This is a genomic window from Nonomuraea sp. B5E05 (genome assembly GCF_039880665.1).
Taxonomy (GTDB): Bacteria; Actinomycetota; Actinomycetes; order Streptosporangiales; family Streptosporangiaceae; genus Nonomuraea.
This window is the reverse complement of the sequence record NZ_JBDPMJ010000006.1, coordinates 173,015-228,091: the sequence shown is the minus strand read 5'-3', so window position 1 is coordinate 228,091 and position 55,077 is coordinate 173,015. Positions and strand designations below refer to the sequence as shown.

The following is a 55,077-nucleotide window of genomic DNA, read 5'->3' as shown; positions in this document are numbered from 1 at the left end:
AGGAAGCGCACCAGCACCGCCTCCCTGGCCGGAGCGGGGAGCGCGTCCAGGACGGCGTTGACCGTCGCCATCTCCGGCTGCCCCGCCCCCGGCCGCAGGTCCACACCCACCGACGCGGCCAGCTCCGCGAACTCGGCGTCGTCCAGCGCGTCCAGGTCCAGCCCCGAGACCAGCTCCACCAGCCCGCCGGGCAGCACGACCGGGCCGCGCAGCCGGGCGGCCTCGGCCGACTCGGCGATGACCTTCAGCATGGCCTCCACCCCCGCCATCGTCACCCCGGTGACCGTGATGTGCAGGTTGGCCGGGATGCCGGCGTAGGAGAGCTGCGGTTGCAGGAACCAGCCCCGCGCCCGCGCCTCGTCCGCCAGCACGAACACGTCGATCCCGTCCCCGGCGAACGCCACCAGCGACGACTCGGGCTCGCCCAGCACGCGGAGCCCGGGGAGCGCGGAGATTCCTTCGCGCAGCCTGGCCGTCGCCTCCAGCGTGGCCCGGCCGAGCTCGACGTACCCCTGCCTGCCGAGCGCCTGCAGCGTGGCCCACGCGCCGCCGAGCGGGCCCGCCGACCTGGAGCTCTGCACGGTCGCGTTGATGATCGTGTAGCCGGGCCAGGCGGCCGAGGCGAAGTACGCCCAGCGCCGCATCGCCGGGTCGGCGAACAGCACCACGGAGGCGCCCTTGGGGGCGTACCCGAACTTGTGCAGATCACAGGAGATCGACGTGACCCCGGGCACGGACAGGTCGAACGGCGGGACCGCCGCGCCCGCCTCCCGTAACCACGGGAGCAGCCACCCGCCGACGCACGCGTCCACGTGGCACGGGACGCCCGCGCGGGCGGCCACGGCGGCGACCTCCTCGATCGGGTCGATCACTCCTTGGGGGTAGGAGGGCGCGGACGCGGCCACCAGGATCGTGTCCGCGTCGATCGCGGCCTCGACGTCGCGGGCCCGCACCTTGTACGTCGCCAGGCCCACGGGCACCGGTACCACCTCGATCCCGAGGTAGTGCGCCGCCTTGTGGAAGGCCGGATGGGCGGTGACCGGCAGCACGAGGTTGGGGCGGGAGCTCCGGGCGGCGTCGCGGGCGGCCTTGACGGCCAGCATGATCGACTCGGTGCCGCCGCTGGTGAAGATGCCGTGGCCGCCGCCGAGCAGGTCCGCGACCGCGCCGACGACCTGCCGCTCCATCTCGACCACGCTGGGGAACGCGGTCGGGTCGAGGCAGTTGACCTCCAGCATCTCGATGTACGCCCGCGCCGCCGCCTCGCCGACCTCGGCCCGCCCGGTGTCGTAGACGTACGCGGTCACCTGGCCGCCGCGCACCGGTAAGTCGTTGACCTTGAGCCTGGCGATCTCGCTCAGCAGGTCCTCGGCCGTCCGTCCGGTCAGGGGGAGGTTCACGCGGGCTCCTTCGGGGCGATGCTCACCGGGGGTCGCCAGGCAGGCCGAGCATGCGGTGCAGGTTCAGATGCAGGTGGGCGCGGAATCGGCGCAGCGCGGCCCGGTCGCCGGCTCCTCTGCGTCGGCCCTGGTCGTCGAGCACCCCGCCCTTGACGAAGCCGTGCACGGACCAGACGACCGTCCACATCGCGTATTCGAGGTCCACTCTCGCGTCGATCAGCCCCGACTCGGCGATGGGCCGCATGGTGGCGGTGACCGCGGCGAAGAGCGGCTGCACGTAGCGGCGCTCCAGCTCGGTGATGTCGCCCGCGTCGGAGAGCCATCGGTGCATCCACAGGGCTGGCACCTCGGGGTTGTCCACGCAGAAGTCGAGGTAGTCGTCGACCAGCCGGTGGATCCCGGCGGCGGGGTCGTCGCCGGGCAGGCGGTCGAGCGCCTGCTCCAGGGCCGCCTTCTCCGCCAGGTGCGCGCGTTCCATGACGGCGAGGTAGAGCTCGCGCTTGCCGCCCACGTGGTAGTTGACGGTGGCGATGTTGAGCCCGGCCGCGTCGGCGATCTGGCGCGTGGAGGTGCCGTCGTAGCCCAGCGCGGCGAACAGCTGCGTCGCGACCTTGAGGATCAGCGCGACCTGTGCGGTCTCGGCCATGCTACCGAACGTAGTTCGGCCACCACGTTTCAGTCAATCACTTGATGGAGAATCTACCTCGGCCGCCACCCCTGCGCTTGCTGGCAAACGCCAGCATATCCTGGCTTTTTGACAGAATGCCTGGTCGGAGCCATGGCGCGCTTCACCTCAGTGCGTCCACCGGCTCCATTCTGGCCGCGCGCAGCGCCGGGTAGAGCCCGGCCAGCAGCCCCACCACGGCGCCCGCGACGGGCGCGGCGATCGCCAGGCGCACGTCCAGCAGCGGCGTCCACTGCTTGGCGGCCGAGACGGCGACCACGGTGACCACGCCCAGACTGGCGCCGATCACGCCGCCGGTCAGCCCGATCAGCGTCGACTCCAGCAGGAACTGGGCGGCGATGTGCCGCCGGGCGGCGCCGAGCGAGCGGCGCAGGCCGATCTCCGGTACGCGCTCCATGACGGTGACGAGGGTGACGTTCGCGATGCCGACGGCCCCCACGACCAGGGAGACCAGGCCGAGGATCAGGAAGAGCGCGTTGACGTCGTCCTGCGCCTGGTCGCGGGCCCTGGTGGGGCTCGGCGGGGCGACCACCTGGAGCATGTCGCCGTTCCCCGGGCTGAGGGCGGCCGGCGCCTGGCGGGCGATCAGCCCGGCGGCGCCCAGGGTGGTGTTGACCAGCACCCGGGTGACGTCGCGCAGCCCGAACTGCCGGCCCGCGGTGGGCGGCACGATCACGGCCGTGCTCAGGTCACGCTCGCGGCGCAGGTCGCCCATGATGCCGATGACCGTGTACGCGTGCTTGCCAATGAAGATCGCCGGCGACCGGTCGAGCCGGGTGACGCCGAGCGCCCTGGCCGCCTGGTCACCGATCACCGCCACCCGGTCGCCCCGACGGACGTGTCCCGTGTCGTAGAAGCGGCCCTGCACCATCCGGCCGCGCGCCGCCTCCGGCAGCCCGGTCGTCGCGGCCAGCACGGTCAAGGACTGCGTGGTGACCCTGGTCGGGTCCACGATGTCGTTGGAGCGTACGGACAGGTTGGTGCTGTCCTTGCTCTCGGCCACCGCGGCGGCCGACTCGACGCCGCGCAGCCGGGTCAGCCGGTCGATCGCGCCCCACTCCACCAGCGGCTTGAACTCCGACTCGGGCACCTCCACGGTGATGGCCGTGGCCACCAGTTCGTCGAAGTGGCCGACGATCTGGTTGCCCGCCGTCGCGGCCACGCCGAGCGTGACGACGAGCGTGGTGATGCCGAGCACGGTGCCGAGGGTGGTGAGGGCCGAGCGCACCGGCCGGGCGAGCATGCCGGCGACGGCCTCGCCGATCAGGTCGCGTACGTGCATCAGCCCTCCTCCACCAGCACACCGTCGGTGATGCGCACCCGCCGCTCGGCCCGCGCGCCGACCTCCTGCTCGTGCGTGATGACCACGATCGTCAGCCCCTGCCCGCGCAGCTCGTCGAACAGGCCGAGCACCGCCTCGGTGTTGCGGCTGTCGAGGTTGCCGGTGGGCTCGTCGCACAGCAGCAGGGACGGCTCGCCCATGAGAGCTCTGGCGATGGCCGCCCGCTGGCGTTCGCCGCCGGACAGCAGGCCGGGCAGGAAGCCGGCGCGGTGGGCGACGCCGACCCGCTCCAGCGCGGCCATCGCCCGCTCGCGCCTGCCGCCGCGCCCCTGCCGGACCGTGCGGGAGCCCGCCGGCTCGTTCCCCGCCTTCTTCCGTCCGAGGTAGATCTCGGCGAGCATGACGTTCTCCACGACGCTGCGGTGGGGCAGCAGGTGGAACGACTGGAAGACGAAGCCGATCCGGTCGCCGCGCAACCGGGTCCTGGCGCCGTCGCGCAGGGCCGTGGTCTCGGCGCCGTCCAGCCGGTAGCTGCCCGAACTCGGCCGGTCGAGCAGGCCGAGCACGTTGAGCAGGGTGGACTTGCCGGAGCCCGACGGGCCCGCGACGGCCAGGTAGTCGCCCCTGTCCACCCTGAGCGTGACGCGGTCGAGGGCGCGGACCGGCGGCCGGGCGGGGAACTCCCTGCACACCTCCGTCAGCTCGATGACCGGTTCAGCCACCGCTGACCACCACCCGGTCGCCCTCCTTGAGCGCGCCGGTGACCTCGACGTTCCCGTCCGCGGTCAGGCCCGTGCGCACTTCGACGTCCTTGGTCCTGTCGGGCGCGTACTCGACGCGTACGCGGGCCTTTCCGTCCGCCGAAGTGATCACCGCGGCCACCGGGACCACCAGCACGGGCTCCTCGGTCGCCCCCACGGTGACCCGCGCCGTCACCGCCGTCCCCGCCTTGAGCCCCTTGCTCTTGGCGGGCGTGAGCCGGATCGGCACGGCGCCGTCCACAGGCTCCTCGCCGCCCGGTACCTTGGCCTTGTCGCCGGCCGCGGTGAGCGTGGCCCGGTACGTTCTGCCCGTGTCGAGCTCGATGTTCGCCTCCATGCCCGCGCGCAGCAGCTCGGACTCCGCCGCCTCGACGCTCGCGGTCACCATGAACGACGAGCTGGTCACGGTGGCGACCTCGTCCTCGATCCGCTGCCCGGCCTTCACCGACACCTTCTGCACCCGGGCGGGCAGCTTCGGCAGGAACACCACCTCGCCGGGCGGGACGGAGGTGCCGTACGTGCGGGCGTACTCGGCCAGCATCGCCTTGGCCGCCGCCACGTCCTTCCTGGCATTGGCCACCTTGAGCCTGGTGGGGGAGAGCTGCCTGGCCTGCCGCAGCGCCTGCCGGGCCGTGACCAGCGCCTCCTCGGCGGTGCGCACGGCCCTGCGCAGCTCCTCCAGCCGCTTCTCCCTGGCCTGCCGCGCCTTGTCCAGGACCCGGCCGCGCGCCTCGTGGGCGGCGGCGAGGTCGGCCCTGGCGTTCTCGACCCTCATCCGCAGCAGGCTCGTGTCCGGCTGGGTCGCCGCGACGGCCGACGTCCCGGACGTGGGCGTGGCCGTGGCCGTGGCCGTGGGGCCGGGGGTCGCCGTGGGGCCGGGGGTCGGCGGGGTCCTGGCCGCCTCCAGCGCCTGCTCGGCCGCCGCCAGCTTCTCCTCCGCCGCGCGCACGGACGCGTCGGCCGCCGCGAGCTCGGTCTCGTCCTCGGGTGTCAGCCGCTGTTCCCCGGCCTTCTCCAGCGCCCGTTTCGCCGACGTCATGTCCGCCTCGGCGTTGTCGAGCCTGACCTTCAGCGGCAGCACGTCGCGGCCCTGGTCGAGCGCCTGCTTCTCGGTCGCGAGAGTCTCCTGCGCCGTCTGGACGGCCTTGCGCAGTGTGTCGTAGGTCTGCCGGTCGGTCAGAGACGGCTTCTGGGCCTCGTACCCCTTCTTGGTGTACATCCTGGTGACGGCGGCGATCGTGGCGCGGTCGAACACGCTCGTCAGCGGGCCGCCGAAGCCCAGCCGGCGCAGCGCCCGCTGCAGTTGCCTGACGTCGTCGCCCTTGCTGCCGGGCGCGATCGTGCGGTGCATCGGCACGGAGCCGCGCAGCGCGAACACCGGGCGGCCGTTGACCTCCATCAGCACCGCGCCCTCCTTGATCCGGCCCCTTTTCGGCGCCCGGGTGGCCCGTTGAAGCCCTGACGCGCCGCCGGCCGCGTCACCCGCTGAGCCGCCGACCGAGCCGGCCAGGCTGATGGGCAGGGGTGAGCCGTACTCCAGGGTGCCGCTGGTCGCGACGGTGCTGACGAGCTTGCGGCGCTCGACGGCGGCGGTGACGAGCGAGGCCCTGGGCGCGGCCCTGCGGGCCGCCTCGTCGGCGGGAGAGCGGAGCCGGGCGCCGATCGCCCAGCCCGTCCCCGCGATGATGACGACGCCGGCGACGACGCCGGCGAGAAACCTGCGTGGGGATTTCATGGCGTACGTGCGTCAGAGGGCGAACTGGTCGTCCACCTGCTGCTTGAGCGTGGTCTGGCGCGGTACGTAGGCGGGATAGAAGTCCTTGCCGCACTCGAGGTCGTCGAGCGCGGCCTTGATCTCCTTGGTCAGGTACGGCTTGGCCTGCTGGGGACTCAGGTCGGGCCGTGGGGAGCTCTTGCTGCCCTTCTGCTTACGAGCGATCGCTGTCGCCTGCTCCTGGAAGGTGCGCTTGCCGCGGCTGTCCAGCGCCGTCGGTTTGGTGTCGCTGATCGTGTAGCCCTTGCTCTTCAGGCAGGTGGCCATGGACGTCGCCAGCTCCGTCAGCCTGGGGTCGCCGTCCAGATCTCGCGCGAGCAGCCGCTTCTTGGTGAGGCCGGACTGGTTGAAGTAGTCGATGTTCGACTCGATCTCCAGGCCGAGGGCCTGCTTGGCCGCCTGGGAGACGCAGGCGTCCTGGGCCTTGCGGTAGGCATTCATCTGGGCTTGGGAGAGCGAGGCCACCACCTTGTTGTTGGGATTCGGGTGCTCCTCGGCCTCCGCCACCGCGGCCGAGAGCCCGACCTCCTTCGGGTAGACGAACTCGGAGAAGACGCCGAACCCGTATTTTTCGCGATATTGGCGCATCGCCTGGTAATCGCCAGAGTTGCGCTTGCGCTCCTCCTCGGACGGCTCCTCCTCCGGCTTCACGTAAGGCACGTACTTGAAGCCCTTCTGCTTCATGCAGTCGGCCTTGGCGGCTTCGAACTGGTGCTTCCTGTCTTTGGCGCCGGCGGCACTCGCCGTCGGCGAGGGCTGGGCGCTCTCTGTGGTGCCCCCGCAGCCGCAGAGCAAGGCCGCCGAGAACGACATGGCGAGAACCAGGCGTGATCTCTTCAACATGGCGGAGACCATACTCCGTTCAACGAAGCATGGTCAATCCAGGCAGTGCCGCTGTTGCCGGAAGGGCGCGCCGGCGGCCCAGAGCGCCAGCACCGCGAGCACGCCCCAATAGGCCAGGTGCTGCCTGGTCAGCTCGGCGGAATGAGCGGCCAGGTCACCCGACGCCACCGCCAGATAGGTCCCCGCCCCCAGCGCCCACCGGTAGTCGCGCGCCAGGTAACCGCCCACCGCCGCCAGCCCGAACGCCGCCGCCTCCACCGCCATCCTGCTCAGGGAGAGGGAGAACGTGCTCTCCTCCGCCATCCACTGCGGGCCCGACCACGCGGCCGCCACGGCCGCCGCGCACCACCACCACGACCTGGCCCGCAGCGGCCGCCCGCGCGCGGCCAGCACCCCCAGGCCGGCCAGCGTGACCGCGTAGCCGCCCGCCACCACGTAGGGGTCGCCCTCGGCGAACAATGCCTGATCGCCGAGCGGCGACGGGTAGACGGGCAGCAGCGTGAGGCCGAAGATCTGCCGGCCGCCCGCGATCGCGACCGCCTTCATGCCGACGACCAGCGTGAGCGGGATCGCCGCCCACGCCCACCCGCGCAGGACGGCGACCAGGGCGAGCGCCGACGCCGCCGTCCACAGCGGCAGCGCCCCCGCGTACGGCAGCAGCGCCGCCAACTGGGCCGCCGCCAGGGCCGTCACGCCCAGGTGCAGGCCGTCCTTCCAGGGGTTGCCCGTCGCCAGGTGCACGACGCGGCTGCGCACGCCGCCCGCCAGCAGGCCCCACGCCTCTCTCGGCACCGGCACGGTCCTGCCGGGGCCGGCCGACTCCAGTAACACGTCGAGCAACTCGTCACCGTGCGCCGCGCGGTAGGCGCGCGGATAGGCCCGCAACAACGTGCGGTAGCGGCGCTCCAGCGTGCTGACCGGCGAGACGGTGGTCATGCGCCGGACGGCCGCAGGACGAGGGAGGCGGCCTCCTGCATCCGCCTGGCCTCGGCCTCCACGAGCGCCTGGCCCTCGTCGGTGATCCTGAAATAGCGGCGGTTTCGGCCGTTCACCGTCTCCTCGCGGTCGACGGTGATCACTCCGCGCTCGTTCAGCCGCTCCAGGATGCCGTAGAGGGTGCCGACCGACGGCTGCACCCTGCCCGCGGACAGCTCCTTGATCGACTTGCTGATCGCGTGTCCGTGCAGCGGGCCCGCGCGCAGGGCGGTGAGCACGAAGTACATCGGCTCGCTGACTTCAGATGTTCCCCTCGGCATGGGGTGACATTATTCCGTTCAACGGAGCGTGTGCAACGCCCCCGCCCATGTCACGAGCAGCGTTCGCCGTTCAGGTGGAAGACCTCGGGAGCCGGGTTCGGGCCCGCGGCGCCGGTGCCGGCGAAGCCGAAGGTCACCGACCTGCCCGGCTTGATCTGGTCGTTCCAGCCCAGTCCCGTGGCCGTCACCACCGAACCCGACTGCGCCAGCTTCGCGCCCCAGCCCTCCTTGACACGCTGGCCGCCGAGCCACGACCAGCGCAGGCTCCAGCCGTCCACGCTCTGCCTGCCGGTGTTCTCGATCACCACCTGGGCGATGAACCCGCCGGGCCACGAGCCGTGCCCCGAGTAGCGCACGCGGCAGTCGGCACGCCCGCCGCCGTCCGCCAGGAACGCCGACACCCAGGCCAGCGGGGCGTTCCAGTTGATGGTCAGCTCGTTCGTCGCCCACGACTCGATGTCGTCGATGTAGCAGAACTGCGGCTTGCAGTCCTGCAGCAGGCGTTGCGCGATCGGGTCCTGGATGGCGGAGTTGGGGCCGCCGGCCAGCGTCCCGCGCGGCGGGTTGGGCAGGGCGGGGTCGAGCTGGCGGGCGTACCAGCGGCTGTGCTGGTTCTTCGAGGCCACCTCGCCGTAGCCGGTCACGTACGACTGGTTGAGCGCGTTACGGCCCAGGAGGTAGTCCATGCCCTCGCGTACGGCCGCCCGGTACTTCTCCCGCCCCGTCAGGTCGTAGGCCGTGGCCACGACGACCAGGTTGTTCAGCACCAGGTTGTTGGAGCCCCAGTCGAAGTCCGGCGGGTTGTACGGCAGCCCGTACGGGTGCGCCTTCTGGACGGCGAGATACTTGTCCGCCCCCTCGATCACCGACCTGCGCACCCGGCCGCGGTCGGAGATGGCGTTCGGCACGGTCGCCAGCTCCAGCCGGCCCAGCTGCGCGGTGTTGCCCCAGTCGAACCCGCGATCGCGCCAGACGTCGCCGGTGTGGTGCGGCGACCCCAGCACGAACTCCTCGAACTCCTCCTCGCCCGTCGTGATGAACAGCTCCGCCGCCGCCCAGTAGAACTCGTCGCTCACGTCGGCGTCGTTGTAGGCGCCGCCGCCGACGCCGTCGGCCGGGTCGGCGTACCGCTCCGGGTTCGCCTTCGCCGCCGCCCACGCCTTGCGGGCCGCCTCCAGGTTCGTGGCGGCGAACGCGGCGTCGTACGGCGCGAACAGGCGCGCCGCCTGCGCCGCCGTCGCGGCCAGGTTGAGAGTGGCGGCGGTGGACGGCGGGTGCAGCTCGCGCGGCTGCGGGTCCAGGTGCGGCAGCAGCGGCAGCCCCGTCCAGTTCTGGTCGTGGATCTTGTGGTGGGCCATCCCCGAGTACGGCTCGCCGTCCGGCACCTGCATGCTCAGCAGGAACTCCTGCTCCCAGCGGGCCTCGTCCAGCACGTCAGGGACGCCGTTGCCGCTCTCCGGGAGGTCGAGCTGCCCGTCCTCGAACGCCGCCTTGTTCCGTTCGTACGCCGACATGAGCTGGTGGACCGAGATGCCGCCGTTGACGACGTACTTGCCGTGGTCGCCGGCGTCGTACCAGCCGCCCTTGACGTTCAGCGTGTAGTCGCAGACGCCCGGCTGGCACGGCACCTCGACGTCGCCCTGGTTCGGCGCGACTCCGGCGTGGCCGGCCGGTCTGCCGTAGCCGGGCCGGAGGGCGTCGAGGATCTCGATGCCGCTGCGCTGCGTGTAGTAGAACTTCAGCGCGTCGACCGGCAGCTCGTCGTAGAGGCCGGCATCGATGTCGAACGGCCGGCTCGTCTCGCCGTCCGCCGTCACCGTGTAGCCCTTGCCCGGCTTGCGGTAGGAGCTGAAGTCGAGGGTGTGCACGTTCTCGCCGGAGCTGGCGTCCACGCCTCTCGGGGTGGTCCTGCCCCTGGCGACGGTCTCCTTCTCGGCGTTCCTGAGCTCCCACTCCAGTGCCGTGGTCCCGGTGGTGACCACGGTGGCCTTCTTGGGGCCCGCCGGGAGGTAGCCGACCATGTTCACGCGCACGCGCGGTCCGGTGTCCGGCTCGTACTCCTCCGGCTCGGCCCCGCCCTTCAGCGAGACGTCGTCCATGCAGAACCTCCATGGCTCGGCGCTGCCGCCCAGTTGGAAGACGACCTGGGCGTCAGGCAGCGACACGGGTGCGGTGAACGTGTAGGAGTAGTCGTCACCCGAGACGCCGAGCTCGGGAGCGGCCGACAGATACTGCGTCCACGGGTCCACCGGGAGCTGGATCAGCGCGCGGCCGACCTTGGCGGGGGTCGCCGAGGCGGCGAAGCGGTACGCGTACGTCTCGCCCTCCACCAGCGGGATGCCGTCCTGGCCGATGATCACGTCCCACGGGTTGGCGGTGCCGCCGGGGATGTCGGCGCACAGCCGGCCCTCGTCCACGGCGAGGGTGAGGTTGGCGGTGCCCCACCAGGGAGCGGTGCCGGCGTCGAAGGCGCCGTTCACGATCTGCTCGGGTCCCTCGTCGGCGTGCGCCGCCGTGCCCGGGTACGCGGCCGGGGACAGGGCGACCATGGTGAGGAGGGCCAGTAAGGCGGCCCGGAATCGGGTCATGGAGGTCCTCCGATGAAAGTGGGAGCGCTCCCAAAACTGGCGCGCGCCCCGATAGTGCTTGCCCGAAGCCGCCACGTCAACGCCCCGGCACGCCCTGGCACCATCAGCCACGGAAGGTCATGAAACTTTCATCCGTCCCGCGCCGTTCGCGCGAGGGCACGGCCGCCCCGACCCGGTCTGCCAGTTCCCCGGCGCGGCGGCGGTCGTAGGGCACCGCCAGGCGCTCGGCGGCCGACCTGGCCCCGACCGCCGCCTTCCTCTCGTCGCGTGCGGTGTCCTGGGCGGCCCCGCGCCCCTCCAGAGGGTAGACCGCCGTTCGCCCGCGTGGGAAGACGACACGAAATCCCAGGTCATAGCCGATATTGGGCTTGATGTCCGACGCCGGGTACGGTCGGTCCCATGGGCACCTTCCTCACGGGATCCGCGGTGCTGGCCACGCTGGCCGCACTGTCGGTCGCGTGCGCCGGGGCCGTGCCCGCCGTACGCGAGGCGAAGGCGCCGGTCGCCGCGTCGGCGGAATCGTCGCCCACCGGGCGTGGAGGCCCGCTGGCGGGGAAGACCGTGGTGATCGACCCCGGCCACAACGGCCTCAACGCAGCGCACCGCGAGGAGATCGACCGCCTGGTCGACGTCATCACCGGTCGCAAACCCTGCAACACGATCGGCACCCGGACCCGCGCCGGCTACCCCGAGCACGCCTTCAACTGGGACGTCGCCGACCGGCTCAAGCCCCTGCTGGAGGAGATGGGGGCCAAGGTCGTGCTCACCAGGCCCGACGACAAGGGCGTCGGCCCCTGCATCACCGAACGGGCCGCCATCGGCAACGAGGCCGGGGCGGACGCGGTCGTGTCCATCCACGGTGACGGCGCCGCCGAGAGCGGGCACGGCTTCCATGTGATCATGCCGGGGCTGATCGCCGGGCACAACGACGCGATCATCAGACCGTCCCGGCGGCTGGGGCTGGCGATCCGCAAGGCGTACCGGGTGGGCACGCGCATGCCGTACGCCACCTATGCCGGACGCGACGGCCTGCAGACCCGCACCGACCTGGGCGGGCTCAACCTGTCGAAGCGGCCGGCGGTGTTCATCGAGTGCGGCAACATGCGCAACAGCCGCGACGCCGCCAGGATGTCCAAGCCCGCCTTCCGCGAACGCATCGCCACCTCGCTGGCGGCCGGGCTCAGGCAGTATCTGCGCTAGCGGGGCCGTAGCCGCGCAGGAACGCCGTGACGGCCGCCTCTGACAGCTGCTGGAGATCGGCCTCCGTGTAGTGGTCGTGGCCGCCCCAGAACATCACCTTGTTCAGCGGGATCCACAACAGCAGGCCGACGAAGTGCTCGGCGGCCAGCTGGGGGTCGTCGAGGCGGAGCAGGCCGCGCTGCGCCAGCCGGTCGAACGAGCCGGCCAGGGTGTTGAGCGAGCGCTGGAAGCCCTGCTCGTACCAGGTGCGGCCGAGGTCGGGGAAACGTTCGGCCTCGGCGATCACGAGCCGCCGCAGCCGCAGCACCTCGGGACGCAGGATGGCGCCCAGGAACCGCCTGGCCAGGTCGCCCAGGCCCGCGCGCAGGTCGGCGGTGTCGTCGAAGGCCGTCGTGACCATCTTGGCCAGCTCTTCGACCTGGCCGGTGGTGTCGAGCACGATGCTCGCGAACAGTTGCTCCTTGTCGGTGAAGTGTTTGTAGACCGTCTGTTTCGACACCGCGGCCAGTGCGGCCACCTCGTCCATGCTCGTGCCCACGTAGCCGTTGCGCAGGAACACCGGCCGCGCCGCCTCCAGGATCTGCCTGCGCTTGCGTGCCGTACGGCCGTCCTCTTCCGCTGCCATGACCGCCCTCTCTGATCGACGAGAAAGAGAGTACTAGACAGTTCCGTACTGATGTCAGTACTGTACCGTCTAGTTCCAATCAGAGGAGTTGACGATGAGCGACCTTCAGAAGCAGGTGCAGGAGGCGGCCGACAGGCTCGTCGAGTCAGGCGAGGAGCGCGGGCTCCAGGTGGCCGTCTACCGGGACGGCGTGCAGATCGTGGACGTGGTCGCGGGCGTGGCCGACCCGGAGACCGGGCGGCCCGTCACCCCGGACACGCCCTTCTACAACTTCTCGATCGGCAAGGGCGCCACCGCCACCATCGCGCACCTGCTGGCCGAGCGGGGCCTGTTCGGCTACGACACGCCTGTGGCCGAGCTGTGGCCGGAGTTCGCACGGCACGGCAAGCACGGCGTGACCGTGCGCCACGTGCTCTCGCACACCGCCGGAGTGCCCGGCGTGCCGCTCGACACCACGCCCGAGGACGCCTGCGACTGGGGCACGATGGTGGCCGCGCTGGAGGACGCCGAGTTGTGGTGGGAGCCGGGCACCAAGGTCGGCTACCACGCCTACACGTTCGGCTACCTGGTGGGGGAGATCGTCCAGCGGACCACCGGCAAGCCCATCTCGCAGGTGTTGCTGGAGGACGTGGCCGAGCCGCTGGGCGTGGCCGGCGAGCTCTATTTCGGGATGCCGGAGAAGGAGCACGCCCGGCTGGCCCGGCTGGAGGACGCGCCGATGGACATGTCGGCGTTCGGGGAGATGCCGGCGGACCTGCCGATGTTCAAGGCCGGGCCGATGGAGCTGATGCCGGGGGCCGAGCTGGGCAACCGGCCCGACTATCTGTCGGCCGACATCCCGGCGGGCGGCAAGACCTCGGCCAGGGCCATCGCCCGGATGTACGCGGCGTTGCTCGGAGAGGTGGACGGGGTCCGGCTGATCACGGAGGAGCGGCTGCGGGAGGCGACGGCCGTCGTGTCGAGCGGCGTCGACGAGGTGTTCGGCATGCCGTCGGCCTGGGGTCTGGGTTACGGCATCGGCGGGCCCACCTCGACGGCGGAGGAGCAGCCGACGGTTTTCGGGGTGCCTGGGGCGGGCGGCAGCGCGGCGTACGCCGACACGGCGACCGGCACCGCCTTCGCGCTGACGAAGAACCGTCTCACCGGCGACTTCGCGGCGGCCGGGCTGATCGGCGACATCGTCGCCAAGGGCTGACCAGGTCAGCCGTCCCGGCAGAGCGGCCTGCCGCCGACGACGCAGGCGATGTCGTCGAGCTGGCAGCTGAGCAGGGTGCCGTCCATGCCCAGCACGACCACCAGGTCGCGCCGTGACCTGTGAGCCAGCATGGCCCTGCCGACGACGCCATTGTCCAAGATCACGGTCGGGCGGCCTGCCGCGTTCTCCATACCCTTGTGACTCCTCTCAGGTGCGGAACAGGCCTCACGCCGGATCCGTCACCACCAGCATGCACAGGCTTGTGCCGTAAGCGCATCGGTCATGCGGTTGTATTTCCGGATCCACCAGGGAAGGACGGTGCCTCAGCGGTTCGCGAAGGAGCCTCGCGGACCCGGCCGGAACAGGCCGGGAGCCCGCGGCGCGGGACCTGGCGGGGGCGCGGGCGAGAACATGTTCTGCCCGCGCTTTTCCTGCCGGTCTGGTACGACGCCCTCTGCTAGGACGGTGTGCCCGCGTAGTATGACGACCAAGTCCTATGAGGCAGGGAGGAAGGCCCCGAGTGACCGAGCTAGAACGTGTTCCGCCCGGTGTGGACCCGAATGTCCCGAGTTCTGCGCGGGTGTACGACTATCTGCTCGGTGGCAAGGACCACCTCGCCATCGACCGGGCCGTTGCGGAGAAACTCCTCGCGGTCGCGCCCGACTCCCGTCTCGTGGCCAGGGCCAACCGCCGCTTCCAGGTGGCGGCGGTGCGCCACCTGGCAAGGCAGGGCATCCGGCAGTTCATCGACCTCGGCACCGGCATCCCCACCTCGCCCAGCATCCACGAGGCCGTCCGCGAGGTGCACCCCGCCTGCCGGGTGATCTACGTCGACTACGATCCCGTGGTGCGGATGCACGCCCAGGTGCTGCTCGCCGACTCGCCCGGCGTCGAGGGCATCCAGGCCGACCTGCGCCGCCCCGAAGAGATCCTGGCCGACCCCTACATCATCGGCCTGATCGACTTCGACCAGCCGGTGTGCGTGCTGATGGTCGGCGTGCTGCACTTCGTCATGGACGAGGAAGACCCGGCCGGCATCGTGGCCGCCTTCAGGAAACGTATGGCGCCGGGCAGCCATCTCGTGCTCTCCCACGCCATGGCGGAGAGCGACCCCGAGGCGATCGCCCAGCTCACGATGGCGACGGCCGGCTCGCCCGCGCAGGCCAGGTTCCGCGGCCGCGACGAGGTGCTCACGTTGTTCGACGGGTTCGACCTGATCGGGCCCGGCCTCGTGCCGGTGCAGGACTGGCACATCGACGCCGACGACGCCGCGATCCCGCTGCTCGACCGCACGCCGCAACTCCGCATCGACGGCGGGGCCGGTCGGCTCGGCGCGGGCTCGCCCCCGCATGGCCCGTGACGTCGAGGCCGGCCGGCCGGGCCGCCGCTACCCGGCGACGGGTTCCTTCGGCTGCTCGGGGGCGGGCAGGTCGAGGCTGTCGCGGAGCTTGACCGGCTTGAGGAAGAGGACGGCGATCACGCCGACCACGGCGATGGCCGCCGAGAACAGGAAGATGTGGCCGGTGGCGTCGCCGTAGGCGGTGCTCACGATGGTCCTGAACGGCTCGGGCAGCGCCTGGATGTCGAGCGTGCCGGTCCCGCCGGCCGCCTTGGCCGGGTCGATGCCCGCCTTGACCAGCCCTTCGTTGATGCCGACCATGACCCGGTTGGCCAGGACGGCGCCGAGCACGGACACGCCGATGGTGCCGCCGAGCGAGCGGAAGAACGTGATCGCGCCGCTGGCCGCCCCCAGCTCGCTGAGGGGGACGGTGTTCTGGATCGCCAGCACGAGGTTCTGCATCGACATGCCGACCCCGGCGCCCACCAGCACCATCGCGGCGGCGATGAGGAGCAGAGGGGTCTGGTGGTCGATCGTGGACAACACGAGGAATCCGCCGGTGAGCACGATCGAGCCGACCACGATGTACGGCTTGACGTTGCCGCTCTTCGAGACCATGCGCCCGCTGATGGTCGAGGAGACCAGCACGCCGAGCATCATCGGGATGGTGAGCAGGCCCGCCTCGGTCGGGCTGTATCCGCGGCCGGTCTGGAAATACTGGCCGAGGAAGACCGACCCGCCGAACATGGCCATGCCGACCGCGAGGCTGGCGATGATGGCCAGCGCGGGGGTGCGTCGGCGTACGACGTGCAGGGGCACGACCGGCTCCTTGACGACCGACTCGACCCAGGTGGCGGCGACCAGCAGGAGCGCGCCGCCGCCGGCCATCGCGGCGGTCTGCCAGGAGAGCCACGCGAACGAGTTGCCCACGAAGGTGACCCAGATGAGCAGGACGCTGACGCCGGCGGCGATCAGGGTGGCGCCCACGTAGTCGATCTTGACGTCGGGACGGCGTACGGAGACGACGTGCAGCGTCTTGTGCAGCATGAAGAAGGCGATCACGGTGAACGGCACCGCGATGAAGAAGCACCACCGCCAGCCCAGCCAGGAGGTGTCGGCGATCAGGCCGCCGAGCAGCGGCCCGGCCACGGTGGCGACGGCCATGACGCCGCCGAGGTAGCCGTTGTACTTGCCGCGGTCCTTCGGGCTGATCATCGCCGCTATCACAACCTGCACCAGCACCTGGAGGGCGCCCATGCCGAGGCCCTGGAGCGCGCGGAAGGCGATCAGCTGCGCGGTGTCCTGGGCGAATCCGCAGGCCAGCGAGCTGACCATGAAGATCACGATGGAGGCCTGGAGCAGCAACTTCTTGCTGAACAGGTCGGCGAGCTTGCCCCAGATCGGCGTGGACGCCGTGGAGGCGAGCAGCGACGCGGTCACGACCCACGTGTACTGCGACTGGGTGCCCTTGAGCGCGCCGACGATCTGCGGCAGCGCCACTGACACGATCGTTGCGCTGATCATGGCGACGAACAGCACGAGCAGCAGCCCGCTGAGGGCCTCCATGATCTGCCGGTGCGTCATCGGTTCCGATGCCGGAGCCGTGGGTGCGCTCACGCGCGACCTCCCCTAAGGTCTCGGGTAAATAGATGCCGATTGAGCAACTTTTCTCATTGAGCATATATTCCCCGGCGGTAGAGTGAGCGCATCATGAAGACCACGGTGGGGCTGCGCGAGCGCAAGAAGGCCGCGACGCGGCAGGCCGTGCACGAGGCCGCGCTGCGGCTCGTGGTCGAGCACGGGCTCGACCACGTCACCGTCGAGTCGATCGCCGACGCGGCCAACATCTCGCGCCGCACCTTCTCCAACTACTTCGCGGGCAAGGAAGACGCGGTGCTCTACGGGGAGGAGCAGCGTTTCCGCATCCTCGTACGGAAGGTCCGCGCCCAGCCGCCCGCACTCCGGGCCTGGCCGGCGCTGCGCGACGCGACCGAGGAGCTCTACCAGGAGATGGGCGAGCCCGAGCGGGAGTGGGCGCAGCGCACCCGGCTGGCCCGGCAACATCCGTCGCTGCTGGCCCGCCAGCTCGCCAACCACGCCGCCCTCGAACGCGACCTGTCGGAGGCGCTCGCCGAGCGGGAGAGCGACATGCCGCCCCGCGTGATGGCGGCGGCCTTCCTGGTGGGGTTGCGCGTCGCCGCGAACCTGTGGAGCGAGGAGCAGGAGTCCCGCATGCTCATCGACGTGATGAACGAGACCCTCGACCAGGTCGCCCGGCCCTTCACCTGAACGCCGGGGAGAGCACCGTCTCGGGTCGCCGACCGAAGGACTAGCGCGGGCTCCACCACCGGTTCTCGCCCGGGCGCCCGTGTGCACGGGCCGCGTCGCCGATTCACTGGTCGGCATGACGATCACACGGATGGTTCCCGGCCGCTGGGTGGAGGGCACAGGGGCGGTGCTCGGGCCACTGCTGCTCATCGCCGGGGTGCTCGCCCGGATCGGCGAGGACGACTTCTTCCCCGGCCAGCTCGCCGCCTACGCCGCCGATCCCGGGCGGATGGCCGTGTCCTACGCCCTGTTCACCGCCGGCGTGGTGCTGCTGTGGCCGGCGGTCACCGCGCTGGCCCGGCGGATCGCCGCCACGCACCCGGGCTGGGCCCGGTGGGGGGCCACGCTGGTGGTTCTCGGGCTGTTCGGGCGGGTCTTCCACGCCGGGGTGAGCCACCTGGCCTTCCAGATGGTGGACGAGCTCGGGCTGGAGGCGGCGCAGCGGGCGGTCGCGGACACGTATGGCGCGTTCCACGTCTTCAAGGCGGTCAGCGTCTGCATCGTGGCCGGCTGGATCGTGCTCGCCATCGGCGCCTACCGGGCCAGGGCGTTCGGCTCCGGCGCGTACGGCGTGGTCAGGTGCGTCGCGCTGGCGCTCGGGCACGCGCTGCCGCTGGGCGTGCTGAAGGGCGCCTCCGATCCGATCTCGCTGGTCGCCCTGGCCGGGCTCGCCGTCGCCCTGGTCCCCCTCGGCGCCGGCGTGCTGAAGGACGGGCCGGCTCCCCGATGGCAGGCCGTCGCCCTCACCGTCGCGCTGGTGCCGGGCGCGTACGTTCTCGGGATGTACGGCTGAGCGCCCGTCAGGGTCAGCGCGGGGCCGAGCCGGTGCTGCCGCGCGTCACGAGCTGGGCCGCCGGCGCCGGCACGTGGCGCGGCTCGCCGCCGTCGAGCAGCTCGAACAGCAGGCGTACGGCCTGCCCGCCGAGCGCGTCCACGTCGCGGCTCAGCACGGTCAGCGCCGGGCGTACGGCCTGGCAGAGCGGGAAGTCGTCGCCCGCCACGAGGGACAGCTCGCCCGGCACGGCCAGGCCCATCTCGCCGGCCACGCTCAGCCCGGCGACCGCCATCACGTCGTTGTCGTAGACGATGGCCGTCGGCCGCGGCGTCGAGCTGAGCACGCGCCTGGTCACCTGCGCGCCCGCCTCGCCGGTGCGGTCGGTGGGGATGAGCGTGCAGGCCATGCCCGCCCGCTCGCAGGCGGCGGCGAAGAGCCCGGCCCGGCGCGCGGCGGGCAGCAGGCCGGCGGGCCCGCACACCCGCGCCACCCGCCGGTGGCCGAGCGCGGCGAGGTGGCCGGCGACCAGGTCGGCGCCGGCGGCCGGATCGGACCAGAGGTGCGTCAGCCCGCCGGGCCCGCTCGGCTCGCCGAGGATCACCGCGGGCAGGCCCATGGACGCCAGGGCGCGCGGGCGCGGGTCGTCGAGGGTGAGGTCGGAGACGATGACGCCGTCGACGCGGCGCTCACCGTGCCAGCGGCGGTAGACGTCCAGCTCGTCGTCGTGGCCGGTGACGAACTGCAGCACGAGCCCGAACCCGCGGCCCGCCAGCTCGGCCTGGATGCCGCTGATGAGCCGGCGGTGGAACGTCTCGACCGACAGGCCGGGTGACGGGCGCGACACCGCCAGCCCGATGGCGTGCGCCGCCGCGCCGTGCAGGGCCTGCGCGGGGACGCTGGGGAGAAAGCCGAGCTCGGCGGCGATGCGCAGGATCCGCTCACGCACGGCGTCGGACACCCCGGGACGGCCGTTGATGGCGTAGGAGACGGCCACGCGGGAGACTCCGGCGCGGCGGGCGATGTCGCTCATGGTCGCCTGCCGCCCCATCGCACCTCCACCCGCCGGTCTACGGACATGCTAGGGGCGGCCCGCCGTCAGCGGGACGGCGGCGCGGTGCTGCCCCGGGGCGTGAGGTGGGCCGGCTCGTCGTGCACGTCACCGGGCCTGTCGCCGGCGCTGCCGTCGGCGCTGTCGCCGGCCCCGTTGCCGGCCCCGTTGCCGGCGCCGTTGCCCATGGCGGCCAGCAGCAGCCGGGCCGCGTGCACGCCGTAGGCGCCGATGTCGCGGGTGAGGGCGGTCAGCGGCGGGTGCAGCAGGCGGCAGATGGGCGAGTCGTCCCAGGCCACGATGGACAGGTCGGCGGGCACCGACAGGCCCAGCTCCTGGGCGACGGTCAGGCCCGCGATGGCCATGATGTCGTTGTCGTAGATCAGCGCGGTGGGCCGGTCGTCCGCGCCGAGGAGCCGCCTGGTGGCGTCGGCGCCGTGCTCGGCGCTGTAGTCGGTCGGCACGGTCACCGCGCTCACTCCGAGCCGCGCGCAGACGCCGGTGAACGCCTCGGTGCGGATCGCGGTGTGCGCCAGCTCGGACATGCCGCTGATCCGCGCGATCCTGCGGTGGCCGAGCGCCGCCAGATATTCCACGGCCTCCACCATGGACACCCCGTCGTCGGACCAGATGCTGGCCAGCCCGCCCGCGGCCGAAGGCGGGCCGATGACCACGGCGGGCAGGCCCAGCTCGCGCAGCGCGCCCACCCGCTCGTCGTGCACCCGCAGGTCGCAGACGAGCACGCCGCCGACCCGGCTCTCGCTCCACCAGCGGCGGTAGAAGCCGATCTCCTCGTCCTGGTGCGCCACCATCTGGAGCAGCAGCGCGTAGGAGCGGGTGGACAGCTCCGCCTCCAGGCCGCTGATCAGCTCCATGAAGAACGGCTCGACCCCGAGCGTGGCCGGCGGGCGCGGCAGGGCCAGGCCCACGACCTTCGCGGGGACGCCGGCGAGGGCGCGGGCGGCGCTGTTGGCGCGGAACCCGAGCCGGTCCGCGATGGCCAGGATGCGCTGCCGGGTCTGCGGCGAGACGCCCGGCTGCCCGTTCAGCGCGTAGGAGACGGCCCCCTTGGACACGCCCGCCTCCTTGGCGATGTCCGCGATGGTCGGTCGCTTCACGGCTGGCCTCCCGGGGGTGACTTTCACGGTTCACCGATCGTACGGGCCGGGCGGGCTGCTGTCGCGGGTGACGAGCCAGCTGCGGCTGATGGCGTTGACGGTCATCGGGGGCCCACGTAGAGTCTGGCTCGCTTACTCGGTTTAGTTCCAGCGTCAGGAGACCACGTGTACCGTCCGCTGCACGACGGCTGGACCCTCCGCCCGGACGGCGACACCCCGGTGGGCCCTGCCGTCACACCGGCCGTCATACCGGCCGCCATACCGGCCGCCATACCGGCCGCCGTTCCGGGCAGCGTGCACACCGACCTGCTCGCCGCCGGCCTGATCGACGACCCCTACCTCGACGACAACGAGACGCGGCTGGGCTGGATCGGGCGTACGGACTGGGTCTACGAGACGTCCTTCGCGTGGAGCGACGACGGTCACGAGCGGGCCGACCTGGTGTGCGAGGGGCTCGACACGATCGCCACCGTACGCCTCAACGGCCACGAGGTCGGCGCCACCGCCAACATGCACCGGTCCTACCGGTTCGCCGTGCGCGACCTGCTGCGCGACGGCGCCAACACGCTCCAGGTGTCCTTCCGCGCCCCCTACGCCTACGCCGAGGAGCAGCGCGCGCGGCACGGCGAGCGCCCCGGGGCCTACGACGAGCCGTACGCGTTCATCAGGAAGATGGCCTGCAACTTCGGCTGGGACTGGGGGCCCACGCTGGTGACCAGCGGCATCTGGCGGCCCATCGGCCTGCACTCATGGTCCGGCGCGCGCCTGGCCGAGGTCCGCCCGCTCGTCCGCGACGACGGCGTGGACGTGCACGTACGCGTCGACCGCACCGGCGACGCGCCGGTCACCGTCACCGCCGACGTGGCGGGCGTGCGCGCCGAGGTCGAACTGGCCCAGGGCGAGAGCGAGACCGTGCTCCGCCTCGACGTGCCCGGGGCCGAGCGGTGGTGGCCGCGCGGCCACGGCGCCCAGCCCCTCTACCCGCTCACCGTGCGCGCCGGCTCCGACCAGTGGCGGCGCGAGATCGGGTTTCGCACGGTCGAGCTCGACACGGACGCCTTCCGCCTGATCGTCAACGGCCGGCCGGTGTTCGTACGCGGCTTCAACTGGATCCCCGACGACTGCTTCCCCGCCAGGACGACCAGGCAGGACCTGGAGGAGCGCTTCGGCCAGGCCGCCGCCACCGGCGCCAACGCGCTGCGGGTGTGGGGCGGTGGCGTCTACGAGTCGGAGGACTTCTACACCCTGGCCGACCGTATGGGCCTGCTCGTCTGGCAGGACTTCACGTTCGCCTGCTCGGCCTACCCCGAGGAGGAGCCGTTCCGCTCGGAGGTCGAGGCCGAGGCGCGGGAGAACGTCGCCAGGCTGGCCGCCCATCCCAGCCTGGTGTTGTGGTGCGGCAACAACGAGAACATCGAGGGCCACCAGCACTGGAACTGGCGCGAGCCGCTGGCCGGCCGGAGCTGGGGCGCCGGGTTCTACTACGACCTGCTGCCCGGCATCGTGGCCGAGCTCGACCCGACCCGGCCGTACTGGCCGGGCAGCCCCTACTCGGGTGCGCCCGATCGCGACGTGCGCGACCCCTCGACCGGCACCGTGCACATCTGGACCGTGTGGGGCCAGGGCCGCGACTACACGCACTACGCCTCCTACGAGCCGCGGTTCGTGGCCGAGTTCGGCTACCAGGGCCCGCCGACCTACGCCACGCTGCGGGCCGCCGTCTCCGACGAGCCGCTCGATCCCGGCTCGGCCGGCGTCACGCACCACCAGAAGGCGGTCGACGGCAACGCCAAGCTGCTGTCCGGGCTCGGCGACCACCTGCCGCGGCCCGCCACGTTCGACGACTGGCACTACTACACGCAGCTCAACCAGGCCCGCGCGATGGCGTTCGGGATCGAGCGGTTCCGCTCGCTCATGCCCCACTGCATGGGCACCGTGGTGTGGCAGCTCAACGACTGCTGGCCGGTGACGTCCTGGGCCGCCGTGGACGGCGCGGGCCGCAGGAAACCCCTCTGGTACGCCCTGCGCCGCGCCTACGCCGACCGGCTCATCACCCGGCAGGACGGCGAGATCGTGCTGGTCAACGACACCGACGAGGAGTGGGCGGGCACGCTGGAGCTGGCCCCGCGCGACCTGGGAGGGAGGGCGCTCGCGGCGCAGGGACATCCCGTCGCCGTGCCCGCCCGCGCCACGCTGCGCGTCACCCCACCAGAGGATCCGGCGGCCGGGCTGCTGACCGCGGAGCTCGGCGGCGAGCGCGCCCTGTTCGTGTTCGCCGAGGATCCGGCCGCCGGCTATCCGCCGGCCGAGTTCACCGCCACGGTCGAGCCGGAGCCGGGCGGCGTGGCGGTCACCGTCACCGCCGCGACCATCCTGCGCGAGCTGGCGCTCTTCCCCGACCGGCTCGACCCGGCGGCGGCCGTGGACGACCAGCTCGTTACGCTCCTGCCGGGGGAGAGCGTCACCTTCCACGTCACCACCGGGCGCGACCTGGACCCGGCGGCGCTGACCTCCTATCCGGTGCTGCGCTGCGTCAACGAGCCGCGGCCGTCATCCGCCTAGCGGGGTGCGGGAGAGCGCGCGCTTGAGGATCTTGCCCGTGGGGCTCATCGGCAGCTCGTCCACGAACGACAACCGCCGGGGGTACTTGTAGGCGGCCACGCGTTCCTTGACGAAGTCGCGCAGGTCCTCGCGGGTCACCGGGGAGCGCAGGGTGACCGCCGCCTCGATCTCCTCGCCGAGCTCCGGGTGCGGCACGCCGTACACGGCCGCCTGGCGCACGGCCGGGTGCTCGTACAGGACCTCTTCGACCTCGCGCGGGTAGACCGTGTAGCCGCCGCGGATGATCACGTCGCGGCGGCGGTCGACCAGGAAGAAGTAGCCGTCCTCGTCGACCCGGCCGAGGTCGCCGGTGTGGAACCAGCCGTCGCGGATGGCCTCGGCCGTGCCGGCGGGGTCGTTCCAGTAGCCCTTCATCACGTTGGGGCCGCGGACGACGACCTCGCCGATCTCGCCCGGCGGGGTCTCCTCGCCGTCCTCGTCGACGATCTTCATCTCGACGTCCCTGATGGGCCAGCCGATCGAGCCGGGCCTGCGGTGGTGGCCGCCGCGGTTCGTCGCGGCCACCGGGGAGGTCTCGCTGAGGCCGTACCCCTCGATGATCTCGCAGCCGAACCGGGTCTCGTAGGCCCGCAGCACGTCCAGCGGCAGCGCCGCACCGCCGGACGCGCAGACCCGCAACATCGACAGGTCGGAGGCGCCGGGGTGGTCGAGCAGCGCGATGAACATGGTCGGCACGCCCTGGAAGACCGTCACGCCGTCCCGCCTGATGACCTCGAGCGCGCGGCCCGCCTCGAAGCGCCGCAGCAGCGTCAGCCGCGCGCCCGCCTGCACGGTCGCGTTGAGCGAGCAGGTCTGGCCGAACGTGTGGTAGAGCGGCAGCGCCCCCAGCACCACGTCGTCCACGCCGAGCGCGTGCATGCGGGCCACGGTCGCGGCGTTGCCCGCCAGGTTCGCGTGGGACAACTCGATGCCCTTCGGCCGCCCGGTGGTGCCGGAGGTGTAGTGGATGACGGCGGTGTCGTCGCCGAGCGTGGCGGCGACGTCGCGGTCGGGCGCCACCTGGCGCAGCAGCCTGCGGAACTCCTCGGGGACGACGAAGAAGCAGTCGGCCTTCGTACCCGCCGACCCCGCCTCCGCCGTCTCCGCGAACGCGTGCCAGGCGATCAGCAGCCGCGCCCCGCAGTCGCCCAGGTAGGCCGCGATCTCCCGCCGCTTCAGCAGCGGGTCGAGCGGCACCACCACGGCCCCGATCCGCAGCACCCCGTAGTAGACCACGCCGAACTCGGGCACGTTCGGCAACATGATCGCGACCCGGTCGCCGGGGCCGATCCCGCGGCAGCGCAACAGCCCCGCGAGCCGGGCGCTCAGCTCCGACAGAGCTCCGTACGTGAGCTCCGCCTCGTCCAGCGTGAGAACCGCCCTGCCGCCGAGCCGCTCGGCGGTGGTGAGGAGCCGGTCAGCGAGGTTCATGGAAAGACCGTACGTCCGCTCTCCCACGCCCCTCATTGGTCGCGGTGGCCAGTCTTTCCCGGCCGGAATTGGTCGGCAGAGAGTCCTGGAGAGCGATCGCGACGAGCAGATCGACGAGATCGTTGATGGAGCGCAGGCTCCGGCCCGTGCGCTCCTGGATCCGGCGCATGCGATATTGGGCGGTGTTGGGATGGATCTGTAACCGTTCGGCCGCGGCCCGCAGGTTGAGGTCGGCGGCGGCGAACGCCCTGATCGTGGCCGTGAGCACGCCGCCGCGCGCGCGGTCCTCCGACAGCAGCGCCGTGATGCGCGGATCGACCAGGTGACGGGCGGTGTCGTCGGCCTTCAGCGCCAGATACTGGAACGGCGTGATCCGCGGCAGCGCGGCCACGCCGCCCTCCTCCGGCACGAAGTCCAGCACCGCCCTGGCCTCCTGGTAGGCCTGCGGGATCTGCGCCGGGCCCGCCGCCACGGTGCTGATGCCCATGGCCAGCCTGATGCCCTCGCCCGCCAGGCTCTCCAGCACCCCCTGCAGCCGGTCGCAGAGCCCACCCGGGTCGGCGCCGGGGCCGAGCACGGGGATCGCCACGATCTCCGACTGGCGCACGACCGACAGCGTACGGGTGCCGTTGCCGCCGGTCCTGGCGATCGCCGCGCAGGCCGCGTGGCGGGCGTCGGCGCCCCGGTCAGGGCCCGTCGTCACCGCCGAAGGCGAGCCGACCAGCACCGCGGTCACGACGAGCAGCGGCGTGCGCGACGCCAGGCCGTGCGCCTGCGCCGCGGCCAGCTGCCTGCCGCGCGTCGGCACGCCGCCCACCAGCAGCGTCTCCAGCAGGTCACGGCTCTCGCGGACCGCCTCGGCGGCGGCGTACTGCTGGAACTCCATGTACGCGTTGGCCGCGTGCGTGCTGGCGAAGTCGCAGTAGCGCATCAGCGGGGACGCCAGCGACAGCGCCGCCTCGCGACCGGCCGGCGTGTGCCCGGCCCGGTCGACCACCGACTGCCAGAACACCTGCTGCCCGACCCGGAACGCGTTGATGTAGTCGGCCAGCGCCACCCCCGCCCTGGCCCGGCGCATCGCCGCCCGCCGGGTGAAGGCGATGTCCTCGAACGTGACCGTGCGCTCCTCCAGCAGCACGGCCAGCTTGGCGCGGTAGTGCTTGACCACCTGGTCGCGCACGTCCGCGTGGAAGTCGGGGCCCTGCGCCGCGTAGGCGGGGATCTCGTCCCGCATGGTGGCGAGCGCGGCGGCGGCCAGGGACGGGAGGTCGCCGAGGAGTTCGGAGAGGATGCGCGCCCGTTGCGCGCGGACCGCCTCCGCACCAGTGAGCGTTTCCGTGCTGGAACCACTGGACATGCCGGGATGATCCATGGCCATCGGCGGGCGGTCAACGGGTCGTAACCGGTATGAGACCCACGCTGTGCTCAGAGGACAACTCGCCTGAGACATCTTGGGTCACCGTGCCCAATGCGGCGCTTCGCGGCCGGATCCTACGCTGAGCCCAACTTCAGAACATTGTTCTCCAGGAGGCCGGATGCTGGAGGTACACGATCTTACCGTTCGCTTCGGGGGCATCACGGCGCTGGACGGCGTCGGCTTCGACGTGGGGCGCGGCGAGATGGTGGGGCTCATCGGGCCGAACGGCGCCGGCAAGACCACCCTGTTCAACTGCCTGACCCGGCGGTACGCCCCCGGCTCGGGGACGATCACGTACGAGGGCGGCGACCTGACGGCCGTGGCCCCGCACGCGGTCGCCGGGCTCGGCATCGCCAGGACGTTCCAGAACCTCGGCCTGTTCCCGCGCCTGTCCGTACGCGACAACGTGCTCGTCGGCGCGCACCACCGGGGCCGGGCCGGCTTCCTGTCGGCCGGGCTGCGCCTGCCGGGCGTGCGCCGCGAGGAGCGCGCGCTGCGCGCCGACGCGGACGGGGTGCTGGAGCGCCTCGGCCTGACCGGGGTGGCCGGGCATCCGGCGACCGGGCTGCCGTTCGGGACGCTCAAGCGGGTCGAGCTGGCCCGCGCGCTCGTCGGCCGGCCCCGGCTGCTGCTGCTCGACGAGCCGGTGAACGGCCTCAACGCGGCCGAGGTCGAGGAGTTCGCGACCACGCTGAACGCGCTGCGCTCCGAACACGACCTGACCGTCATCGTCGTCGAGCACCACATGGGGTTCGTCATGGGGATCTGCGAGCGCATCGTCTGCCTGGACTTCGGCCGCAAGATCGCCGAGGGCCCGCCCGCCGAGGTGCAGCGCGATCCCGGCGTCATCGAGGCCTACCTGGGGACGGCGCCATGACGGATCTGGTGGTGGAGGAGCTGACCGCCGGATACGGCGACGCCCGCGTGCTGCACGGCGTGAGCCTGACCGTCGGCCAAGGGGAGATCTGCGCGATACTCGGGCCCAACGGCGCGGGCAAGACCACGCTGCTCCGGGCGCTGTCCGGCATGATCAGGGCGCGCGGCACGGTCACCCTGGGCGGCGCCGACCTGACCGGGCGCTCGCCCGACACGCTCGCCCGGCAGGGCATCGCCCACGTCCCCGAGGGGCGAGGCACGTTCATGCCGCTCACCGTCGAGGAGAACCTGCGGCTCGGGGCCTACGTCCGCAGGCGCGGGGCCGGCGTGGAGGCCGACCTCGACCGCATCCACGGCTATTTCCCGGTGCTGAAGACCCGGCTCAGGCAGGCCGCGGGCAGCCTCAGCGGGGGCGAGCAGCAGATGCTGGCCATCGGCCGGGCCCTGATGTCGCGCCCCCGGCTGCTGCTGCTCGACGAGCCGTCGCTCGGCCTGGCTCCGCTGGTCACCCGGGAGTTGTTCCGCATCGTCCAGGCCATCAACGCAGAGGAGCGAACCACCGTGGTCGTCGTCGAGCAGAACGCCCATCTCGCCCTCGGCATCGCCCAGCAGGCGCACGTCCTGGAGACCGGGCGGATCGTCCTGTCGGGCACGGCCGAGGAGATCAGGGCCGACGAGCAGGTCGCCCAGTCCTACCTCGGGTACCGGGTGTAGCCGATGGCCGGATTTCTGCAACAGCTCGTCCAGGGGCTCGGCGCGGGCGCCATCTACGCCAGCCTGGCGCTGGCCCTCGTGCTGATCTACCAGTTCACCGGCATCGTGAACTTCGCCCAGGGCGAGCTGGCCATGTTCTCCACCTACGTCGCCTGGCAGCTCACGGCCGCCGGGCTGCCGTTCTGGCTGGCGCTGGTGATCACGCTGGCGGTGTCGTTCGCCGGCGGGATGCTCATCGAACGGTTGATCATCCGGCCCGTCGAGGGCGCGCCCGAGCTGACCCTGGTGATCGTCACCGTGGGGCTGTTCATCTTCGTCAACGCCGCCGCCGGGTGGATCTGGACGTTCCTCATCAAGGACTTCCCGAACCCGTTCCCCGCAGGCGCGCTGGAGGCGGGCGGGATCACCGTGAGCTTCTCCACGCTCGGCGTGCTGGCCGTCGTGGGCGTCGTCATGGGGCTGCTGTACCTGCTCTTCCGGCACACCAAGATCGGGCTCGGGATGCGAGCCGTGGCCGCCCACCCCGAGTCCGCGCGGCTGGTCGGCATCCGGGTGGGCCGGACGCTCGCGCTCGGGTGGGGGCTCGCCTCGACCGTGGGCGCGGTGTCGGGGGTGCTCGTGGCGCCGCTGCTGTTCCTCGAGCCCAACATGATGGGCGGCGTCCTCATCTACGCGTTCGCGGCGGCGACGCTCGGCGGGTTCGACAGCCCGCTGGGCGCGGTCGCCGGCGGCCTGATCGTCGGCGTCGCAGAGACGCTCGCCGGGGCGTACGTCGGGTTCATCGGATCCGACCTCAAGGTGGGCGTGCCGCTCGTGATCATTCTCGGTGTCCTGCTGCTGCGGCCCCAGGGCCTGTTCGGGCGAGCGGTGGTGGAGCGGGCATGAGCGAAGCCACGAACGCCGCCCGGGCGCGGACCGTCACGCCGCCCCCGCCCCCCGCGCCGCGGCCCGCGGAGTGGTGGCGGTCGGCGCGCCGGCGGTGGGGCGCGGCCGCGCTGCTCGCCGCGGCCGCCTGCTACGCGCCGTTCCAGCTGGTGCCGTTCCACGTCTTCCAGCTCACGATGGTGCTGATCTACGCGGTCGCGCTGCTCGGGCTCAACCTGCTGGTCGGACACGCCGGGCAGATCTCGCTGGGCCACGGCGCGTTCTTCGCCGTCGGCGCCTACACGGCCGCCATCCTGCTCGAACACCAGGCCCTGCCGTACCCGCTGACCCTGCCCGCCGCGGCCGGGGCGGCGTTCCTGCTCGGCCTGGCGTTCGGGGTGCCGGCCATGCGGCTGCGCGGCCTCTACCTCGCGCTCGTGACGCTCGCCATCGCGATCTTCCTCGTCCCGCTGCTCAAGCGGTTCGAGGAGCTGACCGGCGGCTCGATGGGGCTGACGCTCGCCAAGCCCGCGCCGCCCGCGTGGAGCGGCCTGGCCGAGGACCAGTGGCTGTACTTCCTCACCCTGGCCGTCGCCGTCGCCGCGTTCCTGCTCTGCGCCGGACTGCTGCGCTCGCGCGTCGGCCGGGCGCTGCACGCCATCAGGGACAACGAGGGCGCGGCCGAGGTCATGGGCGTGCGGCTGTCGGTCCACAAGACGCTCGCCTTCGCCTGGAGCGCCATGTTCGCCGGGACGGCCGGCTGCGTCTACACGTGGGTGATCGGGTTCGTCTCGCCCGACTCGTTCACCGTCAACCTGTCGATCACGCTGCTGGCCGGCCTGGTCGTCGGCGGGCTCGGCTCGCTGTCGGGGCCCGTGCTCGGGGGCTTGTTCGTGATGTTCGTGCCCAGCCTCGCGCAGGACATCAACGACGCCGCGCCCGGCGTCATCTTCGGCCTGCTGATCATCGCGGTGATGTACGTGGCCCCGACGGGGCTGGCCGGGCTGGCCGGGCGCTTGATCAGGAAGATTCCCCGGAAGGAGTAAGAGGGATGCGAGTATCTGCGATCGGCTGTACGGCGCTGCTCGTGCTCGCCGTCGCCGCATGCGGGGGACGGGACCAGGGCGGTGCCACCGGCACGGCCACGTCGGGCGGCCAGTGCCAGGGGCAGCAGACGACCGGCATCACCGACACGAGCATCAAGCTGGGCGGCATCTACCCGCTGTCCGGCCCCGCCTCCGCCTACGGGGACATCCCCAAGGGCATCAAGGCGTACTTCGACTACGTCAACGCCGAGAAGAACGGCATCGGCGGGCGCAAGGTCGAGTTCGTCGTCCGAGACGACGGCTACCAGCCGCCGAAGGCCGTCGAGGAGGCCCGCAGGCTGGTCGAGCAGGAGCAGGTGTTCGCCCTGTTCCAGACGCTCGGCACGCCGTCGACCACGGCGACCTGGGACTACACCAACCAGCGCAAGGTGCCGCAGATCTTCGTCGCCACGGGCGCGTCGAAGTGGGGCGCCGACACCCAGCACCCGTGGACCATCGGCTGGCAGCCCAACTACATCTCCGAGGCCCGCGTCTACGCCCAATACCTCAAGCAGGAGAAACCGGACGCCAAGGTCGCCGTCCTCTACCAGAACGACGACTTCGGCGAGGACCTGCTCGGCGGCTTCAAGCGGGCCATCGAGGGCACCCAGGTCAAGGTCGTGGCCGAGCAGAGCTACGAGGTGAGCGACCCGAGCGTCGACCCGCAGATGCGCAACCTCGCCCAGTCGAAAGCCGATGTGTTCCTGAACGTCACGACGCCCAAGTTCGGCTCGCAGGCGCTGGCCGCCGACGCCAAGAACACCACATGGAACCCGCTGCACATCGTCAACAACGTCGCCGCCTCGATCACCGTGCTGAAGCCCGTCGGCTTCGAGAACGTCCAGGGCATCGTGTCCAGCACGTACTACAAGGACCCGAACGACCCGACGTGGCAGGACGACGCGGAGATGAAGCTCTACAAGCAGAAGATGGAGCAGTACGCGCCGGGCGCCGATCCCAACGTGCCATACCACACCTTCGGCTGGGCCGTGGCCAGCAGTTTCCACAAGGCCATGGAGGCGGCCGCCTGCCCGACCCGCGAGGGGCTGCGTGACTCCGTGCGCGACATGAAGGGGATCGCGGTCGACATGCTGCTGCCCGGCGTGACGATGGACACCGCGCAGGGCGACGGGTTCCCGATCGAGTCGATGCAGCTCATGGAGTTCAAGGGCGAGCGGTGGGAGCTGTTCGGCGAGGTGATCGACACGCGCAAGGAATTCGGGCCCCTGACCAACTGACCTGTCAGGTCGCGGCGGCGATCGTGCCCGTCGCGACCAGCCGGTCGACCGCCTCGGAGATGGCCTCGAGCGCGGTGTGGCGGGGCCGGTGGCCCAGCAGCCGCGCGGCCTTCTCCATGCTGCAGTGCGGGCTGTGCGCGATGTGGTCGTACGTCACCCGGGCGTCGTCCTCCGTCACCGTGCCGCGCCACTGCTCCCACGGCAGGTAGGCGGCCTTCTGCCGGCCGTACTCGGCGATCGGCCGGCGCGGCCGGTCCTCGGTCGTCGGCACCCGCGTGCTGGGGCCGTGCACCCAGATCGTCCCGCAGTGCAGGAACTGCCGCACCCGCCCGTCCAGCGCCTGCGCGAGGTGCCTGGCGCTCGCCTCCGTGAAGCAGATCAGGTCGATGACGACGTCGCCGTCGAGCTCCGCGACGCGCCGCCCGAACGAGCCGTCGGCCTCCTCCGCCGTCCGGTCGGCGGTGACCTGCTCGACCTGCCGCCAGGCGGCGTGCGGCGTGTAGGGCTGCCGCTCGCCCCGGCTCACGGCGACCACGTCGTGGCCCGCGTCGACGAGCCGGGGAATGAGATAAGTGCCGATGTGCCCGCTGCCGCCGATCACCACTACGCGCATGCGCACAGCGTAGACCTCCACGGCGAGCCGGTCATCGTCGCCTTGGGCGGCCCAGATACGCTCCTGATGTCCAGTTTCGGAGGTTAAGGGCTTGTCGGGGGTTGTCGCGGCGTTCGTCGCTCTGGTGTCCGTTGCCGTGCTCGGTTACCTCGTCGGCTGGGGCGGGCTCCTGCGGGCCAGCGACGAACTGGTCCTGTCGCGGCTGGCGTTCTTCGTGGCGACGCCCGCGCTGATGTTCGCCACCGTGTCGCGGGCGGACCTGGGCTCGCTGTTCTCGCCGGTGCTGCTGACCCAGATCGTCGCCGTGGCGTGCGTGCAGCTCGCGTACGTGCTGGTGGCGCGGATGATCTGGCGCAGGGACGGGCGCGAGTCGACGATCGGCGCGCTCGCCGCGTCCTACGTCAACGCGGGAAACCTGGGCATCCCCATCTCGATCTACGTGCTCGGCGACGGCGCGCTCGTCGCGCCCATCCTGCTCTTCCAGATCCTCGTGCTCACCCCGGTCTCCTTCCTCGTCCTCGACAAGGGGGCCAGGTCGGTCCGGGCGGTGCTGCTGCTCCCGCTGCGCAACCCCCTCACCGTCGCCTCGCTGCTCGGGCTGGCGTTCGCGCTGACCGGGACCTCGCTGCCGGTCACCTTCATGCGCCCGATCGAGCTGCTCGGCGGCGCGGCCGTGCCCGTCGCGCTGCTCGCCTACGGCCTCAGCCTGTACGGCTCCCGGCGCGCGCCCGCGACCTCGGAGGACGGCGGCGTCGGGAAGGAGGTCTTCCTGGTGATCGCGCTCAAAGCGTTCGTCCAGCCGGGCATCGCCTACCTGACCGCCCGCCTCGCCCTCGGGCTGGAGGGCGGCGACCTGCTGGCGGCCACCCTGTTCGCCGCGCTGCCCACGGCGCAGAACATCTACGTGTACGCGGTCACGTACGACACCGGGCGGCGGCTCGCCCGCAGCGCCGTGCTGCTGACCACGGGGTTGTCCATCCCGATCATGACGGCGATCGGCGCGGCCCTGGGCTGACCGCGCGGCCACGCGGGGGCCGGCCCGCGCGGTTCTGGCTCACCCCCGGCCGCAGCGCTCGCGCAGGGTCGCGACGCCGTCGCCGTCGAGCTCGTCGCAGTGGGCGGTGCGCCCGGTGATCGCCATCACCAGAGCCAGCGTGGTGCCGGAGACGAGCGGCCCGGAGCCGGTCGCGAAAGGACCGTCGGTCGCCTCCAGCCGCAGGCCGCCGATCCGTCCCTTGGCGAGCACGACGAGATCGGAGCCCTGGTAGTAGCGCGCCACGCGGGTGAGCGTACCGATCGGGTGGTCGCGGCGGATGCCCAGCGGCCGCCTGATGTCCTCCCCGTGCACGACCGTCTCGCCGAGCATCGCGATGGCGGGGAGCGGCGGCGAGGTCGTGCTCGTGACGGCGCGCCGGAAGCCGTCCAGCGTGTCCTTCGGGGTCGCGCCCAGGTGCTCGGCCAGCCGCATGGCCACCTGCTTGTCGAAGTCGAACCTGCAGCGGATCACGCCCGCCAGCCACCGCAGGGGAGTGAGGCTCGCCCCGGACGTGAGGTGGGCGAGCACCTCGCGCACGGTCAGCCCGGCGCACAACGACGGCGTCGCCCACTGCTCTTCGGTCAGATCCGCCAGATCCGCCGCGAGCGCCGCCCGCTCGGCGTGGATCAGCGGCCAGGCGTCTTTACCGTGCTTCGTCATCGTGGGTGCTCTCCTGCTGTGGGGTCCGCCGGGAACCGGCTCGTACGGAGAGAGGACTCCCGGACGCGGACAAAGTCATCGCTGCCCCCGGCCATCGCATCATCGCCATCTGAGGGCAAAAGGGATCTTAGGCGTGAAACGTATATTTCACCGCGCGACCCAGGGAGAACATTTACGTATATGCGTATGATCGCTCTAGAGGGTGCCCGCCCCGGTTGTTACGGTTCTCGCGATACCGCGACTATCCAGGGGGTTTCATGGGCGATTCCTCGACCGTTCCGCTGCACATGCGGCGGGTGGGGTTCGATCCCGCGCCGGAGCTGACGGCCGCGCGCGACGACGAGCGGGTCAAGCGCATCACCACATCGTTCGGCGACGAAGCCTGGCTCGTGACCCGCTACGCGGACGTACGCGAGGTGCTGGGCGACTCCGAGCGGTTCAAGATCGCGCCGCAGGGCATCGCGCGGCTGCCCGGATCACCGAAGATGACCGAGGAGCAGCGGGCCAAGGTGCGCGCTGGCAACCTGCTCGGCGTCGACCCGCCCGAGCACACCCGCCTGCGCAGGATGCTCACCGCCGAGTTCACCATCCGCCGCATGCGCCGGCTCGAACCGCGGATCAAGCGCATCGTGGACGACCACCTCGACGCCATGGAGGCCGCAGGCTCGCCCGCCGACCTGGTGTCATCGTTCGCGCTGCCGATCCCGTCGCTGGTGATCTGCGAGCTGCTCGGCGTCCCGTACGAGGACCGCGAGACCTTCCAGCACCGCACCAGCAGGATGCTGGACATGACGGTGCCGGGCGAGGAGCGGCTGCGCATGCAGTTCGAGCAGCGCGCCTACATGGAGCAGCTGGTCACCCGCATCCAGGCCGACCCCGGCGAGGAACTGCTCGGCATGCTGGTCCGCGAGCACCCCGACGACCTGACGACCGACGAGCTCGTCGGCATCGGCGGCCTGCTGCTGTTCGCCGGGCACGAGACCACCTCCAACATGCTCTCCCTCGGCACGCTCGCCCTGCTGCGCCACCCCGACCAGCTCGAACTGCTGCGCAAGGAGCCCGAGCGCATCGACGCCGCCGTCGAGGAGCTGCTGCGCTGGCTCAGCATCGTGCACTCCGGCACCACCAAGATCACGACGACCGAGGTCGAGATCGGCGGCCAGACCATCGGGCCGGACCAGCTGGTGATCTGCTCGCTGCCCTCCGCCAACCGCGACCCCGAGCTCATGTCCGGCGCCGACACGTTCGACATCACACGGGGGGCGCCCGGCCACCTCGCCTTCGGCCACGGCGTACACCACTGCCTCGGCGCCCCGCTGGCCCGCATGGAGATGCGCATCGCGTTCCCCGCCCTGCTCCAGCGCTTCCCCGAGCTGCGCGTCGCCGACTCGGGCACGAACTTCCGCTCCTTCAGCGTCGTGTACGGCATGACCGCGCTGGAGGTCGCCTGGTAAGCGCCCCTTCACCGGCGTTGGGAAAGTGTCGGCCCGGCCGGATACCGTGCAAGCGTCATGGCCCAGGACGTCACGTCGCACGAGCTGATCGGCAGGGAGCACCCCGCCGCGCTGCTGCGTGCCGAAATCTCGAGGGCGGTCGGCAGCCACGGCGGCCTGGTGCTGGTCACCGGCGAGGCCGGCATCGGCAAGACCACGCTCGTCACCAGCGCGGCCGGCGAGGCCAGACGGCAGGGCGCGCTGGTCGTCGGCGGCGTCTGCTGGGATTCCGCCAGCGCGCCCGGCTACTGGCCGTGGGTCCAGGTCATCAGGGCGCTGCGGCGGGTCGCCGAGCCGCAGGAGTGGGCGGCGGCCGAGGAGGCCGCGGGCGGCAGCCTGGCCGCGCTGCTCGGCGAGGCGCCGGGCAGCGAAACCCCTGACGGCTTCCGGCTCTACGACGCGGTCACCTCCGCCCTGGTCGCGCTGTCCCAGCGGCGCCCTGTGGTGATCGTCATCGACGACCTCCACGTGGCCGACCCGGCCTCGCTGCGGTTGCTGGAGTTCGCGGCGCAGCAGACCTGGTTCGAGCGGCTGCTGCTGATCGGCACCTACCGCGACGCCGAGGTCGAGCCGGTCGACCATCCGCTGCGCGACCTGCTGTCGCCGCTCGTCGCCAGGGCCACCACCATCACGCTGACCGGGCTCGACCTGGCGGGCGTCCAGTCGCTCATGGCCCGCACAGCCGGCCACGAGCCGCCGGCCGACCTGGCCGCGGAGGTCCACCTGCGCACCGGCGGCAACCCGTTCTTCGTCGAGCAGACCGCCCGGCTGTGGCGCAGCGGCGGCTCGGCCGGCGCCGTCGCGCCCGGCGTGCGCGACGCGCTGCTGCGCCGGCTGTCGCTGCTGCCCCGGCCCGTGTCCGAGCTGCTGCCCGCCGCGGCCGTGCTCGGCAACGAGTTCCACCGCCAGGTGCTCGCCGCCGTCGTGGCCGCCCCCGTGGCCCACATCGACCGCCTGCTGGAGCTGGCCGTGGTGGCCAGGCTCGTGGTGGCCAAGGGCGGCGGCGTGTTCGCCTTCGCCCACGACCTGGTGCGCGAGACGCTCTACGACTCGCTCGACGACCCGCGCGACCTGCACGGCGCGGTCGTCGCCGCCCTCGACGGCTCGTCCGGCCTGGCGGGCAGGCTGCTCCCGAGCGACCGGGCGAGGCACGCCCGGCTCGCCGGCGACCGCGTCGACGCGGAGCGGGCGATCGACCTCACGCTCGCCGCCGCCCGCGACGCGGGGAGCCGGCTGGCGGGCGAGGAGCAACTCGCTCACCTTCGCCGGGCCTATGACCTGAGCGCCACCGCCCATCCGCGCAGGCGCACCATGATCGCCCTCGACCTGGGCAGAGAGCTCGCCCACGTCGGCGAGCGGGAGGAGGCCCGGCGGCTCTTCGACGAGGCCGCCGCGCTCGCCCGCGACCTCGACGACCCCGAGCCGGCCGCCCGCGTCGCGCTCACGCTCCACGCCCACTACGGCCTCGACCAGTCCCTCGACCTGCTCAGAGCGGCACACGCCAGGCTCGTCGGCGACTCGGTGCCCGACGAGCGGCTCGCCCTCGACCTGATCTTCCACCTCGCCGCCCACGCCAGGCAGGGCGGCGACGACGAGGTGCTGACGTTCAGCCTGTGGGCCCAGCACGACATCATCTGGGGCCCCGGCACGGCGGGTGAGCGGGTGGCGCTGACCGGCGAGCTGATCGGCGTGGCCCGGCGCACCAACGACCCCGAGCTCGAGCACTTCGCCACCGCGCTGCGCTGGGTCGCCATGATCGAGCAGGGCGACCCCCGCTACTTCGACCACTTCCACGACTACGCCGCGCGGAGCCGGCGCAGCGGCCAGTCAAACCTCGCCAAGACCGCCGACATCGACGCCGGCATCCTGGCGGCCCTCGCCGGCCGCTTCGCCGAAGCCGAGTCGCTGTTGCCCGAGATCCGCGGGTTCTCCCACCACGAGCACTACACGTCCATGATCAACCACTATCTCTGGGCGCTCCTGTCGCTGCAGGGCCGCGTCGCGGAGCAGCAACACGTGCTTCACGACCTCAGAGGCGGCGAGCACCCCTGCGTCGCGGTGCTGGAGGCACTGACCGCCCTGCAGGCCGGCGACCTCGACCTGGCGCTTCGCCACTACGCCGACGGCGAGCCGCGCCAGCGCATGGCCAGGCCGCTGTGGTTGCGCTTCCAGGCGCAGATCGCCGCGGCCACCCGTGACCCCGACGTGTGCGCGCAGGCCAGGGCCGCGCTGGAGCCACACCGGGGGCGATGGGCCGTGGCGCTGTTCGGCTGGGACATCAGCGGGCCCTACGATCTCTGGCTGGCCATGGTCGACGCCGCCGAAGGGCGGTGGGGTGCCGCCGTCGAGGGGTTCACGGCAGCCTGGCGCTCCGCCGACCTGATGCAGGCTCGGCCATGGTCCGTGCTCGCCCGCGCCCACCTGGCCGACACCCTTCTCGCACGGGGCGCGCCCGGCGACGCGAGCACGGCCGCCGACCTGCTCGACGCGGTGCGCGCGGAAGCCGCCGAGCTCGGCATGCACCACGTTCCCGACCCCGCCACTTCCCCGTTCGCCGTAGCCGCGACGGACGACATGGTCGGCGGAGAGACCGGGAGGGACAGCGCGGCCGGCGCGGACCGTGCGGTCGGCGGGGAGCCCAGGGGGGTCTCGGCGGACGGTGGGGTCGGCGGGGAGTTCAGGAGGGACGGCGCGGTCTGGGCGCTGGTTTTCGCGGGGCGGGTCGCCCACGTGCCCGACGCCAAGGGCCTGCGCGACCTGCACACGCTGCTGAGCCGCCCCGGCGACGACGTGCCCTCCGTACGTTTGCTCGCCCCGGAGGGCGGCGATGAGGTCGTGGCGGCCCGGCGGATGGGCGGCGACGACGTGCTCGACGACCAGGCCAGGACCAGCTACCGGCGCCGCCTGGCCCAGCTCGACGAGGAGATCGACCGGGCTGTCGAGCTGGGCGACGACCGGCGGGCGGCCGAGTTCGACCGGGAGCGGGCCGCGCTGCTGGAGGAGTTGCGGGCCGCGGCCGGTCTGGGCGGGCGCACGCGGCGGCTGGGCGACGAGGCGGAGCGGGCCCGCAAGACCGTCACCGCCCGGATTCGCGACACGCTGCGCAAGCTCGACCACGCCCACCCCGAGCTGGCCGCCCACCTGCGCGCCACCGTCTCGACGGGCTCCACCTGCCGCTACCAGCCGCACGACGCCATCCCCTGGCATCTCTGAAGGTGGATCCTGAGCCCTTCCGGATGTGTCAGCGGTCCACTGTGACCACGATCTTGCCGAACTGGGTGTTGGACTCCATGTGCCGATGCGCCTGCACGATCTCCTCCAGCGGGAACACGCGATCCACCACCGGCAGGAACGCTCCGCTCCGCAGCCCCGAGGCGACGAACGCGGCGGCGCGGCGCAGCCGCTGCGGGTCCCTGGCGATTTCCAGCATCGTGTACGAACGCAGGTTCAGGGCGGGCATGCCCAGGTCGAACCCGGGATACGGGGTCGGCTGCCCGCTGAGCGCACCCCACAGGAACAGCGTCCCGCCTGCCGCGACCGCCCGGGCCAGCTCGACCACGCCCGGACCGGCGACGGCGTCGAAAACGTATCGGGCGCCCTGGCCGCCGGTCAGCTCCCGCACGCGTTCGGTCACGTCCTCCTCGTCCGCGACGATGACCTCCGCCGCGCCCTCGTCGATCAACTGCCGGGCCTTGGCGCGGCTGCGGGTGACGGCCACCGGGACGGCGCCCAGGCGGTCGGCGGTGCGGATCGCGGCCAGGCCGACGCTGCTGGAGGCCGCGTTCACCACCGCCACATCCCCCGCCCGCATGCGGCCGATCTCCACCATCGCGCCGTAGGCGGTCAGGTAGGGCATCCACACGGCCGCGCCTGTGACGGCGTCCACCTGGTCGGGGCGGTGCAGCAGCGCGGTGGCCGGCACGATCGCCCGCTCGGCGTAGACGCCGTAGTCGTTCTGGGAGAAGTTCGGTACGACGCTGACCGGCTGTCCTTGCTCGAAGCCGGTCACCCCCGGGCCGACCGCCTCGATCGTGCCGGCGGCCTCGGAGCCGAGCCTGGCGGGCAGGCGCTTGACCGGTTCGATGTAGTGGCCGCTCCTGAACAGGGCCTCGGCCCTGTTGACGCCGATCGCCTCCACCCGGATGCGCGCCTCGCCGTGTCCGGGCTCACCCGGGTCCAGGTCCTCCAGTCTCATCACCTCGGGTCCACCGAGTTCGTGGAACAGCACGGTCCTGGCCATGTGAAGCCCCTTGAAGTACGACGATCATCAAACTTTGATAGCCATCGTACTATGGAGGGATGGAACGTACACCGCCCCACCCAGAGGTGGGGCAGTTCGACCTGCAGCGAGTGCTGGAGGCGCTCGTGGACCCGGTCCGCCGGAGCATCGTCGCGCAGCTCGACGCGGCGGGCGAGGACATCGCCTGCGGCGCCTTCGACATCGCCGTCAGCAAGTCCACCGCCACCCACCACTTCAAGGTGCTGCGCGAGGCCGGCCTGATCCGGCAGTACTACGTGGGCACCTCGCGCATGAACACGCTGCGCCGCGCCGAGATGGACGGGGTGTTCCCCGGCCTGCTCGACGCCATCACTCCCAGGAGCGCGCCGCGCCACCGCCCAACGGCAGCCGCCCCTTCGCGCCCGGCCACCCCCTACTTGCGGTTGTAGAGCCGCATCGTCAGCGTGCCGAACACGGCGATGAGCAGCACCGACGCCACCAGGACCCACGTGAGCTCTCCCAGGTCGGGGGTGCCCGCCATCAGCGACCGTACGGACGCCACCAGGTGGGTGATCGGGTTGGCGTTCACGAACACCTGCAGCCACCCCGGCATCGTGGCCGGCTGGACGTACACGTTGCTCAGGAAGGTCAGCGGCATCAGGACCAGCATGCTGATCCCCATCACCGACTTCTCGCTGCGCAACATCAGCCCGAACATCGTCCAGATCCACGAGAAGGCGAACGAGAAGCCGAGCAGCAGCAGGATCCCGCCCACCACTCCGGCGAGACCGCCCTGTGGGCGGAACCCGAGCACCAGCCCCACCAGGAGGATGACCGTCGAGGCCATCGCGTAGCGCAGGATGTCGCCCAGCAGATAGCCGATCATGGTGGACGGGCGCCAGATGGGCAAGGTGCGGAACCGGTCGAAGACGCCCTTCTCGATGTCCTTGTTGACCTCCACGCCGGTGTACATGGTGATCATCACGACGCTGGTCACCATGATGCCCGGCAACAGGTACTGCAGATATTCGGTCGGCGAGCCGGCCAGCGCGCCGCCGAACAGGTAGGTGAACATCAGCGTCATCATCAGCGGGAACGCGGTCACGTCGAACAACTGCTCGGGCACGTGTTTGATCTTCAGCATGGCCCGCCAGCCGAACGTCATGGACGCCGACCACGCGCTCGGCCGCGGCGGTTTCGCCCCCGGAGCCAGCACGGTGCCGAGGATCTCGGCCGCGGGCGCGTACGTGGTGGTGGTCTCGGTGGTGGTGCTCATGCTGCCTCCTCGGTGGCGGGGCGGTCGGTGAGGGCGAGGAAGACCTCGTCCAGGCTGGGCTGGCCGAGGGAGAAGTCGTCGACGACGATGCCGGTCTCGGCGAGGCGGGCGAGGGCGCGCGAGGCCTGCTCGGCGGCGGCCGCCTCGCGTCCGTTGCCGGTGATGCGTGCGGTGAGGGCAACCGGGTCCGCGTCGAGGTAGACGGTCGCCTCCAGCGCCTCGGCCAGCACGCGCTCGGCGTCGGGCCGGGTGGCCGGGTCGCGCAGTCGTACGTGGACCGCGCCCGCGCCGACGGAGGACTTCAGCTCTCCCGGCGTGCCCTCGGCGATGAGCCTGCCCTGGTCGATGACCGCGATGCGGTTGGCCAGCCGGTCGGCCTCCTCCAGGTATTGCGTGGTGAGCAGCACGGTGGTGCCGTGGGCGACGACGATGCGGACGATGTCCCAGACCTGGTTGCGGCTGCGCGGGTCGAGGCCGGTCGTGGGCTCGTCGAGGAAGAGCAACTCGGGCGTGTTGAGGATGGAGGCGGCGATGTCGATGCGCCGCCGCATGCCACCGGAGTAGGTCTTGACCTGCCGTCCCGCGGCCTCCGTCAGCCCGAACGCCTCCAGCAGCTGCGCCGCCCGTTCCTTGGCTGCGGGTTTGCGGTGGCCGAGAAGGCGGCCGAGCAGGATCAGGTTCTCGGCGCCGGTCATCTCCTCGTCCACGGAGGCGTACTGGCCGGTCAGGCTCACCCGGCTGCGTACGGCTTCGGCCTCGCGCACCACGTCGTGCCCGAACACGGTCGCCTCGCCGCCGTCGGGCCGCAGCAGCGTGGCCAGCATGCGTACGGCCGTGGTCTTGCCCGCGCCGTTGGGGCCCAGCACGCCGTAGACGGCGCCGGCCGGCACCGCGAGGTCGAGGCCGTCCACGGCGCGCGTGCCGCCGAAGACCTTGACCAGGCCGGAGGTCTGTATCGCCAGATCTGGCATGGTGTTCCTTTCTGCTGTGTTCATGAGACGTACGGCTGGGCGCGCCTGCCCTGGCGCAGGGTCCTGCCCCACCAGGTGAGCTGGTCGAGCATGGCTCCGACGGCCCTGAGGCGGTCGTCGGTGTCGCGCGGCGTGCAGCCGTCGAAGTCGCCGCCGAGCAGATCGAGACCTACCCAGTCGCGCATGGTCACCGCGTGGAGGGCGCAGAAGACCGTGCGGAGTTGCTCGACGGCGTGGAAGCCGGTCGAGCCCGAGCCGTAGGACACGAACCCGACGGGCTTGGCCTGCCATTCGTCGTAGGCGAAGTCGATCGCCTGCTTGAGCGGGGCGGGGAAGCTGCGGTTGTACTCGGGGCCGACGACGACGAACGCGTCCGCGGCGCCGATGGCTGCGGCGAAGCGGCACATGGCCGGCGTCGCCTGCGCCGGGTAACGCGCGGGGAACGCGTAGCCGGCCAGGTCGAGCACGTCGACGGCGAGCTCCTCGCGGCGGCGGGCCCGCTCGGCGAACCAGCGGGCGATCGCGTCGCAGGCGCGGCCGGCCCGGGTGCTGCCGATGATGACCGCGACCCGCAGCGGGGTGCTCGCCATGGTGCCGCCTCCTTGCCGCGCCCTGTCCTTCACCCTTCAGGCGCCAGGCGGTCCGCTAGATCGGATCTAGCGGGGCGGGCACGGCGCGGCGGACCTGATGGTGTAGCCGACCCCGCGCACGGTGTGGATCATCGGAGGGCGGCGGGCGTCGATCTTGCGGCGCAGGTACGAGATGTACAGCTCGACGATGTTGCCCTGGCCGGCGAAGTCGTAGGCCCACACCCGGTGGAGGATCCGCGCCTTGCTGAGCACCCTCCCGGGATGGTGCATGAGGAGGCTGAGCAGCTCGAACTCGGTGGGCGACAGCCTGATCTCCACGCCCGCCCGGCGTACCTCGCGGGTTCTCTGGTCGAGCGTGAGGTCGCCGACCACGAGTGCGGGCCGGCGTACGGCCTCCGAGTGCACGTGCATGCTCGTGACGATGGCCTCCGTGTATGAGAGTTCGATGATGACGCTTTGGGAATTCGCTGTGAACGGCCCGTGTGACCAGGGCGTTTTCCCGCTGTGCTGCCCGAAATAGGCTTTCCGGCCTGCTGCCGGACGCTTTAGGGTGGCGTCGTGACCACTAACGTGATCTTGCTGAATGGTGGGTCCAGTTCGGGGAAGTCCGGCATCGCCCGGTGTCTCCAGGCGGTCCTGCCGGACCCATGGCTGGCTCTCAGTGTCGACACCCTGGTCGACGCGATGCCCGCCTCCATGCGGGCGTCGGAGTCCGGGATCGAGATCGCTCCGGACGGTGCGGTGAACGTCGGACCGGAGTTCGTGGCTCTGGACGCGGCGTGGACCGAGGGGGTCGCCGCCATGGCCCGTGCGGGTGCCCGGATCGTCATCGACGACGTCTTCCTCGGGGGAGAGTGGTCCCAGGAGAGGTGGCGGAAGGCTCTCGCCGGGCTGGACGTGTTGTGGGTCGGCGTCAGGTGCGAGAGCGCGGTCGCGGCCGGCCGCGAGATCGCTAGGGGAGACCGGCCCCAGGGCATGGCCGCCCTGCAGGCTGAGGTGGTCCACCAGGGTGTGACCTATGACCTGGAGGTCGACACCACCCGCACCGAGTCCCTGGAGTGCGCGCGGGTCATCGCCGCCCGCGTCGGCTGAGCGGGGGATCCCCGCCCTGGGAAGACACAGATGACCCCAGAGTGATCGAACTGTTACTCATAGTTACTATGGGTCGGGTTGGTGCACGTATGCAGCGTGCAGCCGCGGATCACTCCAGGGGGCTGAAATGACCGATGACACCCGGGCCGAGAAGATGGAGATCGACGCCGGGGAGACGGCGGTGGGGGGCGAGGCCACGCTGCTGCACTCCCAGGACGACCCGGCGGCCTCTGCGGCGGTCGACGAGGCGGTGGCGTCAGAGCTGCTGGAAGACGTCTCCGCCCGCACCGCGGCCGAGGCCAGGCGGGAGAGCGAGAGCCAGATCGCCGCACTCGCCGCGCACGATCAGGAGCGCGTACGCGGGCTCCAGCGCGACCTGAGCGCCATGGGCGCGGAGGTCTGGCCGGTGGCCAGGTGGTGGGGTTTCGAGATCCACCTCAACGAGAGCGCGGCGCTGCTGGCCTCCGAGATCGCCCAACCGGCAGGGGAGCTCTCGGGCACCGTGCTGGGCTCCTGGCTCGCCCGGATCGTCGAGCACTCGGTACGGGACAAAGCCGCCTGGATCGCCTCGGCCGCCCGGCCGTACGGGGTCCGGCTGGTCTCGCCGTGGACCGCGCCCGCCATGCTCGTCCCCGCCCGCGACGACGACAGGCCCGGCGGCGGCGCCCAGCTCTACTGGGCGATGCACGAGCCGGACGAGGGGTGGAGCGACGACCAGCCGTTCGTCGACCACTTCAGCGTGTCCGGGCCGGCCCTCGCGGAGTTCCAGGACCGCCTCTACCTGGCGCACCGCGGCGGCGACGGCGACTCCAGCCTGTGGTGGGCGGTCTACGACGCCGAGGAGGGCTGGAGCGAGGACCAGCGGTTCCCCGAGCACTTCAGCGACTCGGGGCCGGCGCTGGCCGCTTACGACGGGCAGCTCCACTGCGTGCACCGGGGCGCGGGCGACGACGCGTTGTGGTGGACGCGCTGGGACGGCACCCGCTGGACCCCCGACCAGAAGCTGCCCGGCCACGCCGGCTCCGCCGCCCCCGCGCTGGCCGCGTACGACGGGCAGCTCTACTGCGTGCACCGGGGCGCGGGCGACGACGCGTTGTGGTGGACGCGGTGGGACGGCGCCGAGTGGAGCCCCGACCGGCGGCTGCCCGGCCACTACAGCCGGTCGAACCCGGCGCTGGCCGTCTACCAGGGCCACCTCTACTGCGTGCACCGCGGCGCCGGCGAGGACGCGTCGTTGTGGTGGACGCGGTGGGACGGCGCCGAGTGGAGCCCCGACCAGAAGCTCCCCCGCCACCACGCCGCGGAGGGCCCGGCGCTGACCGTCTACAAGGACCGCCTCTACTGCGTGCACCGCGGCGACGCCGACCAGAGCCTGTGGTGGACCGCTTTCAACGGCTCCGGCTGGAGCATCGACCAGCGGCTGCCCGGCCACGACAGCGGCGAGGGCCCGGCCGTCATCGCCTACCGCGACAAGAACGCCACCCGCGACCAGCTCATGTGCGTGCACAGGGGCCGCCGCTGAAAACGCCGGGTGCCGGCCCGAGCCGGCACCCGGTGCGCGGGTCACCACCCCGCGAGCTGCTCCAGGAACCACTCGACCAGGGTCGGGGACACGCTGCTGTGCGCCGAGTTGCCGAGGTCGCAGCAGAACGCGTCCAGGAACGTCTCGTCCTTGGGCAGGTCGCTGAGGTCGCGGTAGAGCTCGGCCGGCCACTGGAAGGGGTCCCTGGCCAGGGCGACCGCGCTGACCACGGGGACGAAGCAGCTAGCGCGCAGGGGGTCGTCGATGGGCAGGCCCATCGCGTCGGCGAGCCGGCCCCACGAGTCGAGCGTGCCGCCCGGAGCGCCGTCGAACGCGGCCACGTGGCTGGTGGCGCTCGTCCACACCGGCCCGCCGAACCGTACGGTGCCGACGTTCTGCAGCTCGCCCAGGTCCGGCTGGATCCTGGCGGTGAGCTGCAGGGAGTCGTGGCGCAGGTCGAAGACCGGCGTGCCCGGCGGCAGGACGGGGCCCGTGCCGTTGCCGATCCCGTTGGCCATCCCCAGCTTGTACGGGCGCATCGGGAACCAGCCGACCCGGCGCAGGTCGTCGAGGAAGTCGGTGCGCAGCGTGCTGGCGGTCGTGACCGGGCCCGAGTAGTTTTCGTTCTCGACCCAGGCCCACAGCAGTTGCTGCGCGGCCGGGCTGCGGATCAGGTCGGCCTGGCCCGGCCCGTCGGAGGCCGGCTGGATCGACTCGTGCAGGTAGGCCAGCTGCTGGAGCACCAGTGGGATCCACGCGCCGAGGTGCGGCGTGTCGTAGGAGAAGTACTTGTCCGTCTGGTGGTCGATGCGCTCGCTCTCCATGCGGGCCAGCGCGTACCTGGTGATCATGCCGCCCATGCTGACGCCGCCGACGACCAGCGGATCGTCGCCCTGTCGCTCCTCGATGGCGCGCAGGACGCAGGTGACGGCGACGGCGGCGTTGGCCTGGATGTAGGTGTGGCGCTCGTCGAAGCCGAGCAGCACCACGTCGATGCCCATCATCCTGAGCTGGTCGAGGAACCCGGGGACGTTCTTCTGGTAGGGGGCGTTGAGGTGCAGCCAGAGTGCGTCGAGGTCGCTCGGCCCGTGGTCGAAGCCGTCGGCGATGATCAGCGGCCGCGACAGAGCCGTGTGCCCCTCCGCCAGGTGCACGGCGGCCCGGCCGGTGGCCGTGTGACCCTGGTACGGCTCGTCGCCCACCAGGTCCCAGACGAGGTCGGCCCTGGGCGCCTGGCCGTCGCGCTCGGGCGGCGTGGCGAACCAGACCCCCTGGCGCCCGAGCGCGTCCGCGATGCGCTGGACCTGGTCAGCGGAGAGAGTGCCCTCGATCCCCTCTGCCTTGGCCTCGACGTCGATTCTCGGTTCCTGGGACATGTGCTCGATCCTCTCGCTCATAGCGAAGCCCGCTGGGCCGCTGGCCTCACCCTACGGTCACTCATAGCGATATATCGAGCACATACGGTAGTGGCGCGACTTGTCCACAGGTCCCCTGGTTTCACCTCCTCCACTGGGGTAAACGCAGTGCTGAGGCCAAGCCGGGCACCCGTGCGGCGACGGCCGCCAAGCACTGTCGGCGAGGAGCCGCGATGTCACTCATCGATCCGGAATGCGTCCGTCAACTGCTGGACTCGCGCCACCAGGACGCCACGCTGGTCTACGTCCGCGGCGACTGCGTCGTGCTGCCGGCCGCCGAGGTGGACGACGCCCACCGGAGCCTGGTCATCGCCAGCCGCGACGAGGTGGCGGCCCAGTTTCCTGACGAAGGCCCGACCGACGAGACGCTGGAGGCCGTCGCGACCCGGCTGGACAACATCGTCAGAGACCTGGGCGCCTGACGCCGACGAGCCCGCCACCGCGCTGGGAGGCGGGTTGATCGCCCAGTGCCGCGAGGACCGCCGCCGGTGAGGAAGCACCCCCCGTGGTACTGGCTGGCTCCGCCGGGGGAGGAGGATCCCCCGGCGGAGGGAACTCCCGGCGGCCCGTCGCCGACAGGCTGATGGGCATGAAACGAACCATCGCGCTCGCCACCCCGATCGCCGCCCTCGCCCTGCTGGCCACCCCTGCCGGGGCTGTCACGGCCCCCGAGGCGCCCGCGTACTCCTTGCGTGGCAGCGCCTCAGGGACGCTGCCCGAGTCGTTCGGCCAGTGGGCGGGGGACAAGGTGCGCTTCACCATCGACGCCAGGAGTGACGGGGCCAGGACACGGGGCACCTTCGACGTGTTCCACGCGGGCAAGCCCGGCAAGCCGACCGTGGGCGACTTCCAGGGCAAGATCAGTTGCCTCGTCGCGGCCGACGGCATCGCGGTCGCCACCGGGGTCATCACCAAGGGTCACGTCACCATCGGCGACAAGCCGGCCATGGACGTGAGCGGCAAGAAGGTCTCCTTCACCGTGCACGACAAGGGGCGCCGCGACACCATGTTCTGGATGTGGGAGTTCCTGGGCGCGCCGATCAACGACTGCCAGGGCACGGTGCCGCTGTTCAAGCCGTCGAAGAGCAGCCTGAAGGTCAAGGGCTGACTGGTCCACTCAATCACCCCCGAACCGGTCTATGTGCGTGGTCCGATGGCCGCCTAGCCTCGGTCGTATGACGATGACGAGAAGGTCGGGGACGGTTCTGACGACCCTGGACCACCGGGTCCCGCCGTTCATCCCGCAGGGGGCGGAGATGATGACGGCGAAGGTCGAGTTGCCGCCGGGTGACCCTGGCACGCCGCCGCACCGGCACTCCGGGCCGGTCTTCGGCTACATGCTCGAAGGCGAGATGCTCTTCGAACTGGAGGGGGAGCCTGAACGGGTGATCAGGGCGGGCGAGGCGTTCTGGGAGCCCGGCGGAGACGTGATCCACTACCAGGCGGCCAACAACCTCAAGGACGCCTGGAGCCGGTTCGTGGTGGTGATGGCCGGCGTGCCGGGCGAGCCGATGCTCACCCTCGTGAACGAAGGCGAGATCGCCGCCCGCCGCGACCGCCGCGCGCCCAGGCCCGCGGAGGCATGATCATGCACGTCTTCCTTGCGGGCGCCACCGGCGTGCTCGGCCACCACGTCGTGCCGCGCCTGCTCGCCGCGGGCCACCGGGTCACGGCGCTGACCAGGGGCCGGCGACCGGTGCCTGACGGCGCCGCCGCCGTGCGCGGCGACGTCCGAGACGCGCAGGGCCTCGCCCTGGCGGTGCGCGAGGCCGCCCCCGACGTGATCATGCACCAGCTGACCGACCTGAGCGGCGGCGACCCAGCCGCGAACGCCGACCTCCGCAAAGTCGGCACCCGCAACATGGTCGACGCCGCGCTGGCCGCCGGTGTGCGCCGCATCGTGGCACAGAGCATCGCCTGGATGTACGAACCCGGTGACGCCCCCGCGGTTGAGCAGACCCCGCTCGACGCCGACGCCGAGGGCCTGCGGCGGGTCAGCGTCGACGGTGTGGTGGCGCTGGAGGACACGGTCCGCGAGCTGCCCGAATGGGTGGTGCTGAGATACGGGCTGCTGTACGGCCCCGGCACCTTCTACGAGCCCGGCGGATCGATGGCCGGGCAGGTTCGGCAGGGCGCGCTCGCGGCGGGCCGCGACGTCAGCAGCTTCGTCGAGACCGGGGATGCCGCGACGGCCGCCGTACAGGCGCTGGACTGGCCGACCGGGGCGGTGAACATCTGCGACGACCAGCCCGCGCCCGCCGCCGACTGGGTGCCCGCCTTCTGCCGGGCCGTCGGCGCCCCGCCGCCGCCCCGCCCGGACGCTCCGAGGAACCCGGCGGCGCGGGGCGCGGACAACCACTACGCCCGCAAGCACCTGGGGTGGGCGCCCGCCTATCCTTCATGGCGCGACGGTTTCGCCCGGGTGATCTCCAGAACGGACTGATCCTGGAACGCCGCCGGCTCGCCCCGGTCCACGGGGTCACGGTCCAACCGGCAGCGTGACCCCGGTCCGGCCGCGTGGCTCCACCGAGCGCGGGCGGCCGGCTCCTTACGCTGACGAGGTGGTGAGCGCGCAGAGGGTGTCCAGGGCGCGGCGCCAGTCGTGCCGGGGCGGCCGTCACGGGCGGAACACGGCCCTGACGCAGCCTTCCTGCTTCGTCTTGAACAGCTCGTAGCCCCTGGGCCCGTCCTCCAGGCGCATGGGGTGGGTGAGCAGCGGTGAGGCGTCGATCTCGCCCTTGCTCATCCGGTCGAGGATCATCGGGATGTAGCGGTGGCCGTGCTGCTGGCCGCCGCGGAGCGTCAGGCCCTTGTTCATGACCGCGCCCATCGGGAACTTGTCGACCACGCCGAGGTAGACGCCGAGCACGGACTGACGACGCCGCCCTTGCGGCAGGCGTGGATGGCCTGGCGCAGCGAGATCCCGCGGTCGGTCTGCAGGCGCAGGGCGTGCTTGACCCGGTCGTAGGCGTACTGGGCGCCGGTGCCGTGGCTCTCCATGCCGACGGCCTCGATGCACACGTCGGGCCCGCGCCCGCCGGTCAGCTCCTTGAGCGCCTCCAGCACGTCGGACTCGTCGTAGTTCAGGATCTCCGCGCCCATCTCGGCGGCCATGGCCAGCCGTTCGGGGAACCGGTCGATGACGATCACCCGGTCGGCGCCCATGCGCAGGGACGCCAGGGCCGCCATCTGGCCGACGCCGCCGCAGCCCCACACCGCGACCACGTCACCGGGCCCCACCTCGCCGAGGTCGGCGCCCATCCACCCGGTGGGTACGGCGTCCGAGGCGAACACGGCGCTCGCGTCCGGCACGTCGTCCGGCACGGGGAAGGCGTTGACGTCCGCGTACGGCACCCGTACGTACTCGGCGTGGCTGCCCGCGAAGCCGCCCAGCGCGTGGGAGTAGCCGAAGATGCCCGCCGAGGCGTGTCCGTTCGCCGTCTCCAGGAAGCCGGGGTTGGGGTTGGAGTTGTCGCACAGCGACCACAACCCCTCCTTGCAGTAGTGGCAGCGCCCGCAGCCGATGATCGAGCACACCGTCACCCGTTCGCCGACGCGCCGCTCGCGCACGTCGGGGCCGGTCTCGACCACCTCGCCGACGAACTCGTGCCCGAGCACGTCCCCGGCCATCATCGTGGGCACGTAGCCGTCCAGCAGGTGCAGGTCGGAGCCGCACGTGGAGCTCGCGGTGACCTTGACGACGGCGTCCTGCCGGTTGAGCAGCCCGGGGTCGGGGACGTCCTCGACCGCCACCTCGTTCACGCCGGTCCAGCACAGCGCCCTCATCGTGCGCCCTTCCTCGTGAGATGCCGGAACGCCGGCGTGCCGACGCGGCCGAGCGCGGTGCGGTGGCCCTCGGGTTGCCGGTCGACCAGGAGCACCTCCCCGGTTTCGAGCAGCTGCTTCAGCTTCCGTACGCGGTCGCGCGTCTCCCCGTCGGCCTCGCGTACCGCGATCTCGCTGCCCCGGCCGCCGGGGGCGGGCCTGATGCGGATCTCGTGCCGTTCGGCGATTCTGGCCAGTTCGTCGGGCCGGTCGGGGCCGGTCAGCCGGGCCGGGTCCGTCTCGACCGTGACGGTGAACCATCCGTTCGGGTTGGGCGGCGCGGAGCGTGCCGCGCGCACGATCGCCATCCCGGCCACCGCCGCCGCTCCGGCGAGGAGCACGGCCGTGCGGCCCTTACGCCGCCGAGGGCTACGGGCAGGCAGTTTCGCGCGGGCCCGGGCGGCCCGCTCTGTGCTGGACGCTTTCATGCTCCGCGGCTGCCCGGGGCCGCCCCCGGCAAACCGGCCTGGCGGAGGGACCTGATCGGCAGCACCGGCCGGTCACGGGTCCAGGCGTCAGCGTATGCAGTGCTCATGACTGAGTACGTCGGACGCCGTCGAGCACGATCCGGGTGAGCCTGGTGACCAGCGCGCACGACACGGGCGGCGCCTCGAAGCTCGCGTCCGCGTCCTCCAGCTCCAGCTTTCCGCTGGAGAGGCCGACGGTCACGTAGTGCGCGTCGTTCTTCCTGCTGTTCGTGGCCCGCCGCAGCTCCACGGAGTTCTGGCAGGACTTGGAGACCTTGTAGTCGGACCTGGAGTTGAGGGTGTAGAGGCCGTTCATGGTGAGACGCCGGTTCTTGACCTGCTCGGTCGACTTGCCGCCGGTCTGGCGCTCGTGAAGGGCCAGGCCTGAGGCGAGCGTGAGCTCCTGGTTCTTCGCCTTGTTCGCCAGCTGCAGATCGCAGCTGTACGGGCTGGAGTAGCGCACGTCGATGAGCTTGTAAGAGCGGCCGATCGCGGCGAGCAGGTCGTCCTTGCGCGCGCACGGGTCCTTGCCCATGATGCCCACCGCCCGGCCCTTCCTCGGCGGCAGCTTGAGGATCCTGTCCATGACCGCGCCGAGATACTGCTTGGCGGCGGCGCAGCGCTGCGGCCACTCCTGGCTCTCCTTGCCTCGCGGCGGGGTCTTCAACAGGTCGAGGGCGAACGCGCTGCCCTCCACGCCCTCATAAGGCACCTTGTAGTGGCAGCTGCGCTGGCTCGCGCTGTCGGTGGAGTATTCCTCGCGGTAAATCGTGCGCCCGTCGAGCTTCTCCTGCTCGGCTTCTTCCGCGTCCTTCTGCTCGAAGTGCGTGTGCAGATCGATTTTGAAGCTGTAAACGCTCTTGGACGCGTCGGAGTATCCGGTCAGGTACTGGCATTCGGTGATGCCGGATCCGCGCACGACGAGCTGCTCGGGGCCGTACTTCTTCAGCTTGGAGTGCGGCACGAGATCGCACGGGTCGGCCGCCCGCACCCGCTTGAAGTGCGTGAACAGAGGGCCGTCTCCGGCGAGGGGGTCGTTCTTCGGCTGGAGGGGCTCCTCGCTCGGGCTCTCCTCCCGGCTCTGCGCCGGGGGGTCGTCGCCCGGCCGCTCCGCCCTCCGCTGGGAGCCGAGATCGATCACGCCGCAGCCGCTCAATACAACGGCGGAGCCGAGCACGGCGGCAAGTGTTCGTACGCCTTTACTGTGATATTTCGAATTATTTTGAAATGTTGTCGAACTCATAGCGGGACGTCACGGTACAGCAAAGAGGTTCACCCCTTCAAACCGGCAACGGGTTCAGGACGGGCGCGGCCCGGAGAACGGAGAAGAAGCCCGCCGAGGTGATGATCATTTCGCGCCCGGATGATCGCTTATGGTCTCGGGTCGGCGAAGAGAGCGAAACGCATGTCCCGTATCCGGGCAATGGCGGTGTGTCGCCCGCTCGCTCCGAAATATGGTGTTTGAGGGGCGCCTGCGTGGCAGGATTGCCGGTGGGTGGCCCGGGGTGATGTGCCGAATTAGGAGCATTTATGTCGACTGCTCGCGAGATGAGCGATCCGACCGATATACCTGACAGGGATTCCCCGCAGCCCGGACCCACGGCGCTGCGCATATTGGTGGGGACTCAACTGCGCCGGCTGCGGGAGTCACGAAAGATCAGCCGCGAGAAGGCGGGATACACCATCCGCGGCTCCCATTCGAAGATCAGCCGAATGGAGGGCGGGCGCAGCAGTTTCAAGCTGCGCGACGTGGCCGACCTGCTCACCCTGTACGGCGTGGCCGACGACACCGAACGCCAGGCCCTGCTCGTCCTCGCCGAACAGGCCAACGCGGCGGGCTGGTGGCAGGACTACCGCGACACGATCCCCGACTGGTTCGAGGCCTACCTCGGGCTGGAGCAGGACGCGGCGCTGATCCGTACGCACGAGATCCAGTTCGTCCCCGGCCTGCTGCAGACGGAGGACTACGCCCGGGCGGTCTTCGTGCAGGGCCACAAGGACGAGCCCGCCGAGCTGATCGAGCGCCGCGTCGAGATGCGGATGCGCCGCCGGCGCATCCTGTCCGAGCCCGCGTCGCACAAGCTGTGGGTGATCCTGGACGAGTCGGCGCTGCACCGCCGCGTCGGCGGCGCGACGATCATGCGCGACCAGCTCCGCCACCTCGTCGAGCAGGCCGAGCTGCCGCACATCACCCTGCAGGTGATCCCGTTCAGCATCGAGGGCGCGGCCGGCGGCGTCGGCCCCGTCACCATCCTGCGCTTCGCCCAGGCGGAGCTGGACGACGTGGTCTACCTCGAACACCTCGCCGGCGCGCAGTATCTCACCAAGGACTCCGAGGTCCGCCCCTACCAGCACCTGATGAACGAGCTCAGCGTGCAGGCGCCGCCGCCGTCGGAGACCCCGGAGATCCTGCGTCAGATCATCGCCACGATGTAGCTCACCGCTTGCGGGCGACCCCGCACAGCGCGTCGACCTCTTCCATCGGGGCGAGCGGGTCGAGGTCGGGGCGCCACAGCGGCAGGGACACCACCCCGGGCTCCACGAGGTCCATGCCGTCGAAGAACGCGGCGAACCGCTCGGGGGTGCGCAGGTTGTAGGGGACGCCGCCGCCCGAGTTGTAGTCGTCCTGGGCCTGGTCGAGCGCCTCGCCGGTGACCAGGTTGACGCCGTCCCACAGGGCGAGGTAGCTGCCGGACGGCAGGGCGTCGACCAGCCCTCGCACGAGGTCGTGGGCGCCCTCCTCGTCGGTGACGTAGCCGACGATGCCCATCAGCATGAGCGCGACGGGCCGGTCGAGGTCGAGTGTCCTGGCGGCGGCGGAGACGATCGCGCCGGCGTCGCGCAGGTCGGCGTGGACGTAGTCGGTGGCGCCCTCCGGCGTGCCGACCAGGAGGGCGCGGGCGTGCGCGAGCACCAGGGGGTCGTTGTCGACGTAGACGACGCGGCAGGACGGATCGGCCCGCTGGGCGACCTCGTGGGTGTTGTCCACCGTGGGCAGCCCGGTGCCGATGTCGAGGAACTGGCGCACGCCCGCCTCGTTGACCAGATGACGCACGATGCGGGCGAGCAGGTGCCGGGAAAGCCGGGCGATGTGCACGATGTCGGGGAACGTCTGGCTGAACTGGTCGCCGGCCACGCGGTCGACGTCGTAATAGTCCTTGCCGCCGAGCCAGTAGTTCCACATCCGGGCGGCGTGCGGCACGGACGCGTCGATGCCGGACGCGGGCACGTGACCGGTGGGAGGGGTTTCACCTGTCATGAGAGGGCTGGGCTCCTTCCGGAGGGCCTTGCGGGAATCTCAACCTAGCGTCCCGCCCGCTCCGAAAGGAGATCACGCACAGAGTCGCGGCGCCGCCGGAGACGGCCGGCGCCGCACGATCCTCTCGCCGCCGGTCAGCCGGTGGCGACCGGTTCGCCGTTGCTCAGGCTGGTGAACAGGCGCTCCCACTGCGGCATCACGACCTGCGGCGTGTACGCGTTGGCGACCTCGGCGGCGGCGGCGCCCAGCCGCCGGCGCAGCGCTGGGTCGCTCATCACCCGCCTGAGCGCCGCCGACAGCGCCTCGATGTCGCGCGGCGGCACCAGCACGCCGTCCACGTCATGCGTCAGCACGTCACCGGGGCCCGTCGGGCAGTCGAAGGCGACGATCGGCAGGGCGTGACCCATCGCCTCGATCATCGCCATCGGCAGGCCCTCGATCCGCGAGCTCAGCGCGTAGACCGAGGCCTGCGACAACTCCTCGGGGATGCGGTCGCTGCGGCCCATCAGCCGGATGGTGTCACCCAGGTCGAACTCGTCGAGCCGCTGCTGCAGCCGGTCCTTCGACGGGCCCGTGCCGAAGATGCGCAGCCGCCAGTCGGGGAACTCGGGCGCGATCGCGGCGTAGGCCTTGATGAGCATGTCGAAGCCTTTTTGCGGAACCAGCCGGCCGACGGCGATCACCACCGGGCGGGTCAGATCGGAGTGCTTGCGCCCCTCCATGTCGACCGCGTTCGGGATGCGCACGACCGGGGTGCCGGGCAGCAGCGGCCGGTATTCGTTGACGCTGGTCTCCGTCAGGACCGCCACCGCGTCGAACCGGCCGTAGTGCTTGGCGATCTCCTCGCGGACCGCGCGGTGGTAGGAGCCCAGGTTCATGTGCTCCTGCGCCACCCTGATCACCTTGCGCGAGCCGCGGCGCGCGGAGATGAGGTTGAGCGCGGGCCGGGTGGTGACCAGGATGCCGTCCTGCAGGCCGGACACGTAGTCCATGACCGCGCCCTCGACCCGCTCCGTGAAGTATTCGGCGGCGAACTCGCCGTACGGCACGATCTTGCCGCGGGCACGCCGCCATACCTTGCGGGCCAGCGAGTCGGCGGCGACGCCGTCACGCTGGTCCACCAGGGCCCACACCCGCACGCGCTCGTCGATGGCGAACTGCGGACTGCTCCGCCGGCGTACGACGCTGACGATCTCGACGTCGTGACCCGCATCAGCCATCGCGTTGGCCTGGTTGACCACCGTCCGGATGGTCCCGCCCATGCCGTACGCGTGCAGCAGCATGTATCGGATCTTCACGGTAGGTACTCCCACGTCCGGCACATGGCGTGCAACACCTCGGGAATCTCCGCCGGCTCGGGCAGGTCGCGGCCCTTCTGCACGGTGCCCGAACGGATCTTGTCCTTCCAGTCGCCGAGCCCCTTGGTCACCACGTCGGGCGTGCCGTAGGAGAGCAGCTCGGGCACCCAGCCGATGCCGAGGAAGTCGCAGATCAGGCGGCTGACCTTCTCCGGGTCGGCGGTCAGCTCCTCGTAGCGCACGGTCAGGCCGGGCAGCGCCTTCCTGGCACGCTCCACCGCCTTCATGTACCGCAACGCGTCGGCCGCCGCTTCGTCCGGCGTGCGCTTGCCGGGACTGGCTTCGTGCCAGGACGTCGCGATCGAGGCGGGGTGGCGCAGCAGGAACACGAACCGGGCATCCGGCCAGCACGCGGCGAGCCGTTCGTAGGCGAAGGCGTTGGCCGGCGTCTTGTCCACGATGTACCGCTTGCCGCTGCGTACCAGCTCCCGGTGGAGCACCCGGTCCCACAGCAGGTGCTCGATGTCGGCGCGGTTGTGCCCGAGCGCCTCCATCGCCTTCTCGGCCAGGGTCGTGCCGAAGTCCACGCTCAACCGGCGTACGTGCAGCTCGTGGGGGGCGTGCAGGTCCGGGTGCGCGTTGAGCATCGACCGCAACAACGTCGAGCCGGACCGGACGGGGGAGATCACGAACACCGGGGCCTCGAGCAGGCGATCGCGGGGGTCGGACGGAGGCCTGAAAGAGGTGTCGGGGGCGGCCTTCCTGGGCCGCTCGACGACCTTCTTCGCGTTCTCCGCTTTTCCTACCCGTTCGATCCGGAATCCTGCGTACTTGGCCAGCGCGCTGTTGAACGTACGCTGCCACATCATGGTGGGCGAGGTTACCTGCCCTTTCTGTG

General features: G+C 71.5%; 53 protein-coding genes (1 of these 53 running past the window's edge). 22 read left to right on the top strand and 31 right to left on the bottom strand.

The annotated features are described in order from the left end of the window. The 9 genes from ABGB01_RS13915 to ABGB01_RS13875 form a co-directional block, all read right to left on the bottom strand. Positions 1-1,400, bottom strand: partial view of an aspartate aminotransferase family protein gene (locus ABGB01_RS13915; RefSeq protein WP_347773691.1) — the 5' portion only. 22 nt of this gene lie to the left of the window's left edge; only the first 1,400 of its 1,422 coding nucleotides appear in the window; the start codon lies at positions 1,398-1,400; its stop codon lies beyond the left edge, outside the window. A 22-nt stretch (positions 1,401-1,422) separates the two neighbouring features. Further along, positions 1,423-2,046, bottom strand: coding sequence for a TetR/AcrR family transcriptional regulator (locus ABGB01_RS13910; RefSeq protein WP_347773690.1), 624 nt, complete (start codon positions 2,044-2,046; stop codon positions 1,423-1,425). A gap of 142 nt (positions 2,047-2,188) precedes the next feature. Continuing rightward, a complete protein-coding gene (locus tag ABGB01_RS13905) occupies positions 2,189-3,367 on the bottom strand; it encodes an ABC transporter permease (protein WP_347773689.1) in 1,179 nt (392 codons plus the stop codon). Further along, positions 3,367-4,089, bottom strand: a complete 723-nt coding sequence (locus ABGB01_RS13900; protein WP_347773688.1) for an ABC transporter ATP-binding protein — start codon at positions 4,087-4,089, stop codon at positions 3,367-3,369. Before ABGB01_RS13900 ends, ABGB01_RS13905 begins: the two co-directional genes overlap by 1 nt. Beyond that, positions 4,082-5,863 carry a peptidoglycan-binding protein gene (locus tag ABGB01_RS13895; RefSeq protein ID WP_347773687.1) on the bottom strand — a complete coding sequence of 594 codons (1,782 nt, stop codon included), beginning with the start codon at positions 5,861-5,863 and terminating at the stop codon, positions 4,082-4,084. The genes ABGB01_RS13900 and ABGB01_RS13895 overlap by 8 nt, the downstream gene beginning before the upstream one ends. 12 nt (positions 5,864-5,875) lie before the next feature. Continuing rightward, complete coding sequence (locus tag ABGB01_RS13890; protein ID WP_347773686.1) at positions 5,876-6,745, bottom strand: hypothetical protein; 870 nt, start codon at positions 6,743-6,745, stop codon at positions 5,876-5,878. 33 nt (positions 6,746-6,778) lie between these two features. Next, a complete protein-coding gene (locus tag ABGB01_RS13885) occupies positions 6,779-7,681 on the bottom strand; it encodes a hypothetical protein (protein WP_347773685.1) in 903 nt (300 codons plus the stop codon). Then, positions 7,678-8,001 carry a PadR family transcriptional regulator gene (locus ABGB01_RS13880; RefSeq protein ID WP_347773684.1) on the bottom strand — a complete coding sequence of 108 codons (324 nt, stop codon included), beginning with the start codon at positions 7,999-8,001 and terminating at the stop codon, positions 7,678-7,680. Before ABGB01_RS13880 ends, ABGB01_RS13885 begins: the two co-directional genes overlap by 4 nt. Before the next feature lie 50 nt (positions 8,002-8,051). Beyond that, positions 8,052-10,550, bottom strand: a complete 2,499-nt coding sequence (locus ABGB01_RS13875) for a glycoside hydrolase family 9 protein (RefSeq protein ID WP_347773830.1) — start codon at positions 10,548-10,550, stop codon at positions 8,052-8,054. 438 nt (positions 10,551-10,988) lie between these two features. On the opposite strand from ABGB01_RS13875, the gene ABGB01_RS13870 reads away from it, so the two are divergent. Next, positions 10,989-11,789 carry an N-acetylmuramoyl-L-alanine amidase gene (locus ABGB01_RS13870; RefSeq protein ID WP_347773683.1) on the top strand — a complete coding sequence of 267 codons (801 nt, stop codon included), beginning with the start codon at positions 10,989-10,991 and terminating at the stop codon, positions 11,787-11,789. Here the strand turns inward: ABGB01_RS13870 and ABGB01_RS13865 are convergent. After that, the gene (locus ABGB01_RS13865; RefSeq protein WP_347773682.1) at positions 11,770-12,414 is read right to left on the bottom strand and encodes a TetR/AcrR family transcriptional regulator; all 645 of its coding nucleotides are present in this window, start codon (positions 12,412-12,414) and stop codon (positions 11,770-11,772) included. The genes ABGB01_RS13870 and ABGB01_RS13865 overlap by 20 nt on opposite strands. 94 nt (positions 12,415-12,508) lie before the next feature. Here ABGB01_RS13865 and ABGB01_RS13860 point away from each other — a divergent pair, with 94 nt between their 5' ends. Then, positions 12,509-13,609 (top strand): serine hydrolase domain-containing protein, encoded by a 1,101-nt coding sequence (locus ABGB01_RS13860; protein ID WP_347773681.1) that lies wholly within the window; start codon positions 12,509-12,511, stop codon positions 13,607-13,609. 5 nt (positions 13,610-13,614) lie between these two features. Here ABGB01_RS13860 and ABGB01_RS13855 read toward each other — a convergent pair whose 3' ends face one another. Then, positions 13,615-13,800: a hypothetical protein gene (locus ABGB01_RS13855; RefSeq protein ID WP_347773680.1), complete on the bottom strand. Its 186-nt coding sequence runs from the start codon at positions 13,798-13,800 to the stop codon at positions 13,615-13,617. Positions 13,801-14,129: 329 nt separating this feature from the next. Here ABGB01_RS13855 and ABGB01_RS13850 point away from each other — a divergent pair, with 329 nt between their 5' ends. Next, positions 14,130-14,969, top strand: a complete 840-nt coding sequence (locus tag ABGB01_RS13850) for an SAM-dependent methyltransferase (RefSeq protein ID WP_347773679.1) — start codon at positions 14,130-14,132, stop codon at positions 14,967-14,969. A 27-nt stretch (positions 14,970-14,996) separates the two neighbouring features. Here the strand turns inward: ABGB01_RS13850 and ABGB01_RS13845 are convergent, their stop codons facing one another. Then, a complete protein-coding gene (locus ABGB01_RS13845) occupies positions 14,997-16,514 on the bottom strand; it encodes an MDR family MFS transporter (RefSeq protein ID WP_347773829.1) in 1,518 nt (505 codons plus the stop codon). A gap of 144 nt (positions 16,515-16,658) precedes the next feature. Here ABGB01_RS13845 and ABGB01_RS13840 point away from each other — a divergent pair, with 144 nt between their 5' ends. Both ABGB01_RS13840 and ABGB01_RS13835 read left to right on the top strand, forming a co-directional pair. Then, positions 16,659-17,237: a TetR/AcrR family transcriptional regulator gene (locus tag ABGB01_RS13840; RefSeq protein WP_347773678.1), complete on the top strand. Its 579-nt coding sequence runs from the start codon at positions 16,659-16,661 to the stop codon at positions 17,235-17,237. Between the two features lie 115 nt (positions 17,238-17,352). Further along, positions 17,353-18,069, top strand: coding sequence for a hypothetical protein (locus ABGB01_RS13835; RefSeq protein ID WP_347773677.1), 717 nt, complete (start codon positions 17,353-17,355; stop codon positions 18,067-18,069). 13 nt (positions 18,070-18,082) lie between these two features. Here ABGB01_RS13835 and ABGB01_RS13830 read toward each other — a convergent pair whose 3' ends face one another. Both ABGB01_RS13830 and ABGB01_RS13825 read right to left on the bottom strand, forming a co-directional pair. After that, on the bottom strand, positions 18,083-19,099 hold the full coding sequence (locus ABGB01_RS13830) for a LacI family DNA-binding transcriptional regulator (protein WP_347773676.1): 1,017 nt from the start codon (positions 19,097-19,099) through the stop codon (positions 18,083-18,085). A 47-nt stretch (positions 19,100-19,146) separates the two neighbouring features. Next, a complete protein-coding gene (locus tag ABGB01_RS13825) occupies positions 19,147-20,217 on the bottom strand; it encodes a LacI family DNA-binding transcriptional regulator (protein ID WP_347773675.1) in 1,071 nt (356 codons plus the stop codon). Positions 20,218-20,382: 165 nt separating this feature from the next. Here ABGB01_RS13825 and ABGB01_RS13820 point away from each other — a divergent pair, with 165 nt between their 5' ends. Further along, positions 20,383-22,779 carry a glycoside hydrolase family 2 TIM barrel-domain containing protein gene (locus tag ABGB01_RS13820; RefSeq protein ID WP_347773674.1) on the top strand — a complete coding sequence of 799 codons (2,397 nt, stop codon included), beginning with the start codon at positions 20,383-20,385 and terminating at the stop codon, positions 22,777-22,779. Here the strand turns inward: ABGB01_RS13820 and ABGB01_RS13815 are convergent. Beyond that, entirely contained in the window at positions 22,768-24,249 is a 1,482-nt protein-coding gene (locus ABGB01_RS13815; protein WP_347773673.1) for a long-chain fatty acid--CoA ligase, read from the bottom strand. The genes ABGB01_RS13820 and ABGB01_RS13815 overlap by 12 nt on opposite strands. Then, a complete protein-coding gene (locus ABGB01_RS13810) occupies positions 24,236-25,606 on the bottom strand; it encodes a helix-turn-helix domain-containing protein (RefSeq protein WP_347773672.1) in 1,371 nt (456 codons plus the stop codon). Before ABGB01_RS13810 ends, ABGB01_RS13815 begins: the two co-directional genes overlap by 14 nt. 178 nt (positions 25,607-25,784) lie before the next feature. Between ABGB01_RS13810 and ABGB01_RS13805 the strand changes: the two genes are divergently transcribed. The 5 genes from ABGB01_RS13805 to ABGB01_RS13785 are packed head-to-tail and all read left to right on the top strand — an operon-like array spanning position 25,785 to position 30,443. Beyond that, complete coding sequence (locus ABGB01_RS13805) at positions 25,785-26,543, top strand: ABC transporter ATP-binding protein (protein WP_347773671.1); 759 nt, start codon at positions 25,785-25,787, stop codon at positions 26,541-26,543. Further along, positions 26,540-27,256, top strand: coding sequence for an ABC transporter ATP-binding protein (locus ABGB01_RS13800; protein WP_347773670.1), 717 nt, complete (start codon positions 26,540-26,542; stop codon positions 27,254-27,256). Before ABGB01_RS13805 ends, ABGB01_RS13800 begins: the two co-directional genes overlap by 4 nt. A 3-nt stretch (positions 27,257-27,259) precedes the next feature. Beyond that, complete coding sequence (locus tag ABGB01_RS13795; protein WP_347773669.1) at positions 27,260-28,141, top strand: branched-chain amino acid ABC transporter permease; 882 nt, start codon at positions 27,260-27,262, stop codon at positions 28,139-28,141. Further along, a complete protein-coding gene (locus ABGB01_RS13790) occupies positions 28,138-29,166 on the top strand; it encodes a branched-chain amino acid ABC transporter permease (RefSeq protein ID WP_347773668.1) in 1,029 nt (342 codons plus the stop codon). The genes ABGB01_RS13795 and ABGB01_RS13790 overlap by 4 nt, the downstream gene beginning before the upstream one ends. A 5-nt stretch (positions 29,167-29,171) precedes the next feature. Further along, entirely contained in the window at positions 29,172-30,443 is a 1,272-nt protein-coding gene (locus tag ABGB01_RS13785; RefSeq protein WP_347773667.1) for an ABC transporter substrate-binding protein, read from the top strand. A 4-nt stretch (positions 30,444-30,447) separates the two neighbouring features. Here the strand turns inward: ABGB01_RS13785 and ABGB01_RS13780 are convergent, their stop codons facing one another. After that, positions 30,448-31,056: an NAD-dependent epimerase/dehydratase family protein gene (locus tag ABGB01_RS13780; RefSeq protein ID WP_347773666.1), complete on the bottom strand. Its 609-nt coding sequence runs from the start codon at positions 31,054-31,056 to the stop codon at positions 30,448-30,450. A 91-nt stretch (positions 31,057-31,147) separates the two neighbouring features. Between ABGB01_RS13780 and ABGB01_RS13775 the strand changes: the two genes are divergently transcribed. Then, the gene (locus tag ABGB01_RS13775; RefSeq protein WP_347773665.1) at positions 31,148-32,071 is read left to right on the top strand and encodes an AEC family transporter; all 924 of its coding nucleotides are present in this window, start codon (positions 31,148-31,150) and stop codon (positions 32,069-32,071) included. Between the two features lie 39 nt (positions 32,072-32,110). On the opposite strand, the gene ABGB01_RS13770 is transcribed toward ABGB01_RS13775, so the two are convergent. Beyond that, entirely contained in the window at positions 32,111-32,752 is a 642-nt protein-coding gene (locus ABGB01_RS13770; protein ID WP_347773664.1) for a maleylpyruvate isomerase family mycothiol-dependent enzyme, read from the bottom strand. A 257-nt stretch (positions 32,753-33,009) separates the two neighbouring features. Between ABGB01_RS13770 and ABGB01_RS13765 the strand changes: the two genes are divergently transcribed. After that, complete coding sequence (locus tag ABGB01_RS13765) at positions 33,010-34,206, top strand: cytochrome P450 (RefSeq protein WP_347773663.1); 1,197 nt, start codon at positions 33,010-33,012, stop codon at positions 34,204-34,206. Between the two features lie 57 nt (positions 34,207-34,263). Continuing rightward, positions 34,264-37,458: an AAA family ATPase gene (locus ABGB01_RS13760; RefSeq protein ID WP_347773662.1), complete on the top strand. Its 3,195-nt coding sequence runs from the start codon at positions 34,264-34,266 to the stop codon at positions 37,456-37,458. 28 nt (positions 37,459-37,486) lie between these two features. On the opposite strand, the gene ABGB01_RS13755 is transcribed toward ABGB01_RS13760, so the two are convergent. After that, positions 37,487-38,485: a zinc-dependent alcohol dehydrogenase family protein gene (locus ABGB01_RS13755; RefSeq protein WP_347773661.1), complete on the bottom strand. Its 999-nt coding sequence runs from the start codon at positions 38,483-38,485 to the stop codon at positions 37,487-37,489. A gap of 59 nt (positions 38,486-38,544) precedes the next feature. On the opposite strand from ABGB01_RS13755, the gene ABGB01_RS13750 reads away from it, so the two are divergent. Further along, positions 38,545-38,913 carry a helix-turn-helix transcriptional regulator gene (locus ABGB01_RS13750; protein WP_347773660.1) on the top strand — a complete coding sequence of 123 codons (369 nt, stop codon included), beginning with the start codon at positions 38,545-38,547 and terminating at the stop codon, positions 38,911-38,913. On the opposite strand, the gene ABGB01_RS13745 is transcribed toward ABGB01_RS13750, so the two are convergent. The 4 genes from ABGB01_RS13745 to ABGB01_RS13730 form a co-directional block, all read right to left on the bottom strand. Continuing rightward, the gene (locus ABGB01_RS13745) at positions 38,898-39,740 is read right to left on the bottom strand and encodes an ABC transporter permease (protein ID WP_347773659.1); all 843 of its coding nucleotides are present in this window, start codon (positions 39,738-39,740) and stop codon (positions 38,898-38,900) included. The two genes, ABGB01_RS13750 and ABGB01_RS13745, sit on opposite strands and share 16 nt — an antisense overlap. After that, positions 39,737-40,711, bottom strand: a complete 975-nt coding sequence (locus ABGB01_RS13740) for an ATP-binding cassette domain-containing protein (RefSeq protein WP_347773658.1) — start codon at positions 40,709-40,711, stop codon at positions 39,737-39,739. The genes ABGB01_RS13745 and ABGB01_RS13740 overlap by 4 nt, the downstream gene beginning before the upstream one ends. Before the next feature lie 20 nt (positions 40,712-40,731). After that, positions 40,732-41,301 (bottom strand): NAD(P)H-dependent oxidoreductase, encoded by a 570-nt coding sequence (locus ABGB01_RS13735; RefSeq protein ID WP_347773657.1) that lies wholly within the window; start codon positions 41,299-41,301, stop codon positions 40,732-40,734. 66 nt (positions 41,302-41,367) lie between these two features. Then, positions 41,368-41,712 carry a response regulator transcription factor gene (locus ABGB01_RS13730; protein ID WP_347773656.1) on the bottom strand — a complete coding sequence of 115 codons (345 nt, stop codon included), beginning with the start codon at positions 41,710-41,712 and terminating at the stop codon, positions 41,368-41,370. A gap of 147 nt (positions 41,713-41,859) precedes the next feature. Between ABGB01_RS13730 and cpt the strand changes: the two genes are divergently transcribed. Together cpt and ABGB01_RS13720 are read left to right on the top strand one after the other, a co-directional pair. Continuing rightward, a complete protein-coding gene (gene cpt, locus ABGB01_RS13725; protein WP_347773655.1) occupies positions 41,860-42,393 on the top strand; it encodes a chloramphenicol phosphotransferase CPT in 534 nt (177 codons plus the stop codon). Positions 42,394-42,520: 127 nt separating this feature from the next. Next, on the top strand, positions 42,521-43,915 hold the full coding sequence (locus ABGB01_RS13720; protein ID WP_347773654.1) for a hypothetical protein: 1,395 nt from the start codon (positions 42,521-42,523) through the stop codon (positions 43,913-43,915). 41 nt (positions 43,916-43,956) lie between these two features. Here ABGB01_RS13720 and ABGB01_RS13715 read toward each other — a convergent pair whose 3' ends face one another. Continuing rightward, on the bottom strand, positions 43,957-45,291 hold the full coding sequence (locus ABGB01_RS13715; RefSeq protein WP_347773653.1) for a hypothetical protein: 1,335 nt from the start codon (positions 45,289-45,291) through the stop codon (positions 43,957-43,959). Positions 45,292-45,503: 212 nt separating this feature from the next. Here ABGB01_RS13715 and ABGB01_RS13710 point away from each other — a divergent pair, with 212 nt between their 5' ends. From ABGB01_RS13710 to ABGB01_RS13695, 4 genes are all read left to right on the top strand, one after another. Continuing rightward, positions 45,504-45,752, top strand: a complete 249-nt coding sequence (locus tag ABGB01_RS13710; RefSeq protein ID WP_347773652.1) for a hypothetical protein — start codon at positions 45,504-45,506, stop codon at positions 45,750-45,752. A 167-nt stretch (positions 45,753-45,919) separates the two neighbouring features. Continuing rightward, on the top strand, positions 45,920-46,438 hold the full coding sequence (locus tag ABGB01_RS13705; protein ID WP_347773651.1) for a hypothetical protein: 519 nt from the start codon (positions 45,920-45,922) through the stop codon (positions 46,436-46,438). A 67-nt stretch (positions 46,439-46,505) separates the two neighbouring features. Next, positions 46,506-46,916 carry a cupin domain-containing protein gene (locus ABGB01_RS13700; protein WP_347773650.1) on the top strand — a complete coding sequence of 137 codons (411 nt, stop codon included), beginning with the start codon at positions 46,506-46,508 and terminating at the stop codon, positions 46,914-46,916. Positions 46,917-46,918: 2 nt separating this feature from the next. Beyond that, the gene (locus tag ABGB01_RS13695) at positions 46,919-47,773 is read left to right on the top strand and encodes an NAD(P)-dependent oxidoreductase (protein WP_347773649.1); all 855 of its coding nucleotides are present in this window, start codon (positions 46,919-46,921) and stop codon (positions 47,771-47,773) included. A 174-nt stretch (positions 47,774-47,947) separates the two neighbouring features. Here the strand turns inward: ABGB01_RS13695 and ABGB01_RS13690 are convergent, their stop codons facing one another. The 4 genes from ABGB01_RS13690 to ABGB01_RS13675 form a co-directional block, all read right to left on the bottom strand. Beyond that, on the bottom strand, positions 47,948-48,199 hold the full coding sequence (locus ABGB01_RS13690) for a hypothetical protein (protein ID WP_347773648.1): 252 nt from the start codon (positions 48,197-48,199) through the stop codon (positions 47,948-47,950). Continuing rightward, positions 48,145-49,116: an alcohol dehydrogenase catalytic domain-containing protein gene (locus tag ABGB01_RS13685; RefSeq protein WP_347773647.1), complete on the bottom strand. Its 972-nt coding sequence runs from the start codon at positions 49,114-49,116 to the stop codon at positions 48,145-48,147. The genes ABGB01_RS13690 and ABGB01_RS13685 overlap by 55 nt, the downstream gene beginning before the upstream one ends. Continuing rightward, positions 49,113-49,583, bottom strand: a complete 471-nt coding sequence (locus tag ABGB01_RS13680; protein WP_347773646.1) for a hypothetical protein — start codon at positions 49,581-49,583, stop codon at positions 49,113-49,115. The genes ABGB01_RS13685 and ABGB01_RS13680 overlap by 4 nt, the downstream gene beginning before the upstream one ends. Positions 49,584-49,686: 103 nt before the next feature. After that, positions 49,687-50,763 carry a hypothetical protein gene (locus ABGB01_RS13675; protein WP_347773645.1) on the bottom strand — a complete coding sequence of 359 codons (1,077 nt, stop codon included), beginning with the start codon at positions 50,761-50,763 and terminating at the stop codon, positions 49,687-49,689. Positions 50,764-51,152: 389 nt separating this feature from the next. Between ABGB01_RS13675 and ABGB01_RS13670 the strand changes: the two genes are divergently transcribed. Continuing rightward, positions 51,153-52,058, top strand: a complete 906-nt coding sequence (locus tag ABGB01_RS13670; protein WP_347773644.1) for a helix-turn-helix transcriptional regulator — start codon at positions 51,153-51,155, stop codon at positions 52,056-52,058. A 1-nt stretch (position 52,059) separates the two neighbouring features. On the opposite strand, the gene ABGB01_RS13665 is transcribed toward ABGB01_RS13670, so the two are convergent. From ABGB01_RS13665 to ABGB01_RS13655, 3 genes are all read right to left on the bottom strand, one after another. Then, a complete protein-coding gene (locus ABGB01_RS13665; RefSeq protein ID WP_347773643.1) occupies positions 52,060-52,881 on the bottom strand; it encodes an SAM-dependent methyltransferase in 822 nt (273 codons plus the stop codon). A 134-nt stretch (positions 52,882-53,015) separates the two neighbouring features. Beyond that, a complete protein-coding gene (locus ABGB01_RS13660; protein ID WP_347773642.1) occupies positions 53,016-54,179 on the bottom strand; it encodes a glycosyltransferase family 4 protein in 1,164 nt (387 codons plus the stop codon). After that, positions 54,176-55,048 (bottom strand): sulfotransferase, encoded by an 873-nt coding sequence (locus ABGB01_RS13655; RefSeq protein ID WP_347619828.1) that lies wholly within the window; start codon positions 55,046-55,048, stop codon positions 54,176-54,178. Before ABGB01_RS13655 ends, ABGB01_RS13660 begins: the two co-directional genes overlap by 4 nt. Between the last annotated feature and the right edge of the window lie 29 nt (positions 55,049-55,077).

Coding starts and splice junctions, on each gene's coding strand:
- ABGB01_RS13910 (WP_347773690.1), bottom strand. CDS start 2,046: ATGGCCGAGACCGCACAGGTCGCGCTGATCCTCAAGGTCGCGACGCAG.
- ABGB01_RS13860 (WP_347773681.1), top strand. CDS start 12,509: ATGAGCGACCTTCAGAAGCAGGTGCAGGAGGCGGCCGACAGGCTCGTC.
- ABGB01_RS13665 (WP_347773643.1), bottom strand. CDS start 52,881: ATGACAGGTGAAACCCCTCCCACCGGTCACGTGCCCGCGTCCGGCATC.
- ABGB01_RS13835 (WP_347773677.1), top strand. CDS start 17,353: ATGACGATCACACGGATGGTTCCCGGCCGCTGGGTGGAGGGCACAGGG.
- ABGB01_RS13770 (WP_347773664.1), bottom strand. CDS start 32,752: ATGACGAAGCACGGTAAAGACGCCTGGCCGCTGATCCACGCCGAGCGG.
- ABGB01_RS13680 (WP_347773646.1), bottom strand. CDS start 49,583: ATGAAAGCGTCCAGCACAGAGCGGGCCGCCCGGGCCCGCGCGAAACTG.
- ABGB01_RS13655 (WP_347619828.1), bottom strand. CDS start 55,048: ATGATGTGGCAGCGTACGTTCAACAGCGCGCTGGCCAAGTACGCAGGA.
- ABGB01_RS13705 (WP_347773651.1), top strand. CDS start 45,920: ATGAAACGAACCATCGCGCTCGCCACCCCGATCGCCGCCCTCGCCCTG.
- ABGB01_RS13805 (WP_347773671.1), top strand. CDS start 25,785: ATGCTGGAGGTACACGATCTTACCGTTCGCTTCGGGGGCATCACGGCG.
- ABGB01_RS13730 (WP_347773656.1), bottom strand. CDS start 41,712: ATGCACGTGCACTCGGAGGCCGTACGCCGGCCCGCACTCGTGGTCGGC.
- ABGB01_RS13800 (WP_347773670.1), top strand. CDS start 26,540: ATGACGGATCTGGTGGTGGAGGAGCTGACCGCCGGATACGGCGACGCC.
- ABGB01_RS13740 (WP_347773658.1), bottom strand. CDS start 40,711: ATGCCAGATCTGGCGATACAGACCTCCGGCCTGGTCAAGGTCTTCGGC.
- ABGB01_RS13720 (WP_347773654.1), top strand. CDS start 42,521: ATGACCGATGACACCCGGGCCGAGAAGATGGAGATCGACGCCGGGGAG.
- ABGB01_RS13875 (WP_347773830.1), bottom strand. CDS start 10,550: ATGGTCGCCCTGTCCCCGGCCGCGTACCCGGGCACGGCGGCGCACGCC.
- ABGB01_RS13795 (WP_347773669.1), top strand. CDS start 27,260: ATGGCCGGATTTCTGCAACAGCTCGTCCAGGGGCTCGGCGCGGGCGCC.
- ABGB01_RS13710 (WP_347773652.1), top strand. CDS start 45,504: ATGTCACTCATCGATCCGGAATGCGTCCGTCAACTGCTGGACTCGCGC.
- ABGB01_RS13845 (WP_347773829.1), bottom strand. CDS start 16,514: ATGGAGGCCCTCAGCGGGCTGCTGCTCGTGCTGTTCGTCGCCATGATC.
- ABGB01_RS13695 (WP_347773649.1), top strand. CDS start 46,919: ATGCACGTCTTCCTTGCGGGCGCCACCGGCGTGCTCGGCCACCACGTC.
- ABGB01_RS13765 (WP_347773663.1), top strand. CDS start 33,010: ATGGGCGATTCCTCGACCGTTCCGCTGCACATGCGGCGGGTGGGGTTC.
- ABGB01_RS13895 (WP_347773687.1), bottom strand. CDS start 5,863: ATGAAATCCCCACGCAGGTTTCTCGCCGGCGTCGTCGCCGGCGTCGTC.
- ABGB01_RS13715 (WP_347773653.1), bottom strand. CDS start 45,291: ATGTCCCAGGAACCGAGAATCGACGTCGAGGCCAAGGCAGAGGGGATC.
- ABGB01_RS13785 (WP_347773667.1), top strand. CDS start 29,172: ATGCGAGTATCTGCGATCGGCTGTACGGCGCTGCTCGTGCTCGCCGTC.
- ABGB01_RS13815 (WP_347773673.1), bottom strand. CDS start 24,249: ATGAACCTCGCTGACCGGCTCCTCACCACCGCCGAGCGGCTCGGCGGC.
- ABGB01_RS13760 (WP_347773662.1), top strand. CDS start 34,264: ATGGCCCAGGACGTCACGTCGCACGAGCTGATCGGCAGGGAGCACCCC.
- ABGB01_RS13700 (WP_347773650.1), top strand. CDS start 46,506: ATGACGATGACGAGAAGGTCGGGGACGGTTCTGACGACCCTGGACCAC.
- ABGB01_RS13685 (WP_347773647.1), bottom strand. CDS start 49,116: ATGAGGGCGCTGTGCTGGACCGGCGTGAACGAGGTGGCGGTCGAGGAC.
- ABGB01_RS13840 (WP_347773678.1), top strand. CDS start 16,659: ATGAAGACCACGGTGGGGCTGCGCGAGCGCAAGAAGGCCGCGACGCGG.
- ABGB01_RS13790 (WP_347773668.1), top strand. CDS start 28,138: ATGAGCGAAGCCACGAACGCCGCCCGGGCGCGGACCGTCACGCCGCCC.
- ABGB01_RS13810 (WP_347773672.1), bottom strand. CDS start 25,606: ATGTCCAGTGGTTCCAGCACGGAAACGCTCACTGGTGCGGAGGCGGTC.
- ABGB01_RS13890 (WP_347773686.1), bottom strand. CDS start 6,745: ATGTTGAAGAGATCACGCCTGGTTCTCGCCATGTCGTTCTCGGCGGCC.
- ABGB01_RS13755 (WP_347773661.1), bottom strand. CDS start 38,485: ATGGCCAGGACCGTGCTGTTCCACGAACTCGGTGGACCCGAGGTGATG.
- ABGB01_RS13905 (WP_347773689.1), bottom strand. CDS start 3,367: ATGCACGTACGCGACCTGATCGGCGAGGCCGTCGCCGGCATGCTCGCC.
- ABGB01_RS13830 (WP_347773676.1), bottom strand. CDS start 19,099: ATGGGGCGGCAGGCGACCATGAGCGACATCGCCCGCCGCGCCGGAGTC.
- ABGB01_RS13735 (WP_347773657.1), bottom strand. CDS start 41,301: ATGGCGAGCACCCCGCTGCGGGTCGCGGTCATCATCGGCAGCACCCGG.
- ABGB01_RS13745 (WP_347773659.1), bottom strand. CDS start 39,740: ATGAGCACCACCACCGAGACCACCACCACGTACGCGCCCGCGGCCGAG.
- ABGB01_RS13880 (WP_347773684.1), bottom strand. CDS start 8,001: ATGCCGAGGGGAACATCTGAAGTCAGCGAGCCGATGTACTTCGTGCTC.
- ABGB01_RS13885 (WP_347773685.1), bottom strand. CDS start 7,681: ATGACCACCGTCTCGCCGGTCAGCACGCTGGAGCGCCGCTACCGCACG.
- ABGB01_RS13750 (WP_347773660.1), top strand. CDS start 38,545: ATGGAACGTACACCGCCCCACCCAGAGGTGGGGCAGTTCGACCTGCAG.
- ABGB01_RS13870 (WP_347773683.1), top strand. CDS start 10,989: ATGGGCACCTTCCTCACGGGATCCGCGGTGCTGGCCACGCTGGCCGCA.
- ABGB01_RS13780 (WP_347773666.1), bottom strand. CDS start 31,056: ATGCGCGTAGTGGTGATCGGCGGCAGCGGGCACATCGGCACTTATCTC.
- ABGB01_RS13855 (WP_347773680.1), bottom strand. CDS start 13,800: ATGGAGAACGCGGCAGGCCGCCCGACCGTGATCTTGGACAATGGCGTC.
- ABGB01_RS13865 (WP_347773682.1), bottom strand. CDS start 12,414: ATGGCAGCGGAAGAGGACGGCCGTACGGCACGCAAGCGCAGGCAGATC.
- ABGB01_RS13670 (WP_347773644.1), top strand. CDS start 51,153: ATGTCGACTGCTCGCGAGATGAGCGATCCGACCGATATACCTGACAGG.